The sequence below is a fragment of the Streptomyces sp. NBC_01257 genome (genome assembly GCF_035917255.1).
Classification (GTDB): domain Bacteria; phylum Actinomycetota; class Actinomycetes; order Streptomycetales; family Streptomycetaceae; genus Streptomyces.
Map to the genome: position 1 here is coordinate 4,277,688 of NZ_CP108472.1, position 56,659 is coordinate 4,334,346.

The 56,659-nt window shown below is 72.3% G+C and carries 50 protein-coding genes and 2 pseudogenes (2 of these 52 only partly in view); 13 read left to right on the forward strand and 39 right to left on the reverse strand.

What is annotated here, in order from left to right:
- On the forward strand, nucleotides 1–158 hold the 3' end of the coding sequence (locus tag OG408_RS18315; protein ID WP_326670840.1) for a winged helix-turn-helix transcriptional regulator. It extends 472 nt beyond the left edge of the window; 158 of the gene's 630 nt are visible here — the last part of the coding sequence; its start codon lies off the left edge, out of view; its stop codon occupies nucleotides 156–158.
- A gap of 17 nt (nucleotides 159–175) precedes the next feature.
- On the opposite strand, the gene OG408_RS18320 is transcribed toward OG408_RS18315, so the two are convergent.
- Entirely contained in the window at nucleotides 176–589 is a 414-nt protein-coding gene (locus OG408_RS18320; RefSeq protein WP_326670841.1) for a nuclear transport factor 2 family protein, read from the reverse strand.
- Between the two features lie 74 nt (nucleotides 590–663).
- Nucleotides 664–1,503 carry a class I SAM-dependent methyltransferase gene (locus tag OG408_RS18325; RefSeq protein WP_285567280.1) on the reverse strand — a complete coding sequence of 280 codons (840 nt, stop codon included), beginning with the start codon at nucleotides 1,501–1,503 and terminating at the stop codon, nucleotides 664–666.
- A 71-nt stretch (nucleotides 1,504–1,574) separates the two neighbouring features.
- Between OG408_RS18325 and OG408_RS18330 the strand changes: the two genes are divergently transcribed.
- Together OG408_RS18330 and OG408_RS18335 are read left to right on the forward strand one after the other, a co-directional pair.
- Nucleotides 1,575–3,425, forward strand: coding sequence for a S9 family peptidase (locus OG408_RS18330; protein ID WP_442806037.1), 1,851 nt, complete (start codon nucleotides 1,575–1,577; stop codon nucleotides 3,423–3,425).
- A gap of 116 nt (nucleotides 3,426–3,541) precedes the next feature.
- On the forward strand, nucleotides 3,542–4,384 hold the full coding sequence (locus OG408_RS18335; RefSeq protein ID WP_326670842.1) for an SURF1 family protein: 843 nt from the start codon (nucleotides 3,542–3,544) through the stop codon (nucleotides 4,382–4,384).
- A gap of 105 nt (nucleotides 4,385–4,489) precedes the next feature.
- Here the strand turns inward: OG408_RS18335 and OG408_RS18340 are convergent, their stop codons facing one another.
- The 7 genes from OG408_RS18340 to OG408_RS18370 all read right to left on the reverse strand — a co-directional run bounded on the left by OG408_RS18340 (nucleotide 4,490) and on the right by OG408_RS18370 (nucleotide 11,239).
- Nucleotides 4,490–5,719 carry a hypothetical protein gene (locus OG408_RS18340; RefSeq protein WP_326670843.1) on the reverse strand — a complete coding sequence of 410 codons (1,230 nt, stop codon included), beginning with the start codon at nucleotides 5,717–5,719 and terminating at the stop codon, nucleotides 4,490–4,492.
- A gap of 116 nt (nucleotides 5,720–5,835) precedes the next feature.
- On the reverse strand, nucleotides 5,836–6,411 hold the full coding sequence (locus OG408_RS18345; RefSeq protein WP_323178042.1) for a SigE family RNA polymerase sigma factor: 576 nt from the start codon (nucleotides 6,409–6,411) through the stop codon (nucleotides 5,836–5,838).
- Nucleotides 6,412–6,770: 359 nt separating this feature from the next.
- The gene (locus OG408_RS18350) at nucleotides 6,771–7,835 is read right to left on the reverse strand and encodes an aspartate-semialdehyde dehydrogenase (protein ID WP_326670844.1); all 1,065 of its coding nucleotides are present in this window, start codon (nucleotides 7,833–7,835) and stop codon (nucleotides 6,771–6,773) included.
- The gene (locus OG408_RS18355) at nucleotides 7,832–9,103 is read right to left on the reverse strand and encodes an aspartate kinase (protein ID WP_266780165.1); all 1,272 of its coding nucleotides are present in this window, start codon (nucleotides 9,101–9,103) and stop codon (nucleotides 7,832–7,834) included. The genes OG408_RS18350 and OG408_RS18355 overlap by 4 nt, the downstream gene beginning before the upstream one ends.
- Before the next feature lie 318 nt (nucleotides 9,104–9,421).
- On the reverse strand, nucleotides 9,422–10,081 hold the full coding sequence (locus OG408_RS18360) for a DUF5063 domain-containing protein (RefSeq protein WP_266780166.1): 660 nt from the start codon (nucleotides 10,079–10,081) through the stop codon (nucleotides 9,422–9,424).
- A gap of 101 nt (nucleotides 10,082–10,182) precedes the next feature.
- Entirely contained in the window at nucleotides 10,183–10,782 is a 600-nt protein-coding gene (gene recR / locus OG408_RS18365) for a recombination mediator RecR (RefSeq protein WP_266780167.1), read from the reverse strand.
- A 121-nt stretch (nucleotides 10,783–10,903) separates the two neighbouring features.
- The gene (locus OG408_RS18370) at nucleotides 10,904–11,239 is read right to left on the reverse strand and encodes a YbaB/EbfC family nucleoid-associated protein (protein WP_266786253.1); all 336 of its coding nucleotides are present in this window, start codon (nucleotides 11,237–11,239) and stop codon (nucleotides 10,904–10,906) included.
- Nucleotides 11,240–11,632: 393 nt separating this feature from the next.
- Between OG408_RS18370 and OG408_RS18375 the strand changes: the two genes are divergently transcribed.
- Nucleotides 11,633–12,412 (forward strand): SLATT domain-containing protein, encoded by a 780-nt coding sequence (locus OG408_RS18375; RefSeq protein WP_405407057.1) that lies wholly within the window; start codon nucleotides 11,633–11,635, stop codon nucleotides 12,410–12,412.
- 53 nt (nucleotides 12,413–12,465) lie between these two features.
- Here OG408_RS18375 and OG408_RS18380 read toward each other — a convergent pair whose 3' ends face one another.
- The 3 genes from OG408_RS18380 to OG408_RS18390 all read right to left on the reverse strand — a co-directional run bounded on the left by OG408_RS18380 (nucleotide 12,466) and on the right by OG408_RS18390 (nucleotide 15,437).
- Nucleotides 12,466–13,116, reverse strand: coding sequence for a hypothetical protein (locus tag OG408_RS18380; protein ID WP_266780169.1), 651 nt, complete (start codon nucleotides 13,114–13,116; stop codon nucleotides 12,466–12,468).
- A gap of 128 nt (nucleotides 13,117–13,244) precedes the next feature.
- Nucleotides 13,245–14,009: a GntR family transcriptional regulator gene (locus OG408_RS18385; RefSeq protein ID WP_326670845.1), complete on the reverse strand. Its 765-nt coding sequence runs from the start codon at nucleotides 14,007–14,009 to the stop codon at nucleotides 13,245–13,247.
- 66 nt (nucleotides 14,010–14,075) lie between these two features.
- Nucleotides 14,076–15,437 (reverse strand): aspartate aminotransferase family protein, encoded by a 1,362-nt coding sequence (locus OG408_RS18390; RefSeq protein ID WP_326670846.1) that lies wholly within the window; start codon nucleotides 15,435–15,437, stop codon nucleotides 14,076–14,078.
- A gap of 257 nt (nucleotides 15,438–15,694) precedes the next feature.
- On the opposite strand from OG408_RS18390, the gene OG408_RS18395 reads away from it, so the two are divergent.
- Complete coding sequence (locus tag OG408_RS18395; protein ID WP_326670847.1) at nucleotides 15,695–17,776, forward strand: serine/threonine-protein kinase; 2,082 nt, start codon at nucleotides 15,695–15,697, stop codon at nucleotides 17,774–17,776.
- 43 nt (nucleotides 17,777–17,819) lie between these two features.
- Here OG408_RS18395 and dnaN read toward each other — a convergent pair whose 3' ends face one another.
- On the reverse strand, nucleotides 17,820–18,944 hold the full coding sequence (gene dnaN, locus OG408_RS18400; RefSeq protein ID WP_266780173.1) for a DNA polymerase III subunit beta: 1,125 nt from the start codon (nucleotides 18,942–18,944) through the stop codon (nucleotides 17,820–17,822).
- Nucleotides 18,945–19,272: 328 nt separating this feature from the next.
- Here dnaN and OG408_RS18405 point away from each other — a divergent pair, with 328 nt between their 5' ends.
- Nucleotides 19,273–20,766: a helix-turn-helix domain-containing protein gene (locus OG408_RS18405; RefSeq protein WP_326670848.1), complete on the forward strand. Its 1,494-nt coding sequence runs from the start codon at nucleotides 19,273–19,275 to the stop codon at nucleotides 20,764–20,766.
- 67 nt (nucleotides 20,767–20,833) lie between these two features.
- On the opposite strand, the gene OG408_RS18410 is transcribed toward OG408_RS18405, so the two are convergent.
- Both OG408_RS18410 and OG408_RS18415 read right to left on the reverse strand, forming a co-directional pair.
- Complete coding sequence (locus OG408_RS18410; protein WP_266780175.1) at nucleotides 20,834–21,727, reverse strand: glycoside hydrolase family 19 protein; 894 nt, start codon at nucleotides 21,725–21,727, stop codon at nucleotides 20,834–20,836.
- A gap of 317 nt (nucleotides 21,728–22,044) precedes the next feature.
- Nucleotides 22,045–22,920 carry a glycoside hydrolase family 19 protein gene (locus OG408_RS18415; RefSeq protein ID WP_266780176.1) on the reverse strand — a complete coding sequence of 292 codons (876 nt, stop codon included), beginning with the start codon at nucleotides 22,918–22,920 and terminating at the stop codon, nucleotides 22,045–22,047.
- A 243-nt stretch (nucleotides 22,921–23,163) separates the two neighbouring features.
- On the opposite strand from OG408_RS18415, the gene OG408_RS18420 reads away from it, so the two are divergent.
- The gene (locus tag OG408_RS18420) at nucleotides 23,164–24,699 is read left to right on the forward strand and encodes a substrate-binding domain-containing protein (RefSeq protein ID WP_326670849.1); all 1,536 of its coding nucleotides are present in this window, start codon (nucleotides 23,164–23,166) and stop codon (nucleotides 24,697–24,699) included.
- Nucleotides 24,700–24,773: 74 nt separating this feature from the next.
- Here OG408_RS18420 and OG408_RS18425 read toward each other — a convergent pair whose 3' ends face one another.
- The gene (locus tag OG408_RS18425; RefSeq protein WP_266780178.1) at nucleotides 24,774–26,057 is read right to left on the reverse strand and encodes an adenylosuccinate synthase; all 1,284 of its coding nucleotides are present in this window, start codon (nucleotides 26,055–26,057) and stop codon (nucleotides 24,774–24,776) included.
- Nucleotides 26,058–26,243: 186 nt separating this feature from the next.
- Between OG408_RS18425 and OG408_RS18430 the strand changes: the two genes are divergently transcribed.
- Nucleotides 26,244–27,101 carry a diacylglycerol kinase family protein gene (locus OG408_RS18430; RefSeq protein ID WP_285567304.1) on the forward strand — a complete coding sequence of 286 codons (858 nt, stop codon included), beginning with the start codon at nucleotides 26,244–26,246 and terminating at the stop codon, nucleotides 27,099–27,101.
- Nucleotides 27,102–27,217: 116 nt separating this feature from the next.
- The gene (locus OG408_RS18435; protein WP_326670852.1) at nucleotides 27,218–29,131 is read left to right on the forward strand and encodes a hypothetical protein; all 1,914 of its coding nucleotides are present in this window, start codon (nucleotides 27,218–27,220) and stop codon (nucleotides 29,129–29,131) included.
- A 27-nt stretch (nucleotides 29,132–29,158) separates the two neighbouring features.
- On the opposite strand, the gene OG408_RS18440 is transcribed toward OG408_RS18435, so the two are convergent.
- Entirely contained in the window at nucleotides 29,159–29,722 is a 564-nt protein-coding gene (locus OG408_RS18440) for a GbsR/MarR family transcriptional regulator (protein WP_285567308.1), read from the reverse strand.
- A gap of 106 nt (nucleotides 29,723–29,828) precedes the next feature.
- Between OG408_RS18440 and OG408_RS18445 the strand changes: the two genes are divergently transcribed.
- A complete protein-coding gene (locus OG408_RS18445; RefSeq protein ID WP_266780182.1) occupies nucleotides 29,829–30,743 on the forward strand; it encodes an ABC transporter ATP-binding protein in 915 nt (304 codons plus the stop codon).
- Nucleotides 30,740–32,371, forward strand: coding sequence for an ABC transporter permease (locus OG408_RS18450; protein WP_326670854.1), 1,632 nt, complete (start codon nucleotides 30,740–30,742; stop codon nucleotides 32,369–32,371). The genes OG408_RS18445 and OG408_RS18450 overlap by 4 nt, the downstream gene beginning before the upstream one ends.
- A 92-nt stretch (nucleotides 32,372–32,463) precedes the next feature.
- Here the strand turns inward: OG408_RS18450 and OG408_RS18455 are convergent, their stop codons facing one another.
- The 18 genes and pseudogenes from OG408_RS18455 to OG408_RS18540 all read right to left on the reverse strand — a co-directional run bounded on the left by OG408_RS18455 (nucleotide 32,464) and on the right by OG408_RS18540 (nucleotide 50,245).
- On the reverse strand, nucleotides 32,464–33,699 hold the full coding sequence (locus OG408_RS18455; protein WP_326670855.1) for a cytochrome P450: 1,236 nt from the start codon (nucleotides 33,697–33,699) through the stop codon (nucleotides 32,464–32,466).
- A gap of 73 nt (nucleotides 33,700–33,772) precedes the next feature.
- Nucleotides 33,773–33,991, reverse strand: a pseudogene (gene tnpA / locus OG408_RS18460) (IS200/IS605 family transposase); the annotation flags it as partial.
- 138 nt (nucleotides 33,992–34,129) lie between these two features.
- Nucleotides 34,130–34,807, reverse strand: coding sequence for a response regulator (locus OG408_RS18465; RefSeq protein ID WP_266780185.1), 678 nt, complete (start codon nucleotides 34,805–34,807; stop codon nucleotides 34,130–34,132).
- Nucleotides 34,804–36,108 carry a sensor histidine kinase gene (locus OG408_RS18470; RefSeq protein ID WP_266780186.1) on the reverse strand — a complete coding sequence of 435 codons (1,305 nt, stop codon included), beginning with the start codon at nucleotides 36,106–36,108 and terminating at the stop codon, nucleotides 34,804–34,806. Before OG408_RS18470 ends, OG408_RS18465 begins: the two co-directional genes overlap by 4 nt.
- A gap of 105 nt (nucleotides 36,109–36,213) precedes the next feature.
- Nucleotides 36,214–37,089: an alpha/beta hydrolase family protein gene (locus tag OG408_RS18475; protein WP_266780187.1), complete on the reverse strand. Its 876-nt coding sequence runs from the start codon at nucleotides 37,087–37,089 to the stop codon at nucleotides 36,214–36,216.
- Between the two features lie 100 nt (nucleotides 37,090–37,189).
- Nucleotides 37,190–37,861: an SUKH-4 family immunity protein gene (locus tag OG408_RS18480; RefSeq protein WP_326670858.1), complete on the reverse strand. Its 672-nt coding sequence runs from the start codon at nucleotides 37,859–37,861 to the stop codon at nucleotides 37,190–37,192.
- 96 nt (nucleotides 37,862–37,957) lie between these two features.
- A complete protein-coding gene (kynU, locus tag OG408_RS18485; protein ID WP_266780189.1) occupies nucleotides 37,958–39,154 on the reverse strand; it encodes a kynureninase in 1,197 nt (398 codons plus the stop codon).
- Nucleotides 39,147–39,995, reverse strand: coding sequence for a tryptophan 2,3-dioxygenase family protein (locus OG408_RS18490; RefSeq protein ID WP_266780190.1), 849 nt, complete (start codon nucleotides 39,993–39,995; stop codon nucleotides 39,147–39,149). The genes kynU and OG408_RS18490 overlap by 8 nt, the downstream gene beginning before the upstream one ends.
- Before the next feature lie 158 nt (nucleotides 39,996–40,153).
- Nucleotides 40,154–40,567: a DUF3151 domain-containing protein gene (locus OG408_RS18495; RefSeq protein WP_266780191.1), complete on the reverse strand. Its 414-nt coding sequence runs from the start codon at nucleotides 40,565–40,567 to the stop codon at nucleotides 40,154–40,156.
- A gap of 56 nt (nucleotides 40,568–40,623) precedes the next feature.
- Nucleotides 40,624–42,145: pseudogene (locus OG408_RS18500) on the reverse strand (MFS transporter).
- 176 nt (nucleotides 42,146–42,321) lie between these two features.
- Nucleotides 42,322–43,488: a MalY/PatB family protein gene (locus OG408_RS18505; protein WP_326670860.1), complete on the reverse strand. Its 1,167-nt coding sequence runs from the start codon at nucleotides 43,486–43,488 to the stop codon at nucleotides 42,322–42,324.
- A 97-nt stretch (nucleotides 43,489–43,585) separates the two neighbouring features.
- Nucleotides 43,586–44,608 (reverse strand): class II fructose-bisphosphate aldolase, encoded by a 1,023-nt coding sequence (gene fbaA / locus OG408_RS18510; protein WP_266780194.1) that lies wholly within the window; start codon nucleotides 44,606–44,608, stop codon nucleotides 43,586–43,588.
- Nucleotides 44,609–44,841: 233 nt separating this feature from the next.
- The gene (pyrE, locus tag OG408_RS18515) at nucleotides 44,842–45,381 is read right to left on the reverse strand and encodes an orotate phosphoribosyltransferase (protein ID WP_266780195.1); all 540 of its coding nucleotides are present in this window, start codon (nucleotides 45,379–45,381) and stop codon (nucleotides 44,842–44,844) included.
- 45 nt (nucleotides 45,382–45,426) lie between these two features.
- On the reverse strand, nucleotides 45,427–46,221 hold the full coding sequence (locus tag OG408_RS18520; RefSeq protein ID WP_266780196.1) for an aldose epimerase family protein: 795 nt from the start codon (nucleotides 46,219–46,221) through the stop codon (nucleotides 45,427–45,429).
- Between the two features lie 21 nt (nucleotides 46,222–46,242).
- Nucleotides 46,243–47,280 (reverse strand): SRPBCC domain-containing protein, encoded by a 1,038-nt coding sequence (locus OG408_RS18525; RefSeq protein WP_326670861.1) that lies wholly within the window; start codon nucleotides 47,278–47,280, stop codon nucleotides 46,243–46,245.
- A 106-nt stretch (nucleotides 47,281–47,386) separates the two neighbouring features.
- Entirely contained in the window at nucleotides 47,387–48,985 is a 1,599-nt protein-coding gene (locus OG408_RS18530) for a polyamine aminopropyltransferase (protein ID WP_326670862.1), read from the reverse strand.
- An 84-nt stretch (nucleotides 48,986–49,069) separates the two neighbouring features.
- Nucleotides 49,070–49,594 (reverse strand): DUF2617 family protein, encoded by a 525-nt coding sequence (locus OG408_RS18535; RefSeq protein ID WP_266780199.1) that lies wholly within the window; start codon nucleotides 49,592–49,594, stop codon nucleotides 49,070–49,072.
- Between the two features lie 357 nt (nucleotides 49,595–49,951).
- Nucleotides 49,952–50,245 (reverse strand): hypothetical protein, encoded by a 294-nt coding sequence (locus tag OG408_RS18540; RefSeq protein ID WP_326670863.1) that lies wholly within the window; start codon nucleotides 50,243–50,245, stop codon nucleotides 49,952–49,954.
- A gap of 138 nt (nucleotides 50,246–50,383) precedes the next feature.
- Between OG408_RS18540 and OG408_RS18545 the strand changes: the two genes are divergently transcribed.
- Nucleotides 50,384–51,562, forward strand: a complete 1,179-nt coding sequence (locus OG408_RS18545; RefSeq protein ID WP_266780200.1) for a pyridoxal phosphate-dependent aminotransferase — start codon at nucleotides 50,384–50,386, stop codon at nucleotides 51,560–51,562.
- Between the two features lie 66 nt (nucleotides 51,563–51,628).
- Here the strand turns inward: OG408_RS18545 and OG408_RS18550 are convergent, their stop codons facing one another.
- Both OG408_RS18550 and clpB read right to left on the reverse strand, forming a co-directional pair.
- Complete coding sequence (locus OG408_RS18550) at nucleotides 51,629–52,189, reverse strand: YbjN domain-containing protein (RefSeq protein ID WP_266780201.1); 561 nt, start codon at nucleotides 52,187–52,189, stop codon at nucleotides 51,629–51,631.
- A 141-nt stretch (nucleotides 52,190–52,330) separates the two neighbouring features.
- On the reverse strand, nucleotides 52,331–54,925 hold the full coding sequence (gene clpB, locus OG408_RS18555) for an ATP-dependent chaperone ClpB (RefSeq protein WP_266780202.1): 2,595 nt from the start codon (nucleotides 54,923–54,925) through the stop codon (nucleotides 52,331–52,333).
- A gap of 188 nt (nucleotides 54,926–55,113) precedes the next feature.
- Here clpB and OG408_RS18560 point away from each other — a divergent pair, with 188 nt between their 5' ends.
- On the forward strand, nucleotides 55,114–55,518 hold the full coding sequence (locus OG408_RS18560) for a pyridoxamine 5'-phosphate oxidase family protein (RefSeq protein WP_285567336.1): 405 nt from the start codon (nucleotides 55,114–55,116) through the stop codon (nucleotides 55,516–55,518).
- Nucleotides 55,519–55,554: 36 nt separating this feature from the next.
- On the opposite strand, the gene OG408_RS18565 is transcribed toward OG408_RS18560, so the two are convergent.
- Complete coding sequence (locus tag OG408_RS18565; protein ID WP_285567337.1) at nucleotides 55,555–56,442, reverse strand: hypothetical protein; 888 nt, start codon at nucleotides 56,440–56,442, stop codon at nucleotides 55,555–55,557.
- A gap of 196 nt (nucleotides 56,443–56,638) precedes the next feature.
- Nucleotides 56,639–56,659 carry the 3' portion of a (2Fe-2S)-binding protein gene (locus OG408_RS18570; RefSeq protein WP_266780205.1) on the reverse strand. It continues 300 nt past the right edge of the window, so the window shows 21 of its 321 coding nt (coding positions 301–321); the start codon falls outside the window, past its right edge — the gene reads right to left on this strand; the stop codon is at nucleotides 56,639–56,641.

The following is a 56,659-nucleotide window of genomic DNA, read 5'->3' on the forward strand; positions in this document are numbered from 1 at the left end:
AGCCGGGCACCGGCGCGGACGGCCGCGGGCGTCATGCGCACGACCTGGACGCGGCGTGGGTGTGCCGGACGTGCGGCCAGGAGATCGCGATGAACACGCTCAGCGTGGACGTCCGCGCCCCCGGGTGGGACCGGGCGGGCCCCGTTCCGGCCGGCTGAGGGTCGTACCGCTCGGCTCAGTACCGCTCGACGAGGTGTTCGCGGCCGGCCGGGGGTTCGTAGGGCTCGGGCCAGAAGTCGGTGATCCCGTCGATCCGGCCCTGTGCGTCGAACGTGAGGAAGTGGACGGCGTGCAGTTCCTGTCCGTCGACCGTGAACAGCGTCCGGACGGCGACCTGCCGCCCGTCCCGGTCGGCCACGATCCGCTCGACGCGCACCCGCCAGTCCCCCGGGTACTCCCGGTTGAAGGCCAGGTACGGCTCCTTGCCGCGGATCCGCTCACGCGTCTGCGGCAGGTCGTACACCACCTCGTCGGCCAGTGTCGCCGCGAAGGTGTCCCAGTCACGGAGATCGGCCGCGGTCCAGTAACGCCCGACCGTGGCACGCGGATCAGCGGTCGGCCCGGCGGACGAGTCAGCAGACGTGGTCATGGATCCGAGTCTGGACCCCACCACTGACAATCGGGCTCACACTTGACAGCCGGCCCCGCGGCCCGCCCCGCCCCCTACCGGGACGGGGCCGGCCGCGTCGCCTTGATCGAGTACATCAGCGGGATCCGCGGCCGCTCCGCCGGGAAGCGGAAGAAGCCGTCCGACTGGTGCTCCAGCACCGGGAAGCGGGCGAAGAGCGAGGCGTCGTGCTCGTGCAGGAACTCGATCCGCAGACCGGCCGCGCACAGGGCGGAGACCACGCTGCCCACCGGATGCTGCCACTCGACGCTTCGGTTGTGGACGGTCGGCGCGTCGAAGTCGGCGTACGTGCCCGGCGTCTCGTCCACCCACGCGTCACGGCTGAAGTAGTCGTGCACGATCCTCGATCCGGTCGCGTCGTCGAGGCAGTCGGTGAACGGATGGAACTCCGCCAGATAGAGGAACCCGCCGGGTGCGACGAGCGAGGCCGCCGTCTCGGCCCAGCGGTCCATGTCGGGCAGCCAGTTCAGCGCGCCGATCCCCGTGTAGACGATGTCGTACGAGGAGTCCGGCACGGCCTCGGCCGCATCGTGGACGTCGGCGGCGACGAACGCCGCCCGGTCCGGACCGAGGCCCAGATCGCGGGCGAGCGAGCGGGCGGTCTCGACGGCCGGTTCGGAGAAGTCGAGGCCGACGACCTGCGCGGCGCCGTGCCGGGCCCAGGACAGGGTGTCGACCCCGATGTGGCACTGCAGGTGCAGCAGCGTCCGCCCGGTCACGTCCCCGACCTCCGCCAGCTCGAAGGGGCGCAGGGCCTCCTTGCCCGCGCGGAAGGCGTCGAGGTCGTAGAAGTCGCTTTCGGCGTGGATGGGCACACGCTCATCCCACATCGCGCGGTTGGCCTCGCGCCAGTCGGCGGGTGTCGGGGAAGGCATGTCCGCGAGGTTATCCACAGGCTGCGGACGACGCGAACGGTTTGTCGGCGGCCCGGCGCAGAATGGGGGGCATGACTGAGACCACTGGTTCGACGACCGATTCCGTCCCGGAGTGGGAGCAGCGCTTCCGGGCCCCCCGGGTGTCGCTGCCCGACTGGGCGGAGGACGCACCGGACCGCGCGCTGTTCGTCTCCAACGCGACGGGGACGTACGAGCTGTACGCATGGGACCGGGCGACGGGCGGGCAGCGCCAGGTGACCGACCGGCCGAACGGGACGACGGACGGCGTGCTGACGCCGGACGGCGAGGCCGTCTGGTGGTTCAGCGACACCGACGGCGACGAGTTCGGGGTGTGGATGCGCCAGCCGTTCAGTGCCGGGGGCGAGGGGAGCGCGGAGGGGGCTGTGGACGAGCCGGCGGCTCCCGGGCTCGAACCGTCCTATCCGGCCGGGCTCGCCATCGGACGGGACGGGACCGCGGTGATCGGCCGTTCGACGGACGAGGACGGCACGACGGTCCATGTCGTACGGCCGGGGGCCGCGCCCGTGGAGATCTACCGCCACCGCGAGTCGGCCGGGGTCGGCGACCTGTCGCACGACGGGACGCTGATCGCGCTGGAGCACACGGAGCACGGCGACGCGATGCACTCCGCGCTGCGGGTGGTGCGTGCCGACGGCACCACGGTCGCGGAGCTGGACGACACCGAGGGCGGCACGAAGGAGCTGGGGCTTGCGGTCCTCGGCTTCGCGCCGGTCGCCGGGGACACCCGGCTGCTGGTCGGGCACCAGCGGCGCGGCCGCTGGGAGCCGATGATCTGGGACCCGGTCGCGGGCACGGAGACGGACCTCGCCATCGACCTGCCGGGCGATGTGGGCGCCGAGTGGTATCCGGACGGCTCCACGCTCCTCGTCGAGCACGGCTTCGAGGCCCGCAGCGAGCTGTGGCGGTACGAACCCGTCGCGGCGGACGGCGCCCTGGTGCGGGTGGAGACGCCCGCCGGTTCGGTCTCGGGTGCCACGGCCCGGCCGGACGGCACGGTGGAGTACCTGTGGTCGTCGGCCGCCGAGCCGCCCGTCGTCCGTTCGACGACCGGCGCCGTGGTGCTCGATCCGCCCGGGGCGAAGGCCCCGGTCTCCGTGCCGGTCGAGGACGTGTGGGTGGACGGGCCCGGGGGCCGTGTCCACGCGCTCGTCCAGCGCCCGGCCGCTCCGGCCGAGGGCCCGTTCCCGACCGTCTTCGAGATCCACGGCGGACCCACCTGGCACGACAGCGACGCGTTCGCGGCCGGGCCCGCCGCCTGGGTGGACCACGGCTACGCGGTGGTCCGGGTCAACTACCGCGGCTCGACCGGCTACGGGCGCGCCTGGACGGACGCGCTCAAGCACCGGGTCGGCCTGATCGAGCTGGAGGACATCGCGGCGGTCCGGGAGTGGGCGGTGAAGTCCGGCCTCGCGGACCCGGCGAAGCTGGTCCTGGCGGGCGGCTCCTGGGGCGGCTATCTGACGCTGCTCGGCCTCGGCACACAGCCCGGCGACTGGGCCGTGGGCCTGGCCGCGGTCCCGGTCGCGGACTACGTCACGGCGTACCACGACGAGATGGAGGCCCTGAAGGCGATGGACCGCACCCTGCTGGGCGGAACACCGGAGGAGGTGCCCGAGCGGTTCGAGGCCTCGTCACCCCTGACGTACGTCGACGCCGTGCGGGCACCCGTCTACATCTCGGCGGGCGTCAACGACCCGCGCTGCCCGATCCGTCAGGTGGAGAACTACGTGGACCGGCTGAAGGGCCGCGACGCCGTGCACGAGGTCTACCGGTACGACGCGGGCCACGGCTCGCTCGTCGTGGAGGAGCGGATCAAGCAGGTGCGCCTGGAACTCGACTTCGCCCGGCGCCATCTGGGAGACCCGGCCGAGGGGGCGTAGCGGCGGTACGGAGAGGCGAGGGGCACGGCATGGGCGTGGCGTAGGAGCCGTATAAAGGGCTGCTTCCGGGGTGCCCCCGCTCCGGCCGGCCGGAGCGGGGACCGTACCGTGGAGGGGTGTACCGGTTCCTGCTGACCCCGCGATGGTGGGGGATCAACCTCTTCGTCGTGCTGGCCATCCCGTTCTGCGTGTTCATGGGCACCTGGCAGCTCGGCCGCTTCGAGGACCGCGTGCAGACGCACGAGGCCGCCGAGAAGCAGCCCGCCCCCGGCAGCCTGGCCGCCGAACCGCTCGACGAGCTGCTGCCCGTCGACACGGTGACCTCCGGCCGTCCCGCCACCGCCAGCGGCCGGTACGCCGATCAGTTCCTGGTGCCCGGAAGGAAGCTGGACGACCGCAGCGGCTTCTACGTCCTGGACATGCTGCGCACCGACGGCGGCAAGGCCCTGCCGGTGGTACGCGGCTGGCTGCCCGGAAAGGCCGGACAGACCCCGGTGCCGGCCGCGCCGACCGGCCGGGTCACCGTGACCGGCGACCTCCAGGCCTCGGAGAGCGCGGGCACCGCCGGGGTCGACGCGAAGGGCGGCCTCCCCGACGGCCAGGTCGGGATGATCAGCGCCGCGTCCCTGGTCAACCTCGTCACGTACGACGTGTACGACGCCTGGGTGACCCTTCAGGAGACCGGTGCCCGCACTCCCGCGTCCGGTACCGCCGGCGCCGCGCTCACCGACGCCCCGGGCAAGGACGGCGGCGGTCTGCGCCCCGTACCGGCCGCGGCGCCGCAGGGCAGCGGGCTCGACCTGAAGGCGTTCCAGAACCTCGGCTACACGGGCGAGTGGTTCGTCTTCGCCGCGTTCGTGGTCTTCATGTGGTTCCGGCTGCTTCGGCGCGAGGCCGAGGCGGCCCGGGACCTGCGGCTCGGCCTGATCGCCGACGAGGAGACCCCGGCGAACCCCTGACCGCCGCGGGCCTCATCCCGACGGGCCCGCACCCGGCGCCCGCGTGGCCGCAGTCGCGTCCCCGCCCCCTGTAACGACGCCTGTGTACGACGCCTGCCCCCGCGCCTACGACGAGGGTTCGAGCACGCCCGTCCGGTAGATCGTGCCCGCGCAGGCGTTGGCGATCTTCGTCTCGGCGACCGGGGCACCCGGCTCCGGCGTGTGCTGCACGGAGACGCTGCCCTGTGCCGCGCCGTCGCCCTCATCGCTGCCGAGCTGCGGTTCCGTACCCGTTTCGCCGTCCCCGGTCCCGCTGCCCGTGGTGGACCCGGCCGCGACCCCGGTGCTGCCGGCCGCGCCGTCCGTGGGTGTCGGGGAGGGTGAGCCGCCGGTGGTCGGACAGGTGTCCTGGGGCACCCAGGCGAACTGCACCTCGTAGACCATGTCCGGCTTCAGCAGGACCGTCGCCTCCTCCTCACCCGGATCGGGCAGTCCGGACGCCGGGTCCCCCTGGGTGTGCCGGACGACCACGATCCTGGCCGGGTCGGCCGCGCCCGCCGCCTGGAAGCCCACCGTGCCGCTGCTGCTCACCGAGCAGTTCTTGCCGGACACGTTGGCGATGCGGAAGGTTCCGTACACCGTGCCGTCGGCACCGGCCGCTCCGGTGCTCGCCGATGCGACTCCGAGCTGCTCGGGTGCGCAGGCCGGCATGACGGTCTCGGCGCTGGCGGCCGGGTCCGCGGGCCCGGCGGACACATCGCCGTCCACGCCCTGCCCGCTGCTGTCCGACGGGGTGGCCGTACCGTCCGGGAGGCCGTGGTCGCCGCCCTGCTGTCCGTCGCCGCCACCGGTGCCGCCACCGTTGCCGGAGACCGCGCCCGGCTCGTCCCCGTTGCCGCCCTGCGCCTGCTCGCCGTGGCCGGCGATGGAGGGGCTGGCGGTGTTCGAACCGTCGGAGCCCGCGACATGGACGAAGGCGGGGACCGCGGTACCGATGAGCAGGGCGGCCGCGGCCACTCCTACGAGCGCCTGCCGCCGGCGCGCACGCCGGGCGGGCACCGCGCGGTGCAGCTGGTCGAGCGTGCCCTCACCGGGTTCCAGGTCCTGCACGGCACCGCGCATCATCCGGCGCAACGCGTCCTCGTCGAGTGACGCACCGCCCGGGAAGGCGCTGCCCGGGAAGTCGCCGCCGGGGGCGCCGCCCGAGGACTCGGCGGCCCGGCCGAAGAGCGCGGCCGTGCTGCCGAACGCCGGGGTGTCGGCGTTCCCGTCGCCGCTGGGCCCACCGGCGACGGGCTGCGCGCCCTCTCCGGCCGCGCGGTCCGTGTGCGGGGTGTTCTCCGGCCCGTGGTTCACAATTCCGTTTCCAGTCCGGTCAATCCGATGTCCGCGAGAGGGCCTGCGCCGGTATCCGCTCCCGCCCTCGCGCCCGCGTTCCTCTTCGTGGTCGTGGTCGTGGTCGTGGCGCCGGCTCATGCCTGCGCCTCCATCACCACGCGCAGCGCCGCGATGCCCCGGGACCCGTACGCCTTCACCGAGCCCAGGGAGATCCCCAGCGTCTCGGCGACCTGCGCCTCGGTCATGTCCGCGAAGTAGCGCAGCACCAGCACCTCCCGCTGGCGCCGTTGCAGCCCCCGCATCGCCTTGATCAGCGCGTCCCGCTCCAGCTGGTCGTACGCGCCCTCCTCCGCGCTCGCCATGTCCGGCATGGGCTTGGAGAGCAGCTTCAGCCCGAGGATGCGGCGTCGCAGTGCGGAGCGGGAGAGGTTGACGACGGTCTGGCGCAGGTACGCGAGTGTCTTCTCGGGCTCCCGTACCCGGTTGCGCGCCGAGTGCACGCGGATGAACGCCTCCTGCACGACGTCCTCACAGGACGCCGTGTCGTCCAGCAGCAGGGCCGCGAGGCCGAGCAGCGAACGGTAGTGGGCGCGATAGGTCTCGGTGAGATGGTCGACGGTGGTTCCGGCTGCCACGCTCTCCTCAGCGCCCTCGCGCTGCGACGGCAGCCCTGCCGGGCGAGCGGCGGGCATGGGCGCGATCACCGGCATACCGCCGGGCGCGCGGGGCCGTCTGAGCGGTCGCACCGAAGCGCCGCGCAAGGGGCCCACCACTGTGATATCGAGAACCTCTGCCACGCCAGTTGGACACGCTTCCCCCCGTCAGGGTTGTACGCATACGGCACCGCGTTTGACACCATGCGATATGCCTTCATACGTACCCGCTCTTCCCCAAATGCCCCGAATGTGCGCCTCGTCACGCAAGAAGTGACCGCTTAGACGCCTGCCACCCGACGGGTGGTTGCAACGGACCGAAAGGTCATCGTCGGACACCGCAACGTCCCAGCTCAAGAGGTTCAGACCAGCAACTTGCTCACAGGGCATTCACAGAGCGTACAAAACAGGTTCGATCAGGACCGGGGAAATTCGACAGCCACCGCTTCGGCGATCTGCGCCACGTTCAGCGCCGCGCCCTTGCGGAGGTTGTCGCCGCAGACGAAGAGTTCCAGCGCTCTGGGATCGTCCAGCGAGCGGCGGACCCGGCCGACCCAGGTCGGGTCGGTGCCCACCACATCGGACGGAGTGGGGTAGTCGCCGGCGCCCGGGCTGTCGTACAGCACCACACCGGGCGCGGTCGCCAGGATCTCGTGGGCCCGGTCGACGGCGACCTCGTTCTCGAAGCGGGCATGCACGGACATCGAGTGCGTGCCGATCACGGGGACGTACACGCAGGTCGCGGAGACCCGCAGACTCGGCAGATCGAGGATCTTGCGGCACTCGTCGCGGATCGCCAGCTCCTCGGACGACCAGCCGTCACCGGCGTCCGTACCGGCCCACGGCACCACGTTGAGGGCGACGGGTGCGGCGAACGGACCGCCGTCCAGGTCGCCCACGACACGGCGTACGTCGCCCGGCTGCGTACCGAGTTCGGTGCCGGCCACCATCGACAGCTGCTCGCGCAGCGCGGCGACGCCTTCGCGCCCGGCCCCGCTCACGGCCTGGTAGGACGAGACGACCAGCTCCCGCAGGCCGAATTCGGCGTGCAGGGCGCCGACCGCGACGACCATCGCCAGCGTGGTGCAGTTCGGGCTCGCGACGATGCCGCGCGGTCTGATCCGTACGGCATGGGGGTTGATCTCGGGGACGACCAGCGGGACGTCCCCCTCCAGCCGGAAGGCCGCGGAGTCGTCGATGACGACGGCGCCCTTGGAAGCGGCGAGCGGCGCCCAGCGTGCGGACACCTCGTCGGGCACCAGGAACAGCGCCACGTCGACGTCGTCGAAGACGTCCTCGGTGAGTTCGAGGACCTCGGTCTCCTCGCCGCGCACGACCAGCTTGCGGCCGGCCGAACGCGGCGAGGCGATGAGTCTCACCTCGCCCCAGACATCCGCGTGCTGCGAGAGGATCTGGAGCATGACGCCACCGATCGTCCCGGTCGCGCCGACGACCGCGAGCGAAGGGCGGCGTGCGGTCATCGGCCGGTGCCCCCGTACACGACTGCCTCGTCGGAGTCGCTGTCGAGGCCGAAGGCGGTGTGCACGGCGCGCACGGCCTCGTTGACGTCGTCGGCGCGGGTGACCACCGAGATGCGGATCTCGGAGGTCGAGATGAGCTCGATGTTCACACCGACGTCCGACAGCGCCTCGAAGAAGCCCGCGGTGACCCCCGGGTTGGTCTTCATACCCGCGCCGACCAGGGAGATCTTGGCGATCTGGTCGTCGTAGCGCAGCGATTCGAAGCCGATCGTGGACCGGTTGCGCTCCAGGGCGTCGATGGCCTTGCGGCCCTCCGCCTTGGGGAGCGTGAACGTGATGTCGGTGAGACCGGTGGACGCGGCGGAGACGTTCTGCACCACCATGTCCATGTTGATCTCGGCGTCCGCGATGGCACGGAAGATCGCGGCCGCCTCGCCCGGCTTGTCGGGCACGCCGACGACCGTGACCTTGGCCTCGGAGACGTCGTGGGCGACTCCGGAGATGATGGCGTGCTCCACCTGCTGGTCCCCTTGCGGCTCGTTGCTGACCCAGGTGCCCCGCAGTCCCGAGAAGGACGAGCGGACGTGGATCGGGATGTTGTAGCGGCGTGCGTACTCCACGCACCGGTGCAGCAGCACCTTGGAGCCGGACGCGGCCAGCTCCAGCATGTCCTCGAAGGAGATCCAGTCGATCTTCCGGGCCTTCTTCACGACCCGCGGGTCGGCGGTGAAGACACCGTCCACATCGGTGTAGATCTCACAGACCTCGGCGTCCAGCGCGGCCGCGAGCGCGACAGCGGTGGTGTCGGACCCGCCGCGGCCGAGGGTCGTGATGTTCTTGCCCTCCTGGCTGACCCCCTGGAACCCGGCGACGATGGCGATGTTGCCCTCGTCGATCGAGGTCCGGATGCGGCCTGGCGTGACATCGATGATGCGCGCTTTGTTGTGGACCGAGTCGGTGATGACACCGGCCTGGCTGCCCGTGAACGACTGGGCCTCGTGGCCCAGGTTTTTGATCGCCATCGCCAACAGGGCCATGGAGATCCGCTCCCCGGCGGTCAGCAGCATGTCGAACTCCCGCCCGGCCGGCATCGGAGATACCTGCTCGGCGAGATCGATCAACTCGTCCGTCGTGTCGCCCATCGCTGACACCACGACAACCACCTGGTTGCCGCTCTTCTTGGCGTCGACGACTCGCTTGGCGACACGCTTGATGCCTTCGGCATCGGCTACGGAGGAGCCTCCGTACTTCTGCACGACAAGGCCCACGTGCGCTCCTCGCTCAATCCATTTATCGCGGTCGGCTCAGTTTAACGAGCAGTCCGGAAACGCCCCGCTGATATCACATGCTGAGATGTCCCGCTCACCACGTGATCATCGGCGTGTCGCCCCGAACTGCTCGTAGGAGGCTGCTGCCCGCCGTTCGCCCGGTCACTCCCTTATGTGTCCCAGCCCACACGACGGGCGGCGAGCTCCGCGGTCCGGGCAGGTGCCGCGCACGGACAACGCCGTGCACCTGGGGTTCATGCGGCCGCCGACCTGCGCTGCGACGGCTACCGAGGGCCCGCAACCGGCCCCTCGGCACCCCTACTTGACCGGCCGCAGCCCCAGCGGGCCCGCGATCTCCTCGACCATCACGCGGCCCGCCTCCTCGGCCAGGTCGTCGTCTCCGGCGTCCTGGTCGGTGTCCAGGCCGTCGAGCTCCTGGAGGGGCTGGTTGAGCCGGATGTGGGCGATCAGGGACTGCAGGGCGCGCAGGGTGGCGGAGGCGGTGGAGCCCCAGTTGGAGAAGTAGGAGAACTGCCACCACCACAGGGCCTCCGTGGTGCGGTCCTCCTCGTAGTGGGCCAGCCCGTGGCGCAGGTCCGTGACCAGGTCGGCCAGGTCGTCGGAGATGCGGGCCGGGACCGGGGCCTTGCGCGGCTCGTACGGGTCGAAGACCTCGGAGTAGACGTCGATCGGCTCCAGCAGGGCGGCGAACCGCTCGCGCAGGCCGTCCGCGTCCGGCTCGGCGCCGAGGTCCGGCTCGTAGCGCTCGTCGGGGAGGATGTCCTCGTACGCGCCGAGCCGGCCGCCGGCCAGCAGCAGCTGGGAGACCTGGAGGAGCAGGACCGGAACGGCCTCCTCGGGCTCCTCGACCTGGGACACCTCGGTGACCGCGACGATGAACGTCTTGATCTGGTCGGCGATCTGGACCGCGAAGTCGTCCGGGTCCTGAGTGACTGTGTTCAGCGTGGCGTCAGACATCGAGGAGACCTCCCATGGGCACGGTCGCAGACGGTGGGACGAAGATAACGGCGCTGAACGTAAAGCCGTCGTGAGACCGCGGAAGAACGGCCGGAAGAGGATCAGACATCGAGCAGGCGCCTCCCCTCGAAGGCGCGGCCGAGGGTGACCTCGTCCGCGTACTCCAGGTCGCCGCCCACCGGCAGACCGCTGGCCAGCCGGGTGACGCGCAGCCCCATCGGCTTGACCATCCGCGCCAGGTACGTCGCGGTGGCCTCGCCCTCCAGGTTGGGGTCGGTCGCCAGGATCAGTTCGGTGATGGAGCCGTCGGCGAGCCGGGCCAGCAGCTCGCGGATGCGCAGATCGTCGGGACCGACGCCCTCGATGGGGCTGATCGCCCCGCCCAGGACGTGGTAACGGCCCCGGAACTCACGGGTCCGCTCGATCGCGACGACGTCCTTCGGCTCCTCGACCACGCAGATGACCGTCCGGTCCCGGCGCGGGTCGCGGCAGATCCCGCACTCCTCCTGCTGGGCCACGTTGCCGCAGACGGCGCAGAAACGGACCTTGTCCTTGACCTCCAGCAGGGCGTGGGCGAGGCGGCGCACGTCCGTCGGCTCGGCCTGCAGGATGTGGAAGGCGATCCGCTGCGCGCTCTTGGGACCGACGCCGGGCAGCCTGCCCAGTTCGTCGATGAGGTCCTGAACCACGCCTTCGTACAACGGAACGCCTTTCGGGCCGGGTCGGCCGAGTCGTGGTACGTACCGTAGGGGGTACGTACGGTCTTGGGTACGTCCGCGGTCGTACGGAACACGGCCGCGGCCGCGGGCGGTGCGCCCGCGGTCAGAAGGGGAGGCCGGGCATGCCGCCCAGGCCCTGGGCCAGCGGGCCCAGTTTCTGCTGCTGGAGCTGCTGGGCGTTCTCGTTCGCCGCCTGGACCGCCGCCACGACGAGGTCCGCGAGCGTCTCGGTGTCCTCGGGGTCCACCGCCTTCGGGTCGATGACCAGGCCGCGCAGCTCACCGGAGCCGGTGACCGTCGCCTTCACCAGGCCTCCGCCCGCCTGGCCCTCGACCTCGGTCCTGGCCAGCTCCTCCTGAGCCTCCGCGAGGTCCTGCTGCATCTTCTGAGCCTGCTGCAGCAACTGCTGCATATTGGGCTGACCACCACCGGGAATCACGGTCACTCCAGGCATTTCGACGACAAATGTTTCGGTAAGCCGAGCCTACGTGCTCCCCGGGCGGCGCGCCCCACCCACTGGCGAGCAACTCTTTCGAGTGAGTTCGGGTGGGCGATGGCTGGACTCCTATACCTGACCAGAGGCCCTGCGCACCCGGGAATACCGCGATTTCGACCCCATGGCCCACCATTCGGCGGTAGGAAGGGCATGCGTCCCGGCACACGCACGCACATCTCCCGTCACGCAAGGTTACGCAAGGGGGACTGCGGGTCGCACCGGGCCAGTGAGCAGTGAGTGCACGGAGAGCAGAGATCCGCCCATCGTCGAGTACGCGGTCGAGCACACGCGTCGCTATGCAGCATGCAGAGGAGTACCCCGGTGAGTCAGCCGGAGATGCAGCCCGAAGGGCCGCCCCGCAACGAATCCGGTGTGCCCGGCCCGGCCGCTCCTTCCGGTACGGGCTCCGGCGCTCGGAGCCATGAGGCGCGGAGCCGGGATCTGACCGGGACACCCTTCCCGCTCGGTGACTGGGGCGAACCCGCTCAGCGGCTCGACGAGCTCTACCGGTGGGTCGAGGCCGACGCGCTGCGCACCGCCGACTGGTATCTGGGCGACCGGGTGTGGAAGCGGCGCGGCGCCAGGGCGCTGCGGCTGGGGACCGCCTTCGGGGCCGTCGCGGGCGCCGCGCTGCCGCTGCTCGATCTGACCGGCGCGCTGCACGGCGCGGCGGGCTGGGGGTATCTGTCGCTGCTGCTGGGCGCCGCGTGCATGGCGTGCGACCGCTACTTCGGACTGACCTCGGGGTGGATAAGGAATCTCGCCACGGCGCAGGCCGTGCAGCGACGGCTCCAGGTGCTCCAGTTCGACTGGGCCTCGGAGTGCGTGCGCGAGGTGCTCGGCCCGGCCGAGGGGACGGCGAGCGAGGCGGCCGAGCGGTGCCTGGGGGTGCTGCGGCGCTTCTCGGAGGACGTCACGGAGCTGGTGCGGTCGGAGACCGCGGACTGGATGGTGGAGTTCCGGGCCGGTCCCGCGCCGATGGGGATGCAGGCGCTGGTCTCCGGGGGTTCGGGCGGCGGGCGTACGGAGCCGGGTGCGCAGCCGGGACGCTTCCCGCTGCAGTCGATGAGCCGGCCGAACATGCCGCGGCAGCGGCCGCCGGAGTCCCCGCGGTGACCGGTCACCGGTGAGCACCGCGGGGGCGGCGGGGCCGGGAGGCCGGTGGCCTCTCAGCTGAAGATGATCATCGAGCCCTGGGCGAGGCTGCGGGTGACCGCCGCGTGCAGGCCGAGCCAGACGTGGCGCTCCCGGGCGAACGGGTTGTCGTCGTAGGGGATCGGGCTCGCCGGTTCCTCCAGCGAGGTGGGCGCGGCGGGCGGCAGCGGGGCGGCCGGCGGATTGGCCGGATCGATGCCGATGGACGCGGCGACGAACTCCAGCTCCCGCAGCAGCCCGTGCGCCGAGCCGAGCGGGCCGCCGCCCTCCAGCAGGTCGTCGTTGGTCAGCGGCGCGGCGAAGTCCACGGGGACGTACGCGCCCGCGTGGTCGTAGTGCCACACCAGATGCGACTGCTGGGCGGTCGGCTCGAACATCTCCAGCAACTGCTCGTAGTCCCCGCCCAGTTCGTCGACGGGGGTGACGGCGAGGCCGCTGAGCTGGAGGAGATAGGCGCGGCGCAGGAAGTGCAGCGCGTCGTAGTCGAAGCCCGCGACCGGGGCCACGTCACCGGTCAGGCCGGGCATGTAGGCGTAGACGGGTACGGGCGGCAGCCCTGCCTCGCCCAGCGCTTTGTCGTAGACGGCTATCTCATCGGCGAACGGGTTGTCGGGGCTGTGGCACAGCACATCGACGAGGGGGACCAGCCACAGGTCACAGGCCACGAAGTCTCGCTCTCATGCGGGGATGCGTGCGGTGGTGCGATGGTCGGGACAGCGTAATGCGGTCGGGACGTCGCGCACAGTGCTCCCTCACGACGGACTTCGCCGGGCCGCCGCGGCCGCCCGCGCGCTCAGGCATCCGGACGCCCCGGGTCCGCGGAACCGTCCGGTCCGTCCGGCTCCGGGCCGGGCCCGGGCGGGGCCGGATCGCCGGCCGCCAGCCGGTCCGCCCAGCTCAGTGCGTGGTTGTTGTAGTCCTCGACGGCCGCGCGCAGGGCGTCGCGGTCGCGGTGCGAGATCGCGGCGACGAGGTCGGGGTGCCCGTTCCAGAGCCAGTCCCGTACGTCCGCGTCGCCCCGCAGGTACGGCACGGCGAACACCCAGGCCTGGACGCGCAGCCGGTGGAGGAAGTCGGTGATGTAGGTGTTGCCGACGAGGGTGCCGAGCTCGCGCCAGAAGCGCAGGTCGTAGCCGATCAGGATGTCCAGGTCGCCGCCGCGCGCCGCGCGGGAGGCCTCCTCGGCGCGGCGGCGTACGGAGACGAGCGCGTCGCGGTAGACGGTCTGCCGGGCTCCGCCGGGGGACGGCGAGGTGAAGACCTCCCGGATGACCCCGTCCATGACCAGGGTGCGGGCCTCCACCATCGCGCGGTAGTCGGCGACGCTGAACTCGTACACCCGGAACCCGCGGTGCTGGTCGGATTCGAGCAGGCCCTGTGCGGCGAGGTCGAAGAGCGCCTCGCGGACGGGCGTCGCGGAGACGCCGTACTGCTCGGCGATCTGCTTGACGGTGAACTCCCGGCCGGGCTGAAGACGCCCGGCGAGCACCTCGTCACGCAGCGCGTCCGCGATCTGCTGCCGCAGCGTACTGCGTGTGACAGCTCCGCTCGCGCGCATGGCGCCCCTCCCCTGTTTCGGCCTCGGGTCACCTTAGACGAGGGCGCGGGGAGGGGCGCGGCGGCGTTACGCGGTGTGTTCGTCGGCCATCGACAGCGCGGCGTCGAGCGCGGCCAGCCCCTCCTTGGCCTCGGCCTCGGTGACGTTGCAGGCGGGGACGGCGTGGGTGCGGTTCATGTTGATGAAGGGCCACAGGCCGTGCTTCTTCGCCGCGGCGCCGAAGGCCGCCATCGGCGCGTTGGCCTCGCCCGTCGCGTTGTACGGGACCAGCGGCTCGCGGGTCTCCTTGTCGCGGACCAGCTCCAGCGCCCAGAACGCGCCGAGGCCGCGGACCTCGCCGACCGACGGGTGGTTCGCGGCGAGCTCGCGCAGACCGGGGCCGAGGACGCTCTCGCCGATGTGGGCGGCGTTCTCGATGACCTTCTCGTCCTCCATCACATGGATGGTGGCGACGGCGGCGGCGCAGGCCAGCGGGTGGCCGGAGTAGGTGAGGCCGCCCGGGTAGGGGCGGGTGTCGAAGGTGGCGGCGATCTCGGCGGAGATGGCGACGCCGCCGAGCGGCACGTATCCGGAGTTCACGCCCTTGGCGAAGGTCAGCAGGTCGGGCGTGACGTCGAAGTGGTCGGCGGCGAACCACTTGCCGGTGCGGCCGAAGCCGGCCATGACCTCGTCGAGGACGAAGACGATGCCGTACCGGTCGCAGATCTCGCGGACACCGGCGAGGTAGCCGGGCGGCGGCGTCATGATGCCGGCCGTGCCCGGGATGGTCTCCAGGATGATCGCGGCGATGGTCGACGGGCCCTCGTAGGCGAGGGTGTCCTCCAGGTGCTGGAGCGCGCGGGCGCACTCCTCGGCCTCGGTCTGCGCGTAGAACGGCGAGCGGTAGAGGAACGGGGCCCAGAACCGGACGACGCCGGCGGAGCCGTTGTCCGACGCCCAGCGGCGCGGGTCACCGGTCAGGTTGATCGCGGTGGAGGTGGCGCCGTGGTACGAGCGGTAGGCGGAGAGCACCTTCGTACGGCCGGTGTGCAGCCGGGCCATCCGGACGGCGTTCTCGACGGCCTCCGCGCCGCCGTTGGTGAAGAAGATCTTGTCCAGGTCGCCGGGGGTGCGCTCGGCGATGAGGCGTGCGGCCTCGGAGCGCGACTCGATCGCGAAGGCGGGCGCGAAGGTCGTCATCTTCCCCGCCTGCTCCTGGATCGCGGCGACGACGGTGGGGTGCTGGTAACCGATGTTGGTGTAGACGAGGCCGCTGGTGAAGTCGAGGTAGCGGTTGCCGTCGTAGTCCCAGAAGTACGACCCCTCGGCGCCGGCGACGGCGAGCGGGTCGATCAGGCCCTGAGCGGACCAGGAGTGGAACACGTGCGCGCGGTCGGCGGCCTTCACGGCCGCCCCGGCGGCGGAGTCGGGCGTGGGATGAGGGGTCATGCGACGAGCGTAGGCGGCGGCGGACGGCGCCCGGTATGGCCACCTTGTATGGCGTGGAGCGCCTGGTTCGGCAGGATGTCGGGTCTGCGCGGGCCCCCGCTCCGTGACGGAAGGACCGGCGGCCCGGGCCCACGCCGGGTGCGGCGGCGCGGTGCCCGCCGGACCGCGCCCCCGCGCACCGGCACCCGCCGGTGCGAACCGCGCCGCTATTCTCGACCCCGTCCGGCGTGTCGCCGTACGGGGGAGGACTGCACACCATGGAGAAGCTCGGGTCCGCCGATCCGCAACGCATCGGCGCCTACCGGCTGCTGGGCCGGCTCGGGGCGGGCGGCATGGGCCAGGTCTATCTGGCCCGCTCGGACCGCGGCCGCGTGGTCGCGATCAAGCTGGTCCGCGAGGAGCTCGCCGAGCGGCAGGAGTTCCGCGACCGGTTCCGGCAGGAGGTGCTGGCCGCCCGCCGGGTCGGCTCGACCTGGACCGCGCCCGTGCTGGACGCCGACACCGAGGCCGCCGTTCCCTGGGTCGCCACGGGGTATGTCGCGGGCCCCTCCCTCCAGGCCACCGTCTCGGGGCGCGCGAGCACCTCGGCCGGCCCGGCCCCGGGGGCGTACGGACCACTGCCCCACCGCTCCGTGCACATCCTGGGCACCGGCCTCGCCCACGCGCTGCGCGCCATCCACGCCGCCGGGCTCATCCACCGCGACCTCAAGCCGTCCAACATCCTGCTGACGATCGACGGCCCGCGCGTCATCGACTTCGGGATAGCCCGGGCACTCGACACCGTCACCGACGGCGGCCTCACCCGCACCGGCGCCCTGGTCGGCTCCCCCGGCTTCATGTCGCCCGAGCAGGTGCGCGGCGAGCGCGTCACCACCGCGTGCGACGTGTTCTGCCTGGGCTCGGTGCTGGCGTACGCGGCGACCGGCCGGCTGCCGTTCGGCGTGGCGGCCAGCGGGGTGCACGCGCTGATGTTCCGGATCGCGCAGGAGGACCCGGACCTGACCGGGGTGCCGGCCGATCTCGTGGAGCTGATCCGGCACTGCCTGCACAAGGACCCCGGGGCCCGTCCTTCGACGGACGAGATCCTGGCGCGGCTGGACGGGGGCGACACCGTGGAGCCCTGGCTGCCGGGCGCCCTCATCGCCCAGCTCGGCCGCCACGCGGTGGGCCTGCTGGACTCGGAGGACCCGATGGACGCGGTCCCGCCCGCACCCGCACCGGCGGACACCGCCCCGGCCGAAGCCGCACCCGCACCCGCACCCGCTGACACCGTTCCGAACGATGGCGTCCCGACCGACGCCGTTCCGAACGACACCGTTCCGAACGACACCGTTCCGCACGGCGCCGTCCCGCACGACGCCGTTCCGGACAACGCCGCCCCCGGCGGTACGGCACCCGTCCACGCGGCAGCCGCGAACCCCCCGCAGCTCCCCGCAGGACCGCCCCCCGTCGCGCCCGCGCCCCCCGTACCCTCCGCCCCCTCCGCCCCTCCGGCCACCGTCGTCGAGACACCCGCCCCGGCCGCGCCGCCCGCGCCCTCTCCGGCCGAGCCGTCCCTCCCCGGAGCGTCCTTCCCCGCGTACGGCTATCCGCAGCAGCCCGCCCAGCCGTACCCGGTCCAGGGCTACGGCGTACCGCAGCAGCCGGCCCCCAACCAGGGCTACGCGTACGGGTACCCGCAGCAGCCGGGCTTCGGCTCCACGCCCCCGTACGGCCCGGCCCACCCGGCCGGCGGGCAGCCGACCGCGCCCGCGCGCCGGAGCACCGGTTCGACCATCGCCCTCGTCGTGATCGCCGTGCTCGTCGCCATCGGGGCCGGCGGGTCCGTCTACGCCCTGATGAACGACCGCGACGCGACCACCACGGCCGACCCCACCCGCTCGGCCGGCCCCTCCCCGGCGGACGACTCCTCCAACTCCCCGTCCCCCGACGGTCCCCCGGACCCCTCGCCAAGCGACGACGCGCAGAACGGCGACGACGACGGCATCCCGGAGGGGTACCTCGGCACCTGGTCCGGCAGCATCGACAACGCCGCCGGCCACTCCACCCGCGAACTCGTCATCCGGCAGGGCCAGGTGGGCGACGCCGTCCTCACCCTCACCGCGGAGGGCCCCATGGACACCGGCGGCACCTACCGCTGCGTCTTCCAGGCGGATCTGGCATCCGTGCCGTCCGAAGGCGAACCGGTCAGCGTCGGGCCGTCCACGGTGACGCTGGGCGAACCGATGACGTCCTGCACCCCGGGCAGTGCCACCACGCTCACCCTGCTCCCCGACGGCACCCTGAGCCGTCTCAACACGGACTCCGGCGAGAAGCTCACGTACACGAAGACCGGCTGACCCGGCTCAGGCCGCACCAGCCCGGCACCGGCGAACCCCGCCCCTACATCAGCGGCTTGACGGACATGAGCAGGTGCTGGTGGGTCCCCCCGGCCGGGCCCGTCGCGTCCTCCCGCGTCGCATGCCCGGTGACCATGGCGCGCTGCCCCGGACCCATCAGGTGGAACCGGATGACCGGGGCGTCGAACGAGGACAGCGCGTCCATCAGGTACGACGGATTGAAGGCGACCGTCAGCTCCTGGGTGCCCACCAGCTCGGCGGGCAGCCGCTGGGACGCCACGTCGTCCTCGTAACCCGCCTGGAGAAGCACCGAACCGTCACGGAAGGCGAATTGGAGCGGACTGTCGCCGTCCGCCACCACCGAGACCCGCTTCACCGCCTCGACCAGGGGCTCGCGCTCGGTCACCGCCGTGACCGGGTCCGCCATCGCGAACAGCTTGTCGTGGCGCGGCAGTCGGCCGTCCAGGAGCCGGACCGTCGTGCGCGTCCCGGCCAGCTCGAAGCCGGCCGACCCGCCGTCCAGGGCGAGGCTGACCAGGCCCGCATGGCCGAAGGAGCGGGCGATCTCGGAGAGTCTGCGGGCCGAGACCAGGACATCGGCCGTGACGTCCGCCGCCGCGGGCTTCCACCCCAGCGTGCGGACCGCGAAGCGGTACCGGTCGGTGGCCGCCAGGGTCATCCGGTCGCCGTCGAGCCCCAGCCGGATGCCGGTCAGCGCCGGCAGGGTGTCGTCCCGGCCCGCCGCCACCGTCACGTCCGCGACGGCCGCCGCGAACTCCCCTGCGTCCACCGCCCCGAGGACCTCCGGCAGCGGCGGCAGCGCCGGATAGTCGTCGAGCGGCAGCACCGAAAGACCGAATCCCGCACCGCTGCCCGTCACCGTGAACCGGGAGCCCTCCACGGCGCATTCCACCGCCCCCTCGGGCAGCACCCGGCACACGTCCAGCAGCCTGCGGCCCATGACCAGCACCTTGCCGGGCCGTACGGTCTCGGCGTCCACCTCGATGCGGGCGGACGCCTCGTAGTCGAGGCCGGAGATGCCGAGCCGGCCGTCCGCGGCCTCCAGCAGCAGACCGCCCAGCACGGGAACGGGAGAGCGGGTGGGAAGCACCCGGGCCGCCCAGGCCACCGCGTCGGCCAGCCGGCCGCGCTCGATCCGGAACTCCATGGTGGTGACCTCTCCTCGCACGCCGGCCGTTTCAGGCTTCCGACGTTAAGGGGCACCACTGACAACGCGACGAAGAGGCGGTTGCGGCCGACGACAGCGGCCACCCCCGTGAGCCGCTGCCGTCGTCCCCCGTACCTCTCCCCCGAAAGGCCCGCAACCGCGTTCGGACTCTAGGTTGCGGGGTAGTCGACGCGAAAGATTCAGTTCGCACGGTGTGGCCGGAGCGGGGTATCAGTTCGCACAGCCAAACCGGTACTCTGCACTCCGGTTTTCGGCGGGAGCGGGGGGAACAGTGCACGCGCGGAGACGGGCGGACGACGTCATTCGGATGCATGGACTGGCCCGGTCCGGCGGCTCGCAGGAGCTGCTGCGCTGGGTGTCGGGCCGCGCGGACGGCTGGGCGGGACTGCTCGACGGCGACGGCACCGTCCTGCACGGTGTCGCCCGGGTCCCCGATGCCGCGAGCGCCGGATCGGCCGTCCTCGCTGCCGACTGCGCACGGGAGCTGTCCGCGCTCGGCGCCCGTTCCTCCTCCTTCGACAAGGGGCCGCACACCGCGCTGCTGTTCGCCCTGGACGGGCCGCCGGACGTCACTCCGCCCGTCCTCGCCGTCGTCGGCCGGCGCCCGCTGCCGGACGGGCTCTCCACCCTGCTCGCCGACGCCGCCCTGCCGCTCGCCATGTGCTGGGCCGCCGAGACCGTCGAGCGCAAGCGCCGCCGCGTCGACCTGGCGGAGTCCCGCGGCCGGGAGGCGGTGCTGCACCTGCTGATGACCGGCCAGCTGTCGATCGCGCACCAGGTCGCGGGCGCCCTGAAGCCCAGCCTGCCGAACCCGGTCCGGGTCTGTGTCGTCGAGTGCGCCGGACGCGACCGGGACGAGGTGGCCCGGGTCTGCGCGGAGCTCTCCGGCGGCCGGTCCTGGATCGTGCGGTGCCCGGTGTACGCACACCATCTGATCCTCATCGCGCCCGCGGGCCCCGAACCGGCGGACGCGCGGCTCGGCCCGCACGTCGCCTCGGTGGTGGACGACTGCGTCGTCGGCATCAGCGAGGACGTGGCGCTGCCCGACACCGCGACCGCGTACCGCCAGGCGTTCCACGCGCTCGCCGTCGCCCGCGGGCTGCCGGAGCGGGTCGCCCGCTTCGGCGCCGCGCCCGGACTCGCTCTGGTGACCGGCGCCGAGGGAGCCCTGTGGGCGGACGCGCTCCTCGCCCCGCTGCTCGCCCATCTGCCGCGGCGCAGCCAGGACCCGGGCAGTCAGGAGCTGGCGGCCACGCTCGCGTCCTGGCTCGCGTTCTCCTCGCACGCGACCGAGCACCTGAAGATCCACCGCAACACGCTCTCCGCGCGGCTGCGGCTGATCGGTGAACTGCTGGGCCTGGACCTGCACAAGGTGGCCGACCAGGCCGCCCTCGATCTCGCCCTGTGCATCCGCGCCACGCCCGCCCTGCCGCGGCCGGCGGGTCCGGGCGGGGGCCCGTCCGGACCGCCCGGGCACTCACTGGACGACATCCTGCTCCTGCCCGCGGTCCATTCCTGGGCGGTGCAGCAGTTGCGGCCGCTCGGCGGAGCGGAGGCGGCCGGCGGGACGGAGAAGGCCGGCGGCACCGCGGATCCGTGCACCACGCTGCGTACCTGGCTGGAGTGCGAGGCCCAGCTCGGCCCGGCCGCGGACGCGCTGGCCATCTCCGTGCCCGGTATGCGCAAGCGGCTGACCCGGCTGGAGACCGCCCTCCAGCGCTCGCTCCTGCGGACCCCCAGCGCCCGCTACGACCTGTGGCTGGCGTTCCGGGCGCTGGACCTCGCGGCGGACGGCGGCTGAACCGCAACGGGGGGTGCGCCGGGCCGTCGGCCCCGACGCACCCCCCGTTCCACGGGAGTTCAGCCGGTCAGCAGCTGAGGTTGGAGCCGGCCGTGGTGCCGAGGATCTGCACGAAGGCCTGGTACTTGTCGATGCGGCTCTGGACCTGGGCGGGGTTGCCGCCGTTGCACTCCAGCGAGCCGTTGATGGAGCGGATCGTCTCGCCGAACCCGGCGCCGTTCACCATGGCGTTGTGGGGGGTCATGGTGCCCGGGCCGTTCTGGGTGTTCCAGTACCAGAGGCCGGTCTTCCAGGCCACGGACGCGTCCTGCTCGACCAGGTAGGGGTTGCCCAGCAGGTCGATGCCGAGCGCGTCACCGGCGGCCTTGTAGTTGAAGTTCCAGCTGAGCTGGATCGGCCCGCGGCCGTAGTACGCGGCCGTGCCGGCGGGGCAGCCGTAGGACTGGCTGGTGTCGCAGTAGTGCGGGTAGTTGGCCGTGTTCTGCTCGACCACGTACACCAGACCGCCGGTCTCGTGGCTGACGTTGGCGAGGAAGGCCGCGGCCTCCTGCTTCTTCACCGCGTCGCTGCCGGTGTTGGCGAAGCCCGGGTAGGCGCTCAGGGCGGCGGTCAGACCGCTGTAGGTGTAGAAGGAGTTCCGGCCCGGGAACATCTGGTTGAACTGCGCCTCGCTGACGACGAAGCCGTCGGAGGACCCCGGGTCGCCCGGGTCCGTGCCGCCGCCTCCGCAGCTGCCCTGGTCGGCCCAGACGTCGGAGCTGCCGGGGGTCTCGTTCTGGGTCCACCACTTGGCGGTCCAGTTGTGCCCGTTGTACGAGGCCGCGCCACCGCCGGTGTAGACGGAGGAGGAGTTCCAGGCAGCCGCGCACTCGGCCGCCGAGGCGGTGGTGGCGGGAAGAATGACGACCGTCGCGAGGACCGCGCCCAGCGCGGCGATCAGGCCCATGATGCGTTTGATCATGTGATCACTCCTTCGGCGCGGCGCACCGAGCTCATCGGTGCGCCGCCATGGGGGGTGCCGACACTCAAGCGGTGATGGTCTGGACCTGTCAAGGTCTAGACCATGGTGAGGAAACCTTCCGGACGCCGCCCTCCCGCGCCCCCGCGAATGGGCTCCCCGCCCCGAAAGAACCCCTCAACAGCGGTGATTCCGGAGGCAGTCAGTCCGGATCATGGGCCGGAACCCCGGCGCGCCCGAAGGTAAAAACCTTCGGGCGCGTCCAGCATGCGGGACACCGGACTGTCCGGCCGTTCAGTGCCGGGCACGCCCGCGAGCGGTCAGCAGGTGAGTCCGGAACCGGGGTCGGTGCCGATGACGCCGGTGATCCGCTCGTACTTGGCGACCCGCGCCTGCACGGACGCGGGGTTGCCGCCGTCGCACTCCAGCGCCCCGTTGAGCGAACGGATGGTCTCACCGAAGCCCGCACCGCCGACCATGGCGTCGTGCGAGGTCATGGTGCCCGGGCCGTTCTGGGTGTTCCAGTACCAGAGCGCGGTCTGCCAGGCGACCGACGGATCGCGCTCCACCAGCCACGGGTCGTTCAGCAGGTCGAGCCCGAGGGCGTCACCGGCGGCCTTGTAGTTGAAGTTCCAGCTGAACATGATCGGGCCGCGTCCGTAGTACGCGGTCTGGCCGGCCGGGCACCCGAACGGCTGGCTGTAGTCGCACTTGCGCCAGTAGTTGGCCTCGTTGATCTCCTTCACGTACTGCAGGCCGACCGACTCGAAGTCGGCGTGCGTCAGGAACGCCGCGGCCTCCCGGCTCCTGGTCGCCTCGGTCCCGGTGTTCGCGAAGCGCGGGTAGGCGTGCAGGGCGTCGATCAGACCCTGGTACGTGTAGAAGGCGTCGCGGTCCGGGAAGATCTCGTCGAACTCCGCCTCGCTGATGACGAAGTCGGAGACCCCTCCCGTACAGGCGCCGCGGTCGGACCAGACGGTGGTGGCGCCCGGATTCTCGTTCTGCGTCCACCACTTGGCCGTCCAGTTGCGGCCGTGGTGCGAGACGGTGCCGCCTGCCGTGTAGGCGGTCGAGGAGCTCCAGAGGGGCGCGCACGCGGCCGGGCCGGCGGGGGCCGCGTGCGCGGGAACGGGGAGGAGGACCGCCGTCGCGACGACGGCACCCAGTGCGGTCAGAAGGCTCTTGATGCGGTTCAAGCGCTGTTCACTCCTTCGACAGGGCGCCCGAACGGGCTCCGCATGCCGCCGGGCATCCCGACACCCAACCCCGATTGGTCTGGACCTGTCAAGGTCCAGACCAACTGCCCCGCTCTCCGAACGGCGACGAACGGCGGACGAACACCTGGCGACGGGACCCGGTACTCACCGCCACCCGCACCCCGCGCCCCATACGGTGACCCGCACTCGTACAGACGTCCGGCAGCCGAGGGGGAACGGGCCGTGGAGTGGTTCAGCGCCGAGAACATCGTGGCCGTGCTCACCGCGGTGCTGGGCGTCCTCGCCTCCGTGGGCGTGCTCTGGTACGAGCGCCGGGTCCCGCGCCGCAAACGCATCGGCTACCGCGTCCAGATGGACACCCCCATCGGCAGCGACGTCAGCCAGGCGCGGGCCAACGTACGGCTCGGCCTGTTCGACGAGACCCCGGACATGGCCGACGCCACCCTCGTCCTGCTCCGCATCGAGAACGACGGCTCGCAGTCCGTCGACCGCGGCGACTACACCGGACCGGACGGACAACTCCACGGACTGGTCGTCGAGTTCACCGAACGCCGGGTACGCGGCATCGCCGTCACCCACTCCCCGGGCGCCGACCACCTCATGGAGCACTTCACCCCGTCCGAGGGGCTCCGCGGCAGCGGCTCCCTCATCCGGCTGCCGCGCGTCCCGCTCAACCGGGGCGAGCACTTCAAACTCCTGGTCCTGCTGACCGGTTCGCACGTGGGCAGCCCCATCCGCATCACCGGCGGCATCCGGGACGGCGAGGTGCGGCCGAACACCGCGGCCCGCCCGGACGAGAAGCCGCCGCTGTTCGGCCGGGCCGCGCGCTTCATCACCGTCGCCCTGACCGTCTGCGTCATCACGCTGTCCTCGATCATCCTGGTACGGGACGACACCCCGCCCCCGATCGGCTGCGCCCGCGGCGAGCTGACCGTGACCGGCTCCACGGCGTTCGAACCGGTCCTGCGGGAGCTGGCGGAGAAGTACGGCAGGGCGTGCGAGGGCGCCACCGTCACCGTGGACGCGCACGGCAGCACCGCCGGCATACGGGAACTGGCCGAACGGGGCGCCGCGGCCGGGAAATCCGGATCGCCCGCCCTGCTGGCCCTCTCCGACGGTCCGAAGCCGAGCGGCTTCCCGCAGCTGCGCGAGAACCGCGTCGCCGTCTCGCTGTTCCGCCTCGTCGTCAACGACAAGGTGCCACTGAAGAACCTGACCACCGCCACCGTGCGCGCCGTCTACCGCGGCGAGATCCGCAACTGGCGGCAGCTCGGCGGCCCGGACCTCCCCGTCCTCCTGGTCAGCCGGGACGCCAACTCCGGTACCCGCGAGGTCTTCCAGCGCCGCGTGCTGGGCCGCAACGAACCCGCCCAGTCCTCCCGCGACTGCACCACGAAGGACGACCCCGAGGCCCCGGTCATCCGCTGCGAACTCGACTCCACGGACCAGGTCCTGGCCGAGACCGGCCGGCTCGACGGCGCGATCGGCTACAGCGAACTGCGCTCCGGCACCAAGCCGCCCGGCGCGCACCAGATCGCGATCGACGGGGCCATCCCGTCCGCCGACACGATCGCCACCAGCAGCTATCCGTACCGGGAGATCGAGTACGCGTACACGTACGGCAGCCCGCCCGCCGACTCACTGGTCTCCAGCTTCCTCGCCTACCTCAGCCGGGGCAGCGGCCAGGACGTCATCCGCACCCACGGCCACCTGCCGTGCGCGACGCCTCAGGGGCTGCGGATCTGCGGGGAGGAATGAAAGGGGCGGCCGGCGCGCACTCCGCGCACCGGCCGCCCCTCACGGTGTTCCCTGCAGGAACGAGACGGTGTTCCCTACAGGAACGAGTTGATCTCGATGGTCTCGGTCCGGCCGGGGCCGACACCGATCGCGGAGATCGGGGCGCCGGACATCTCCTCCAGCGCCTTCACGTAACCCTGCGCGTTCTTCGGCAGGTCACCGAAGGTCTTCGCCTTGGTGATGTCCTCCGACCAGCCCGGCAGCATCTCGTAGACCGGCTTCGCGTGGTGGAAGTCGGTCTGGTTGTACGGGAGCTCCTCGACGCGCTTGCCGTCGATCTCGTACGCCACGCACACCGGGATCTGCTCCCAGCCGGTCAGCACGTCCAGCTTGGTGAGGAAGAAGTCGGTGAGGCCGTTGACCCGGGTCGCGTACCGCGCGATCGGGGCGTCGAACCAGCCGCAGCGGCGGTCACGGCCGGTGGTGACACCGCGCTCGCCACCGATCCGGCGCAGCGCCTCGCCGTCCTCGTCGAGCAGCTCCGTCGGGAACGGACCGGCACCGACACGCGTCGTATAGGCCTTGAGGATGCCGATGACCCGGCTGATCTTCGTCGGTCCCACACCGGAACCGGTGCAGGCGCCGCCCGCGGTCGGGTTCGACGAGGTGACGAAGGGGTACGTGCCGTGGTCGACGTCGAGCAGCGTGCCCTGGCCGCCCTCGAAGAGGACGACCTTGCCCTCGTCGATGGCGTTGTTCAGGATCAGCGTGGTGTCGGCGACGAAGGGCTTGATCTGCTCCGCGTACTGGAGCATGTCCTCGACGACCTTGCCCGCCTCGATGGCGCGCCGGTTGAAGACCTTGGCCAGAAGCTGGTTCTTCTGCTCCAGGGCCGCCTCGACCTTCTGCTCCAGGATCGACTCGTCGTAGAGGTCCTGGACGCGGATGCCGACCCGGTTGATCTTGTCGGCGTACGTCGGGCCGATACCGCGGCCGGTCGTACCGATCTTGCGCTTGCCGAGGAACCGTTCCGTCACCTTGTCGACGGTGACGTTGTACGGGGTGATCAAATGAGCGTTACCGCTGATCAGCAGCTTGGACGTGTCCACGCCGCGGTCGTTCAGCCCACTCAGCTCGGAGAGCAGGACCGCAGGGTCGACGACGACACCGTTACCGATGACCGGGGTACACCCCGGTGAAAGGATTCCGGAGGGGAGGAGATGAAGTGCGTACTTCTGGTCACCGACGACCACCGTGTGGCCGGCATTGTTGCCGCCTTGGTAGCGCACCACATAGTCCACGGATCCACCGAGGAGGTCGGTGGCCTTTCCCTTGCCCTCGTCACCCCACTGAGCACCGAGCAGCACAAGTGCGGGCACAGGCGTACACCCCTTCCGGGCGGGGCATGTCCAAGGTCAGGGGGCGTACGTAAACGTCGTACATGCCGTACGACGTTGTACGACAAGGCCTGAACCGTCGAACCGGGTGCCCCGGAATAGACGAAGCCCCTGGCGCAATAGCGCAAGGGGCTCTTGCACCAAGATGCTACCCGAGGAAGGACCGAGGTGTCGGCTGCCCAGCCCCCCGGTAACGGTGCGCCCCATTTGCTGGTGGTGATCGATCCGGTCGCCCGCCGGACGGACGGCGAGTCCGTCCGGATCGCCAAAGACGTGCTGAGCGCCGGTTCGCACGCCAAGATCTGCCTCCCCGACAACCCCGAGGAGTTCGCCCGGGCCCTGTCCCGCCGGGGCACCCGGAGGCCGGTGGTGATCGGCGACGACCGGACGCTGCGGCGTGCGGTGTCCCTGCTCCACCGGGAGCGAGAACCGGCCATGAGCGCCCTCTCGCTCATCCCGGTCGGCGCCGCGGCTGCGCTGGAACTCGCCCGTTCGCTCGGCGTGCCGATGAGCGCGGTGGCGGCGGCGCGGACGGCACTGGACGGCGTGGTGCGCCGGCTGGACCTGCTGGTCGACGACAGCGACGGCGTCGTCCTGGGCGCGCTGCGCATCCCGGCCCTGACCGGCCCACCGGGCGTCCGGACGGACCGCGCGGGCGTCACCGCGGTCTGGGACACCTGCCGCTCCCTGGTCCGCACCCTGGTCCACCCCACCCCCTCGGCACCCCCCGCACAGGCGCCCACGCACCGCCTGCGCGTCGAGGCGGACGGCGTCGTGCTGAACGACCTGGGCCGACCGGTCGAATGGGTGACGGTGACCTCGGGCTGCGGCGACGACGGCCTCGCCGAGGTGACGATCCACGCCCCGGACGGCGCCCCGGTCACCACGGAGGCCAAGGCCGTCACGGTCTCCGGCGCGGACTTCCGCTATCGCGCGGACATACAGGTCGGGGGGCCGGTACGGACCCGGACGTGGACGGTACGGGCGGGGGCCTGGGGGCTGATGCTGCCGGAGGCGGAGGGATAACCTCCGCTCCTGGGGAGAGGCCGGGGAGGTTCCGGCTGTTCCGGAGGGGTGGGGTCGTGTCGGACAGTTCGGGTAGTTCGGGTGAGGGTGGCAGACCTGCGGCGGGCTCGGGGGCGGTGAGGACCGCGGCCGGGACCGTTGGCGCGGCTCCGGTCGCGCTCGATTTCCCGGGTACCGCGGCCGGGCTGGTGCGGTACCGGGCGTCGGCCCGGCGCTGGTGCGCGGCCGGCGCCGCGGCGGTGCTCGCCGCGGTGCTCCTCGCGGTGTTCGCCGACGGGGTCGGACGGTTCGTGCGGCCGCTTGCCGTGTTCGGCACGGTGTTCCTGCTGATGAGCGCCACCATCCCGCTCCAGGCCCGCCGCATGCGCCGGGTGCTCACCGCCGGACCGTGGACGGCCCACGCCTCGGTCATCGTGCCGCGCGGCCGCAACGGCGCCGCCGTGGTGCTGAACGGCCCCGGACCGGGCGAGCTGCTGCCGCTGACGCCGTGGACGACATGGTCGCGCATGGACCTGCTGAACCGGTCCGCCGGGGTGCTGTGGTGGTGCGGCGATCCCCGTACCGGTGGGGTGCTGGCACCGCCGGGCGGTACGGATCACATCTGGGCCAAGCCGATCCGCGGCCGCCGGGCCCGCGCACTCATGGCCGGCCCGCGAGTGAGGAACCTGCTCACCCGCCCCGCCCTGTCGCCACCACAGCCCCAGCCGCAGTCACAGCCGCCCTCGCTCTCGCAGACCGATCCGAATGATGCCGGGCTGCTCGCGGGGCAGGTCCTTCCCGCCGGCACGGACCCGGCGGTGCAGGCCGGGCGACGTCGGCGGCCCTGGTGGCGCGGCACCTTCCGCTGGCTGCTGCTCGCCGGCTGCCTGATGACGGCGCTCGCCACCAGCTGGGCCGTCGCCTCGGACGACGACCCGCAGGTCGATCTGACGGTGATCGGGCAGCGGGCCGACGGGCGCTGCGACGTCCGGTGGACCGACCCCTTCGACGGACAGCCCCGCACCGGCCCGTTCCACTGCCACGGGCACACGGGCCTGCTGAAGGGCTGGGAAACCGGCTTCGTCGTCTCGTACCCGCCGTTCAAGGGGGATCTGTACGACGCGGAGTGGCGCGGCACCTCGGCAGGGACCGTGACGGACGGTGTGGGGCTGGGCGGACTGTCGCTCGCCGCCGTCGGGCTCGGGGGCGGCACGATCCGGGTTGTACGCATCCGGCGGCGGCGATACCAGGAGCACTCGCAGCCCGGGATCTACGTCCGGCGGCGAACGCCGGCCACCATTGCCATTGCCCCCGCCGACACCGCCGGCGCCACCACCTTGGCCACTGCCGCCGACGCCTCACCGGAGCCCGCACCCCCGGCCTCCTGGGCGGCCTTCGCCGCCGAGGCCGAACGGCAGGCCCTGCTGCGGGGCGCGGCCCCGGCGAAGCCGGCCACGGAGGCCCCTGCCCCGGCGCCCGCACGACCGCCGCTGACCTGGTGGCGGGTGCCGTCGCTGCGGGCCCTCTCCGGCGCCGGAACGGCGCTGGGACTCCTGGCCGTACCGTCCGCCGTCCTCGCACTGACCCTGGTCACGGACCTCGACACGGGGCTCGGGCTTGACGTGCTGGCAGTCGCCATGGGGACCTTCGGGCTCCTGGCGGCGTGGCGGGCGGTCACGTCGGGCATCCCGGAGGTCCGCCTGCTGGCCGGTGCCGCGACCGCTCCGGGACCCAGGGTTCGCCGGTACGCCCTGTTGCACGACGGCCGGGCGGACGGGCCGACGCTCGTGTGTTTCCCCGTCGGGGCCGGTGCTCTGCCCGAGGGGCTGTTGCCGCTGCGGGCACCGGGGCCCCTGAAGGATCCGTGGGCCGGGCTGCCCGCACCCACCGGCACCGTCGAACTGCGCGGCCGGTTCGACGACGGACGGTCACCGGCCGTCGCGTGGATCGACGGGCACGCCTACTGGCCGCAGAGCGCTTGGGAGGACATCGGCCCGGACGAGCACCGGGAACTGGGGACCCGCTTCGACGTCGCCTCCGGCGTGGAGTGACGAGACGGGCCGCAGGACGGGCAGGACTCAGGCGTCCCGCGCGCCCTCAGCCGTCGGCAGGTCGAGCGTTTTGCGGTGTTCCTCCCAGCGGTCCATCATCGCGCCCAGCTCCGACTGCATGAACTCGAAGAACGCCGCCGTCTCCGCGATCCTGGCGCCCGCCGGGGTGTGCTCGCCCAGGGTGCGCGCCCCGTCCCTGAGGGTCTGCTCCCAGCGGGTGAGCACCCGGTCGCGGCTGGCGAACGTGGTGTACCAGATCTCGTTGTGCAGGCGGTAGCGGTCACGGCGCGAGCCCGGGTCGCGTTCGCGGCCGACCATGCTGACCTGGGTGAGGTAGTTGATCGCGCCGGACACGGCCGCGGGACTGATCTGCAGGGCCAGGGCCAGCTCGGCCGAGGTCATGGAGGCGTCGTCGTCGGCGAGCAGGGCGGCGAAGACGCGGGAGGCCATCCGCTGCATCCCCGCCTCGGTCATCTCGGACGCGAACCGCTCCACGAACCGCGCGACCGCGTCCGGGTCCCGCTGTCCGCGCTCCCGGCCGGCGCCCCGCGGATCGCGCGCTCCCCCTGCGGACTCGCTCTCGCTGCTCATCGGTCCTCGTCCTCCCTGCTCCCTGCGTCCCCCGGTCACGTACGCCTCTGACTTTATACGCTTCCTTAACTTCACAAAATTGTGAAAGTAGCGTACGTTCAGAATCATGACGAAGGCAATCACCGTGGCCGGACTGCACAAGTCGTTCGGCCGGACGCATGCGCTGGACGGGCTCGACCTGACCGTCGAGTCCGGTGAGGTCCACGGCTTCCTCGGGCCCAACGGCTCGGGGAAGTCGACCACCATCCGGGTCCTGCTGGGCCTGTTGCGGGCCGACTCGGGTGCGGCCCAGCTGCTCGGCCGCGATCCCTGGCGCGACGCCGTGGACCTGCACCGGCGGGTGGCGTACGTCCCGGGGGACGTCACGCTGTGGCGCAACCTCTCCGGCGGCGAGGTGATCGATCTGTACGGGCGGCTGCGCGGCGGTCTCGACGAGACCCGGCGCGCCGACCTCGTCGACCGGTTCGAGCTCGACCCGACGAAGAAGGGGCGGACGTACTCGAAGGGCAACCGGCAGAAGGTGGCCCTGGTCGCCGCGTTCGCCTCGGATGTCGATCTGCTGATCCTGGACGAGCCGACCAGCGGGCTGGACCCGCTGATGGAGGAGGTTTTCCAGAGCTGTGTCGCGCAGGAGCGCGACCGCGGGCGGACGGTCCTGCTCTCCAGCCACATCCTCAGCGAGGTCGAGTCGCTCTGCGACCGGGTCAGCATCATCCGCCAGGGCCGGACGGTGGAGACCGGTTCGCTGGCCGGGATGCGTCATCTGACCCGGACGAACATCACCGCCGAGCTGCTGACCGATCCGAACGGCCTGGCGCGGCTGCCCGGGGTGCACGATCTCGACATCCGGGGCCGGCAGGTCTCGCTCCAGGTCGACACGGACCGGCTGGACGCCGTCCTCAAGTCGCTCTCCGCGTCCGGGGTCCGGTCGCTGACCAGCACCCCGCCCACGCTGGAGGAACTCTTCCTGCGGCACTACACGACGGACGCGGAACAGGGCGCGGAGGTGGCGGCGCGATGACTGCCGTGACCATGAGGACGACGGCCGGCGCCGGACGCCGGACGGCCGGGACCGGGCAGCTCGCCGGGACCTGGACCCTGCTGAGGCTCGCCCTGCGGCGGGACCGGATCATCCTGCCGGTCTGGGTGGTCGTCCTCGGCGGCTCGTTCTCCTCCGTGGGCCAATCCATCTCCTCGCTCTACGACACGGCAGGACAACGCGCGGAGCTCGCCGCGTCGATGAACGGCAACAGCTCCGTGCGGGCGATGTACGGGCCCGTGTTCGGCGACTCCGTGGGCGGGCTCGTCAGCTGGCGCATGATCGCCTTCGGGTCCGCGCTTGCCGCCGTGATGAGCCTGGTCGTCGTCGTGCGCCACACCCGCGAGGAGGAGGAGACGGGCCGTCAGGAGATGCTCTCCTCCGCCGTGGTGGGGCGCCGGGCCCCGCTCACCGCGGCGCTGCTCGCCGCGCTCGTCGCCGATGCGGCACTGGCCCTGATGATCGTGGCGGGCATGGCCGGTTCGGGTGCGGGCGGCGCCGGAGCGGTGGCCCTCGCGCTGGCCGTCGCCGGGGTCGGCGCGCTGTTCGCCTGCACCGCCGCGATCGCGGCGCAGTTCACCGAGAGCGCCCGGCTCGCCAAGGGGCTGACGGCCGCGGTGATCGGCGCCGCGTTCGTCCTGAAGGCCGCGGGCGATTCCGCGACGGACGACGGCTCGTCCGTCCTCACCTGGCTCTCCCCTCTCGGCTGGGCGGAGAACGTCAGACCGTACGCCACCGAGCGGTGGTGGGTGCTCCTCGTGATCGCCGGCGCGGTGGCCGTGCAGTGCGCCGTGGCCTACGCGCTGGCCGGCCGCCGCGACGTCGGCATGAGCTTCCTGGCGACGCGGCCGGGACCCGCCCGGGGCCGGCTCTCCACCGCCTCCGGACTCGCGGTGCGCCTCCAGCGCGGGGCACTCCTGGGATGGACGGCGTCGTTCGCCGTCGTCGGCTTCGTCTTCGGCGGGCTGACCGGCGGGGCGGCCGATCTCGTCGGGGACAACGAGAAGACCAGGGAGATCTTCGAGCGGATGGGCGGACAGTCCGGTCTGACCGATGCGTTCCTCGCCTCGATGGTCTCCGTGCTCGGCACGGTGGCGGCCCTGTACATCGTCTCCTCGGTGCTGCGGCTGCACGGCGAGGAGAGCGCCGGGCGCGCGGAGCCGGTGCTCGCGGGCGGGGTCGGCCGGATCGGCTGGGCGGCCGGCCATCTGCTCATCGCCTTCGGCGGCGCGGCCCTGATCATGACGGTCGGCGGCCTCGGCCTGGCGGCCGGCTACGGACACGAACTCCCCGCCGTGCTCGGCGCCTCTCTGGTGCAACTGCCCGCGGTCTGGCTGCTGGGCGGGGTGACGGTCCTGCTGTACGGGGCGCTGCCGAAGGCCGCCGCGGCCGGCTGGGGGCTGGTCGGCCTCTGTCTGGCGCTCGGCTGGATAGGCCCCGCCCTGGATCTCCCGCAGCCGGTGATGGACGTCTCGCCCTTCACCCACCTGCCCAGACTGCCGGGGGCGGCGGGCATGGAGTGGGGGCCGGTGGTGCTCCTCACCGCGGGCGCGGTGGTGCTGGTGGCCGGCGGCCTGGCGGCGCTGCGGCGGCGGGACATGCTGAGCTGAGGGGGCGGCCGGGCGGGGAGGAGTGGGGCGGCCCGCCCCTCCCCCGGGCGGGGAGGAGTGGGGGCGAGGCCCGCCACTCCTCCGCCCGCTCCTCAGAGCTCGACGCGCAGTTCCTTCACGCCTCGGATCACGTAGCCCGGATTCCATTCCGGTTCCGCGACCAGCCGCATACCGGGCGCCCGGCGCAGCAGTTCACCGAAGGAGGCGGTCAGTTCCACCCGGGCCAGCGGCGCCCCGAGACAGAAGTGGATACCCGCGCCGAAGGTGATGTGCGGGTTCTCCTGCCGGGACAGGTCCAGCGTGTCCGGGTCCGTGAAGCGGACCGGGTCGCGGTTGGCCGAGCCGAAGAGCAGGGCCACCTCCGAGCCGCGCGGAATGACCGTGCCGTCGATCTCGATGTCGTCGAGCACCCAGCGCTCGAACATCTGCAACGGGGTGTCGTACCGCATCAGCTCCTCCACCGCGGTGGGCAGCAGCGCGTGGTCCGCCCGCAGCGCGGCCAGCTGTTCCGGCTGGCGCAGCAGCGTCCACCAGCCGTTCACGGTGGTGTTGACGGTCGCCTCGTGTCCCGCGTTCAGCAGCAGGACGCAGGTGGAGACCATCTCCTGCTCGGTCAGCCGCTCACCCTCGTCGTGGGCGGCGATGAGCGCGGAGATCAGGTCGGTCCCCGGGTTCCCGCGCCGCTCCGCGATCAGTTCGCGCAGATACGCGGAGAAGTCGAGGGAGGCGCGGACGGCGGCACGGGCCGTCTCCTCGGACGGGTTGAGCTCGAACATGCCGCAGATCGCCGCCGACCAGGGCCGCAACGGGGCGCGGTCGGACTCCGGGATGCCGAGCATCTCGGCGATCACGGCGACGGGCAGCGGCTCGGCGACGGCGGTCAGCAGATCGCCGCCGCCCTGCGCGACGAAGTCGTCGACGAGTCCGGCGGCCAGCCGCTCGACGGTCGGGACGAGCTGCTCGACCGTGCGCGGGGTGAAGGCCTTGGAGACGAGCCGCCGGATGCGGGTGTGGTCCGGCGGCTCCAGGTCCAGCAGCCCCTGCCCGTTGAGCGTCTCGAACGGCTCGTGCGCGGCGGGCGGCGGCGTCCGGCCGAACTCCTCGTGGGTGAACCGGTGCAGATACGTCCGGCCAAGCCGTCGGTCGCGCAGCAGCGCCGACACGTCGGCGTGGTGCGGGACGAGCCACTGGTCGGTCGGCTCGAAGTAGTGCGCCCGGCCGGTGGCACGCAGCTCGGCGTAGGCGGGGTACGGGTCGGCGACGAACGCCGCCGACCAGGGGTCGAACGGGGCGGCGGGGCCGGAGTCGGCACGCGTGGGCTGGTCCATCCCCGATCTTCGCACGGAATCCCGGCTTGCAGGTCGGGCGGGACGCCATCTCGTGGCTGCTGTGACGTGATGGTCAGAGCGGACGTTTCTGCTGCTCGATGTACTGCTTGACGATGCTCAACGGTGCTCCGCCGCAGGACCCCGCGAAGTAGGACGGGGACCAGAAACGGCCGTGCATGACTGCCCGGTCGGTGCGGCCGGTGAACTCCTGGCGCAAGTACCGAGGGGAGACCCCTTTGAGGGAGTTGACCAGTTTGGACAGCTGGACCTTCGGTGGGAGGGCGGGGAGGAGTCACGGAGCGACGCTAACCGGCCACCCGTGCCCGGGCCAGCCCTACCGGGGACGGCCCTGCTAGGAGGCCGCCCTTCCAGGGCCAGCCCTACCGGAGGTCGGCCCTGGAAGGGCCGGAAGCGCCGCAAGCGTCCCGCCTCACGACGGCGTGACCAGCCGGGCCTCGTACGCGAAGACGGCGGCCTGTGTGCGGTCGCGCAGGCCCAGCTTCACCAGGATGCGGCTCACATGCGTCTTGATGGTGGACTCGGCGACCACCAGGTGCGAGGCGATCTCCGCGTTCGACAGGCCCTGCGCGATCAGGACGAGCACCTCCGTCTCGCGCTCGGTGAGATCACCGATCTGGGCAAGGGCCGGCGGGCGCGGGGCCGCGGCGAGCTTCGAGAACTCGGTGATCAGCCGCCGGGTGACCGTGGGGGCGAGAAGAGCCTCGCCGGAGGCCACCACCCTCACTCCGTCGGCCAGTTGGCGGGCCGAGGCGTCCTTGAGGAGGAAGCCGGACGCACCGGCGCGCAGTGCCTGGTAGACGTACTCGTCGAGGTCGAAGGTGGTGAGCACCAGCACCTTCGCGTCCGCGTCGGCGGCGACGATCTCACGGGTCGCCTCGATGCCGTTGAGCTCCGGCATCCGGATGTCCATCAGCACCACGTCGGGGCGGAGCGCCGCGACCTGCGAGACGGCCTGGCGCCCGTCGACGGCCTCGCCGACGACCTCGATGCCCGGCATCGCGTTGAGCAGCACCGAGAAGCCCTCGCGGACCATCATCTGGTCGTCGACGATCAGCACCCGGATCGGCGCGGCGGCGGGCGTCGTCATGACTGCTCCTTGGCGGGGGCGTCGGAGGGGGCCGGCTGCACGGGGATGAAGGCGGTGACCTCGTAACCGCCCTCCGTGGTCGCCTCGGCCGTCATCTCGCCGTTCAGCATCGCGACCCGCTCCCGCATCCCCGTGATCCCGTGGCCTGCGCCGGGCGAGGGCTTCACCGGACCGGTCGGTGGGCCGTTGACGACGCGCAGCCCGAGCCCGCCCAGCACGTAGCCGATCTCGACCTTGGCGGTGGCGCCCGGCGCGTGCCGCAGGCTGTTGCTGAGGGCTTCCTGGATGATCCGGTACGCCGACAGCTCGACGCCCTGAGGCAGTTCGCGCACCGCGCCGGTCACGGTCTTCTCGGCGGGCAGTCCGGCCTCGCCGACGTTGGCGAGCAGCCCGTCGAGCTCGGCCAGGGTGGGCTGCGGGGCGTCCGGCGCCTCGTAGTCCTCGGCCCGTACGACGCCGAGGACCCGGCGCAGTTCGGTGAGGGCCGCGACGGCGTTCTCCCGGATCGTGACGAAGGCCTGCTCCAGCTCAGGCGGCGGGTTCTCCACCCGGTACGGGGCGGCCTCGGCCTGGATCGCGACGACCGACATGTGGTGGGCGACCACGTCGTGCAGTTCGCGGGCGATGGTGGTGCGCTCCTCCAGCAGTGTGCGCCGGTCGCGTTCGACGGCGGTGACGGTGCGCTGCACGGTGACCTCGCGCTCCGCCTCCCGGCGGATCTGCACCAGGCTCACCAGGAGCAGGGCGAACGCGGAGACCACCGCCATGGCCGCCGTGGACGGCGCGGAGTCCCACCCCGCGGCGTTCTCCAGGAGCGTGCCGAACAGCACGGTCAGGCCCCACATCCAGGCCGCGGTCCGCGGCCGGGTGCGCGCCGCGACGACGACCAGCACCACCAGGTACGCGAAGAAGGCGCTCGGCCCCCACGGCCCGTCGACACCGCCGACGACCATGCTGACCGGGATGAGGGCCATCGACATCCAGAACGCCCCGACCGGCCTGACCAGCGTCATCGCGACGCACAGGGCGGGCAGCAGCCCCGACACGAGGACCCCGGCGTTGCCGGTGATGGAGAACCCCATCACGAAGGCGAACAGCGCGGATGCCAGGACCACCGCGTGCGGGGTCCACTGGGCCCGCGCCCGGAGCCGCTCCGGCAGCCGCCGGGTCAGCGGCCCGCCGGTGCGCATCGGCGGCAGCGGGCGGTAGGCGAACGCGTCATGGATGAGGTCCTGGCGCAGGCCGCCTATCGCTCCTGCGGCCATCCGGAGCTCCGGACTTCTCGTCTTGGTCTCGGTCACGCTTCCACGGTAGGGGGCGCGGCGTCCCGGGTCGTCAGCAGCGATACGGATCCTGAACCGTCCGTCGCAAGTACTACGGGGGTCCGCCGTGCCGCCGCGGCGGCGCTACCAGGCCAGCTGGGCGATCTCCTCCGCGACGACCGCGCACGCGTCGGCCGCCGGGTCGATCAGCGGGAAGTGCCCGACGTCCGGCAGCAGCGTCAGCCCCACCGTCTCGCCCTCCTTCGCCGCCGCGTCGACGAACGCCTCCGAGACGGCCTGCGGCACGGTGAGGTCGGTCGTGCCCTGCACCACGGCGGTGGCGATGCCGGTGGGCAGCAGCAGGGCCGGGTCGGCGTGCGCGCTGCGCTCGGCGAAGTCCTCCTCGCGCCCCAGGAACTGCCCGATCGCCCCCGAGCACACATCCAGGGCGACGGCCGCGGTGAAGTCCGCGATCGGGGCGAGCGCAACCACGCCGCGCAGCGCGGGCGGGCGCGGCAGCCGCCACGGCGACCCCTCCGGCAGGACGTGCCGGGCGGCGGCCCACAGCGCCAGCTGCCCGCCCGCGGAGTGCCCGGTGACGACGACCCGCCGGGCGTCCGCCGCCGGCAGCTCCCGCGCCAGCAGCTCCGGCAGCGCGTCCAGCGCCGCCGCGACGTCGTCGAAGGTCTCCGGCCAGCGGCCCGCCACGGGCCCCGAGCCGCGCTGCTGCGGGAGCTCGCTGCCCCGCCGGTACTCGACACTGGCGACGGCGAAACCGCGCCGGGCCAGGAAGTCCGCGAACGGCGACAGATGGGCCCGGTCGTACGGCGCCCGCCACGCCCCGCCGTGCAGGACGACCACGACGGGCGCACCGGTGCGCCCGTCGCGCGGGGCGTAGAAGTCGATCACCTGGTCCGGGTGGCTGCCGTAGGCGGCCGAGGTATCGGGGACGACGGCCGGATGCGAGAAGGCCGACTCGGTCTCGGCGGCGTCCCGATCACGCGCGGCAGAATCCGACATGCTGCTCCAACCGTCCCTGGTACTTGCCCAACTGGCTTGACCTGCGGGGACGGTATCAGTACGGAGACACCCCGCTGAGCCGGTGACGGGTGATCCGGCGTCAGACCCGGCCGGGCCGGGCGTAGTACCTGCCGTACAGCCCGTTCCGGATGTCACCGAAGAAGTGGACCCAGAGGCTTTCCCTTGACTCCTCCTCGGAGAAGGCCACCGGGTCGGTGCGCGCGAACTCGGCCTGGATCCCGTCGGCGAAGCGGGCCAGTTCGGCGTAGGGCGTGCTCCAGTCGTCCGCCGGTTCGCTGTCCGCCTTCAGCGCCCGCCGGTGCAGCAGTTCCAGCAGGTGCCGGAGAGAGGAGAGATCCGAGTGGACCATGCGCAGGTCACCGTCGAAGAGTTCCAGCTCGTCGGGGACGGCGTGCACCGTGCCGTCCCCGAGGTGGAGGAAGAGGTACCAGCCCTGGACCGCCCCGAAGAGCAGCAGTACGCCGGACTCCTCCTCGATCATCTCCACCTCGTCACCGAGGTCCACCACGGGGCGGCTCTCCGTCACCGCACAGCCGTCCGCAGCGAGGGCCGGCGCCAGCCAGAAGGGGCGCTGCGGAAAGCCGATGTCAGCCAGTGCGCGAAGGTCATCGGGGCGGTGCACCACATCGGCGAGGACCTCGCGCGAGGCCCGTACGTACCCGACGCGACCGCTCCCGTCCTCGCCACCGGCGTCTGCGTCTGCGTCTGCGTCTGCGTCTGCGTCTGCGTCTGCGTCTGCGTCGAAGAGCATCCGGTGCCACCCCCTGGTCGTCGGCCGTCGCTGCCGCGGCCCCGGTGCTGCCGTCCGGCGACCGGGGCGAGCCGGTCGCCGGACTGACCCGGCAGCCTACGCCGCCGGACCGGCCAGCACGTCCGCGAGGACCCGCGCCGCGCGTTCCGCGTCGGCGAACCCCACGTACAGCGGTGTGAAGCCGAACCGCAGCACATCCGGCCGGCGCAGGTCGCCGACGACGCCGCGCTCGATGAGCGCGCTCATCACGGGTGCGGCGTCCGCGCACCGCAGCGCGACCTGGCTGCCGCGTTCGGCGTGGGCCGCCGGGGTGACGGAGGCGACCCGGCCCTCGGGGGCGTACGCGGCGACACACTCAAGGAAGAAATCCGTCAGCGCCAGGGACTTGGCCCGCACGGACTCGATCCCGACCCCGTCCCAGACATCGAGGGACGCCTCCAGGGCCAGCATGGACAGGATGTCGGGCGTCCCGACCCGGCCCCGTACGGCACCGTCCGCGGGCGCGTACCCGGGGGTCATCGCGAACGGGTCGGCATGCGACGTCCACCCCGGCAGGGGCGAGTCGAAGGCCGCCTGGTGGCGCTCGGCGACGTACAGGTAGGCGGGCGAACCGGGGCCGCCGTTGAGGTACTTGTACGTGCAGCCGACGGCCAGGTCCACACCGTGCGCGTCCAGGCCGACGGGCAGCGCGCCCGCGCTGTGGCACAGGTCCCACACCGCGACCGCGCCCGCGGCGTGCACCGCGGCGGTGAGGCCGGGCAGGTCGTGGAGCCGGCCGGTGCGGAAGTCGACGTGGTTGAGCAGGACGGCGGCGGTACGCGGCCCGAGGGCGTCCGGCACGTCGGCGGGGGCGACCGGGACGATCCGGTGGCCGGTCATCCGGGCCGCCGACTCGGCGATGTACCCGTCGGTGGGGAACGTGGCGGCGTCGACCAGGATCTCGTCGCGGCCCCCGGGCGCCAGCCTGCTCGCGGCGACGACGGCCTTGAAGACGTTCACGCTCGTCGAGTCACCGACGACGATCTGTCCCGCGGCCGCCCCGACGAGCGGGGCGATGCGGTCGCCGATCCGTTCCGGCGCCGTCCACCAGCCGCTCTCGTCCCAGGACCGGATGCGCAGCTCGCCCCACTCGCGGGTGAGGACCTCCTGCAGCCGGGCGGGCACATGGCGGGGCAGGGCGCCCAGCGAGTTGCCGTCCAGGTAGACGGTGTCATCGAGGGTGAACAGCGCGCGCCGCGGAGCCAGTTCGTCGGCGAGGTCGAGCGCCTGTGCGCGCTCCTGGAGGTCAGACATGGCTGCGGGCCGTCCAGAGCTCGGGGAACACGTTCTTCGTGGCGCGCTTCTCCAGCCAGGCCACACCGGCGGAGCCGCCCGTGCCCGTCTTGGAGCCCATGGCCCGCCGGGTGGCGACGAGGTGGTCGTTGCGCCAGCGCCACACGAGTTCGCCGACGTCGGTGAGCGCCTCGCCGAGCCGGACCAGCTCGTCGTGCTGGTCCTGGTTGGCGTATATCTCCGCCCAGACGGCCTCGACCTCGGGCGACGGCTCGTACTTCTGGGTGAGGTCGCGGCCGAGCACGGCGGCCGGGATCGCGTGGCCGCGGCGGGCGAGCAGAGCGAGCGTCTCGTCGTAGAGACCCGGTTCGCCGAGCGCCTTCTCCAGCTCCGCGTGCACCCGGGGCGCGCCCCGGTGCGGCACGAGCATGGACGCGGACTTGTCGCCGAGCAGGAACTCCATCCGCCGGTACATCGCCGACTGGAATCCGGAACCCTCGCCGAGCGCGGACCGGTAGGAGTTGAACTGGGCGGGCGTGAGCTGGGCGAGTGGCGTCCAGGACGCGTTCAGCGCCTCCAGCTCCCGCACGGACCGCTTCAGCGCGTCACGCGCGACGGACAGCCGGTCCTCGCGCAGGGCGTGCGCGGCGGTCTCCCACTCATGGACGATGACGGTGAACCACAGCTCCATGACCTGGGTGGTGACCAGGAAGACCATCTCGCCGGGGTCGTCCGAGCGGAGGTGCTGGAGGTGGGTCAGGACATCCGCCTGGACGTAGTCCTCGTACGGAGTCGTTCCCGCGAAGTCGAGGTGCGGGGTCTGCGCACCGGTGGCTTCGGGGTCGGGGTGAATCGTCGACATCGCTGTCTCCTCGACACGAGCTTCCGGGTAGCGGTCCGCCCCCACCGGTCAGGTGGTGGAGCTCCGGTCCCCTGCCCGCATCCTAACGACCTCTCCCGCGAACGGCAGCGGCCCCGCGGACGGTGATCGTCCGCGGGGCCGGCAGGAGTACGGGTCGGCTAGCCGAGGGTCTCGGCGGCGGTCGGCGAGGAGTCGCGGAGGAAGGTCGAGCAGCGCTCGTACTCCTCCTGCTCGCCGATCGACTGCGCGGCGCGCGCGAGGGCGTGCAGGGCGCGCAGGAAGCCGCGGTTCGGCTCGTGCTCGAACGGTACGGGGCCGTGGCCCTTCCAGCCGGCCCGGCGCAGCGCGTCCAGGCCGCGGTGGTAGCCGGTGCGGGCGTACGCGTACGACTCGATGACCCGGCCGCCCTCGAACGCCTCGTCGGCGAGCTGCGCCCAGGCCAGGGAGGAGGTCGGGTACTTCGCCGCGACGTCGGCGGGCGCGACGTCCGCCGCGAGCAGTTCGCGCGGCCCCGGGTCGTCGGGCAGGTGGGTCGGGGCAGGGCCCCCGAGCAGGTTCTCGTGGATCGACATGGGTTCCAGTGTGCCTGGCACGGGCGCCGCCCGGGGCACCCGGTGCGCACAAAGCACTACTCGGGGGTACCGGCCGGTCGGGCGGTTCCGGGCGCGGGCTCCAGCGGGGGGCTGGTGACGCCGCAGTTCACGGTGCACTCGGGGCGTGCGGTGTCCTGTGCGGCGGCCGGGGGTGTCCGGACGGTCGCCCAGGCGATGACGGCGCCGGCCGCCAGCAGCCCGGCGCACATCGGCATGGCGCGCCGGAAGGTCGCGGCGAACTCCCCGGCGTCCCGGTAGGCCTCCGGTCCCATCCCGGCGAGCAGCGGCAGGGCGGCGACCGCGATCAGCCCGGCGGCACGGGCGGCGGCGTTGTTGATCCCGCTGGCGAGACCGGCCCGGGCGGTGTCCACGGAGGCCAGGACGGTCGCGGTGAGGGGCGCCACGAGGGTGACCAGTCCGACGCCGAGGACGGCGACGGCCGGGAGGACGTCGGTGAGGTACCCGGAGACGGTGCTCGACCCCGGCCCGACGCGCAGCATCAGCAGCATGCCCGTGGCGGCGATCAGCGGACCGGCGGTGAGCGGGATCCGGGGCCCGATGCGCTGCCCCAGCTCACCTGACCTGGCCGAGAACAGCAGCATCAGGACGGTGGTCGGCAGCAGGGCGGTACCCGCCCCGAGCGCGGAGTACCCCGCCACGACCTGGAGCTGGATCGCGGAGAGGAAGAAGAAGCCGCCGAGTGCCGCGTAGACGCAGAGGGTGACTGACGGCGGTGAACTGCCGGGACGCGAAGACCGACGGCGGCAGCATGGGGTCCGGCCGCCGCCGCTCGACCTGGACGAACGCGGCCCCGAGCAGCACCCCGCCCACCGCAGCCCCGATCACGACCGCCGATGCGCCCTGCCCCGGCGCCTCGATCAGCGCATACGTCACCAGCGCGAGCGAGAGCGCACCGAGCACGGCCCCCAGGACGTCGAAGCGTCCGTGCGCGTGCGGGTCCCGGGACTCCGGTACGTGGCGCAGGGCGACGGGCACGCAGATCGCCGCGACCGGCAGGTTGAGCAGGAACACCCACCGCCAGCCGGGCCCGTCGACGAGCCAGCCGCCCACGAACGGCCCGACGGCGGCACCGACCCCGCCGAACCCCGACCACAGGCCGACCGCCCGGGCCCGGTCGTCCGGATGGAAACTCGCCTGGATCAGGGCCAGCGACCCCGGCGTGAGCAGCGCGCCGCCGATGCCCTGGAGGGCGCGGGCGGCGATCAGCACGGTGGCGTCGGGCGCGAGCCCGCAGAGCAGCGAGGCGGCGGCGAACCACACCACCCCGGTGACGAAGACCCGCCGCCGCCCGTACCGGTCACCGAGCGCTCCCCCGAGGAGGATCAGCCCGGCGAGGGTCAGCATGTAGGCGTTGACGGTCCACTGGAGCGCGGCCATGCCGGTGCCGAGGTCCTCGCCGATGCGGGGCAGGGCGACGTTGATGACGGTGGAGTCGAGCATGGCCATGCTCGACCCGAGCACGGTCGTGAGGACGACCCAGCGCCCGGCGGTCGAGGCGACACGAAGGCCACCGGGGTCAGCTGATCTCTCCGCCATGGCCCCAGCATCAACGCCCCACCCCGGAAGGGCCACCCGGCACACTGAACCCCTGCCGCCCACTTCAAAAATCAAGCCCCTCCGGCGATTGAGGAGCGGGGGTCCGGGGGCAGCGCCCCCGAAACCGGCCGCGCCCCACACTGCCCGCACCGCACCACCACCCCACCACCCCGCGGCTACGCCGCGCCCCGCACCGCCTCCACGCCCCGGATCAACGCCTCCACCCCCGCCACCACCTTGCTCCGCGCACACCCCACATTGAGCCGCACGAAGCCCTCCGCCCCGTACACACCCCCCGGCATCACCGCGACCCGCTCCCGCTCGATCAGCACCCGCTGGAGCGCCTCGTCGTCCGCGACACCCGCCCTGCGCACGTCGATCCACGCCAGGTACCCGGCCTGCGGCGGCTCCCACCCCAGCTCGGGGAACGCCGCGTTCAGCCGCTCCGCGACCAGCGCCAGGTTCCCGGCGACGTACTCACGCACCGCGTCCAGCCATGCCCCGCCCTCCCGGTACGCCGCGATGTGCGCGGTCAGCGAGAGGACCGCCGGGGAGGCGAGACCCTCCGCGGTCTCCATCCGGCGCAGGTACTCCGTCCGGTCCTCGGCCCGGCCGATGATCCCGTACGAACCGGTCAGCGCCGGGAAGTTGAACGACTTCGAGGCGGAGGTGATCAGCGCCCAGCGCCCGTCACCCCCCACCCGCGTCCACGGCACGTGCGCCCGCCCGTCGTGCACGAAGTCGGCGTGGATCTCGTCGCTGATCACGGCGACCCCGTGCCGCGCGGCGAGCGACGCCATCTCCGCGAGCTCCGGCTCCGTCCACACCCGCCCGGACGGGTTGTGCGGCGAGCAGACCACGAGGACCCTGCTGTCCTCCCGCGCGAGCTCCCGCTCCAGCGCGTCCGTGTCCCCCAGCGGCACGCCCCGCAGCTCCCGTCCGAGGCCGGTGATCGCCTTGCGGAAGCCGTCGTACGTCGGGGTGTGCAGGACCACGCCGTCGCCCTCGGCCGTCCACATCTGGAGCAGCTGCGAGAACTGGCTGAGCACCGAGGGCCCGTACACCAGCCGGCCGGTGTCGATCGTGGTGCCGTACCGGGTCGCGAACCAGTGGGCCACCGCCCCGCGGAAGTCGTCGTGCCGCCAGTCCGTGTAGCCGAAAACGCCGTGGTCGAGCCGGGCCCGCAGCGCGGTCAGCACCTCGGGGGCCGTCGCGAAGTCCATGTCCGAGATGGTGAACGGCAGCAGTCCGTCCACGCCGAACCGGTCCGCGACCCCGTCCCACTGCACGCACCAGGTGCCGCGGCGGTCGATGACGGTGTCGAAGTCGTAGGTGGTGCTCACAGCTGTTCCTTCATCTCGTGCGGGCGGGGCACGGACATGCCGTGGGCCCGGCACCCCAAGGGGTACCGGGCCCACGCAGACATCCGTACGGACGGAGTTACTTCAGCTTGGTGCCGGTGGACCGCAGGTTGGCGCAGGCCTCCGTGACACGCTTGGCCATGCCGCCCTCGGCGGACTTGCCCCAGCTGCGCGGGTCGTAGACCTTCTTGTTGCCGACCTCGCCGTCGACCTTCAGCACGCCGTCGTAGTTGCGGAACACGTGGTCCACGATCGGGCGGGTGAAGGCGTACTGGGTGTCGGTGTCGAGGTTCATCTTCACGACGCCGTTCTCCAGCGCGGTGGCGATCTCCTCGGCGGTGGAGCCGGAGCCGCCGTGGAAGACGAAGTCGAACGGGGACGCCTGGCCGTACTTGGCGGCGACGCCCTCCTGGAGGTCCTTGAGGAGCTCGGGACGCAGGACGACGTTGCCCGGCTTGTAGACGCCGTGCACGTTGCCGAAGGACGCGGCCAGCAGGTAGCGGCCCTTCTCGCCCAGGCCGAGCGCCTCGGCGGTGCGCAGCGCGTCGTCGACGGTCGTGTAGAGCTCGTCGTTGATCTCGTGGGTGACGCCGTCCTCCTCGCCACCGGTCGGGGTGATCTCGACCTCAAGGATGATCTTGGCGGCGGCGGCCTTGGCCAGCAGCTCCTGGCCGATGGCCAGGTTGTCGGCCAGCGTCTCGGCCGAGCCGTCCCACATGTGGGACTGGAACAGCGGGTTCAGACCCTTGGCGACGCGCTCCGCGGAGACCTCGATCAGCGGACGGACGTACGTGTCCAGCTTGTCCTTGGGGCAGTGGTCGGTGTGCAGCGCGACCGTGATGTCGTACTTGGCGGCGACGATGTGCGCGAACTCGGCCAGGGCGACGGCGCCCGTGACCATGTCCTTGTTGTACTGGCCGCCCAGGAACTCCGCCCCACCGGTGGAGATCTGGACGATGCCGTCGCTCTCGGCCTCAGCGAAACCGCGCAGCGCAGCGTGCAGGGTCTGCGTCGACGTCACATTGATGGCCGGGTAGGCGAACTTGCCTGCCTTCGCCCGGTCGAGCATCTCGGCGTAGACCTCGGGGGTTGCGATGGGCATCTGTCCGCTCCTTGGGATGTGCGGGTGTGCGTTGCTGGTTCCCTGACCTGGGGGCGACGTCATCGTCGCCCCCATCTTCCCAGACTCTCGTCCCGGCTCCACCCGGTGTACCTCCCCAGCGTTCCCGGGCTCCCGCCGCGCGGATACGACAAGGGGGGTCGGTTTCACGTGAAACCGACCCCCCTTGAGGGAAACCGCAGGTCAGAGCCGTTCCCGGACGAATCGCACCGCCGTCAGGACAGGTCGAGGTCCGGGACCGAGTAGACGTGGACATACGGGAGGCCGGCCTCTGCGACGGCCGGAGCGGCACCCCGCTCCACGATCACGGCGACGGCGACGACCTCGCCGCCCGCCTCACGCACCGCCTCGACGGCGGTCAGGGGCGAGCCGCCGGTCGTCGAGGTGTCCTCGACGACCAGGCAGCGACGGCCCTTGACGTCCGTGCCCTCGATCCGGCGCTGCATACCGTGCGCCTTCTGCGCCTTGCGCACCACGAACGCGTCCAGCTCCTGGCCGCGGGCGGCGGAGGCGTGCAGCATCGAGGTGGCGACCGGGTCGGCACCCAGCGTCAGCCCGCCCACGCAGTCGTAGTCGAGCTCCGCGGTCGCGTCGAGCATGACCTGACCGACCATCGGAGCGGCCTTGCCGTCCAGCGTGATGCGGCGCAGATCGATGTACCAGTCGGCCTCGAGGCCGGAGGAGAGCGTCACCTTGCCGTGAACCACGGCCTTGTCCTTGATCTGCTGCAACAGCTCAGCACGTACGTCAGTCATGGCTACGAGGATAGGCCGCCCGGTGGCGCACCGTGCGCCCCGCACTCAGAGGCTGCGCCAGCTCCACGTCATCGCGATCTCCAGGGGCTCGATCGGGGTGACGTAGCGGGGCGCGGTGTTCAGCCCGTTCGGCGGGCCCGACTGCGGTTCCACGCAGACCGCCTCGTCCTGCTCGTCGTAGACCACGACCCACTCGGTCCGGCTCTTCACGGTCAGCTCCAGCTGTCCCGGCCAGGTGAGGGTCACATCGACGCCGTCGGGCATCCCGAAGCAGTCGTCCCACGGCCCGGCCAGGGGCGGGATCCGGCGGCCGGTCGGCAGGTGGTTCTCGCCCCGCTCCTCCTGCCATGCGGCGTCGAACCCGATCCGGACGTCCTCGCCGCCGAGGTTGCGCCGGAACCAGGGGTGCCAGCCCGCCTGGGCCGGGAAGGAGTCGCCGTACGTCTCGATGCCGAAGGCCGCCGTCAGCGAGGACTCGGTCAGCTCGAAGGTCTGCGTCACCCGCCCCGGGTACGGCCACGGGTCGGTCAGGTCGTAGTAGAACGCGGCTTCCGTCTTGCTCTCGCGCGCGGTGCGCCAGGCCGTGTCACGGCCCGTGCCGTGGATGGCGTGCGGCGGGGCGGTCAGCGGCAGCTGATGCAGCACACCACCGTTGTGGAACTGCCCGTTCTCGGTCCGCCCGCACCACGGCACCATCGGGAAGCAGCCGTACCGCTCCCCCTGCCGCAGCAGTTCGGTGCCGCCGATCAGCAGGCTGCTGATACGGCAGCCGTTGGCGGGATTCACGGTCAACTCTGCGTCGCCGACGGACAGCCGGACGTCCTTCTCGCTGCTGCTCACACGACGACCCTACTGGCGCGGCTACCTCCGGCGCCGCAGCGCCCGGCCCACCACCACAGCGGAGGCGAGGGCGAGCGCGGCCGCGGGGGCCACCCAGCGGAGCGTGGCGCCCGCTCCCGTCGAATCGGGCGACGGCACGGGGGCGTACCGGCCGCGCGGCGGGGCGTGGTCGACCTCCTCCGCACTGCGCCCGATCATGGTGCGCCGGGCGTGCGCGGCCTCGGCCGGCGGACCGTCCGGGACGGTGAACTCGATCCCGGCCACCGGGTCGAGCGCCGAGGGCGGCACCGGGGTGTCGAAGACGGAGGACTCCGACGGCTGCTCCCCGGCCGGTGCCTCGTCGGCGGAGGCGTCGTCCGTGGGCGGAGTCGACGAGGTGCCGGAACCCGAGGTGTCCGCCTCCTCGGCGGCCTCCTCAAGGGCCTGCTCCACCGCTTCCCCGACCGCCTGCTCATCGGCGGCGACGACGGCCGCAGCGGCCGCGGCCGGCTGCTCTACTTCCGGTACGGCCTCGTCCGGCACGGCCTCGTCCGACGTGACCTCGCCCGAACCGGCGTCGTCCGGCACGGTCCCGTCCGGCACCGTCCCGTCCGCCTCCTCGTGCCCGGCGAGGGACTCCGTCACCAGTTGCTGCGCGAACCGGTCCAGCAGGCGGTGGGCCGTGGACAGCGCGGCCGCCGGGTCCAGCTCCAGCAGCCGCCCGTCACCGCTGACCGTGCCGTCGAAGGCGATCGCCGTACCGCCGTCGCGCTCCGTCAGCCGGACGGTCAGGGCGAGCTTCGCGGCTCCGCTGCCGCGCGCCTCCACACCCTCGCCCGACACGGAGAGGCCGTAGGCGGCGTCCCCCTCGGGGGGTTCCGGCAGCGGTGTGAGCCGGAGCGCACCCCGGTAGGTGATGGTGTGGCCACCGGCCCGGACCTTGAGCCGGCCGGCCAGCGGGCCCGCGGACGCGTCGGCGTCCCGCTGAAGGCCCGGCACACAGCGCGCGACCCGGGCAGGATCGCCCAGCGTCCGCCGAAGGGCCGGGACCGGAACCGGAACGAACACCTCATGCTCCATGGAAACCGAGCCTACTCAGCCCCGGCCACCACGTCAGCGCTTCCGCCTCCCGAGACCCCCCGCCACCGGCCCGGCACGCAGCGACCGAGGGTCCTCGCCCCTGCGCTCACTGCTCGCCCCAGTACCGCGGATGCACCAGCGTCGACGGCGCCAGTCCCCGCAGCCGCCCGGCCTCCGCCTGCCGCCCCGCGTCCCGCAGCAGGGGGGCGGTCAGGGACCGCAGCGGCGGCGCCCCGGGGTCCAGACCGACAGCCGGCGCCGCGGCCGTTCCGGCCAGTACGAACCCCCAGCCCCGCGCCTCGGCCGGGCGCCCCCGGGTCCGGTCCGGGCCGACCGCGAACCCCGCGTGCCGCCCGCTGATCCGATAGGGGCTGGTGTGCAGGCCCGCCGCCCGCATCGACGCCTCGACCGTCCAGTACGTACGCGGCCGGCTCACCGCCGGTCCCGCGTGCACCACCAGCCGGCCGCCCGGCGCCAGGGCCTCGGCGGCCAGTCCGTAGAACTCCGCCGAGTAGAGCTTCGTGCTGGCCGAGATCCCCGGGTCCGGCAGGTCCGCGATCACCACGTCGTAGCGGTCGTGCGCCGCCCTCAGCCAGCTGAACGCGTCCCCGCTCACGGCGGTCAGCCGCGGATCCCGGTAGGCGTGCGCGTTCAGCGCGGACAGCGCGTGGTCCGTACGGGCCAACCGGGTGACGCCGGGGTCCAGCTCCACCAGGGTCACCCCCCGCACGTCCGGGTAGCGCAGCACCTCACGGGCCGCGAGGCCGTCACCGCCGCCCAGGATCAGCACCCGCCCGTGCGGCCCGTTCATCGCCGGATGCACCAGCGCCTCGTGGTAGCGGTACTCGTCGCGGGAGCTGACCCGCAGCCGCCCGTCCAGGTAGAGGTCGAGGGAGCTGCGGTCCGCCCCGGTCAGCACGACCTCCTGGACCTCGGTCTGCATCGCGACCCGCACCTGGCCGCCGTAGACCGCCCGCCGCGCCGCCCGCTCGAAGTCGTCGGCCAGCACGGCGGCCGTGGCGAGCACGGCGATCACCGTCACGTTGGCGGCGATCAGGAGCCACCGGGAGCGGGCGGTGAGGTCCCGCCGGAACACCCACAGGACCAGGGCGCCGCCCGCCGCCGCGTTGACCGCCCCGGTGAACAGCGCACCGGTGAGCTGTCCGAGCATCGGCAGCAGCAGGAACGGGAAGGCCAGGCCCCCGACCAGCGCGCCCACGTAGTCGGCGGCGAAGAGGTCGGCCACCGCCCCGCCCGCGTCCTGCCGGTCCACCCGCTGGATCAGCGTCATCAGCAGCGGGATCTCCGCACCGATCAGGATCCCGATCGCCAGCGAGAACCCGACCAGCGCGTACTGCGACTCCCCGATCCAGGCGAACGACGCGTAGAGCACCAGTGCGGAGAAGCCGCCGACCAGGGCGAGCGCCGCCTCGATCAGCCCGAAGCCGACCGCGGCGCGGCCGCGTAAACGTTTCGCGAGCAGCGAGCCGATACCCATGGCGAACACCATCACGGACAGCACGACGGACGCCTGGGTGACGGAGTCGCCGATCAGATAGGAGGCGAGCGCGACCAGTTCGAGCTCGTACACCAGCCCACAGGCGGCGCAGATGAAGACAGCGGCCAGCACGAGGTACCGGCCGGTCCTCGGTCGCACGGGGAGCCGCGCCGCGCCCCCTCGCAGCGACACCTGCTGGTCGATCATGCCGCGAACGCTACGTCACGGAAACGTCGTCGCTTGTCACCCACAAGGGTGTAATCGGTGCACTCACAACGGAGTTGACCCCGGTCACAGCGCTGCGGCCGCCGGCATCCGCACCCCCACCCGGGTCCGTGTCACCACCAGCCGGCCCTCCTGCGGATACGCGTGCCAGGTACGCCAGCGCACCTGGCCCTCGGTCCGCTGGGCGAGCATGGCGGTGAAGGCGTGCGGGCTCCCCGGGAAGGTCCCGGCCAGTCCGTGCGGGTGGTCGGCGACGAGCGCCAGCAGTTCCTGGGCACGTCCCGCGAAGGAGCCCGCGCCGAGCGTCTCGACGCGCGCCGCGAACTCGTACTCCCATTCCCCGAGCCGCTTGGAGACGCCGAGGGGCAGCGGGGTGCTGCTGCCGGGGATGCAGGCGACGGTTTCGGAACAGCTGCCGTTCTCCTCCTCCAGGAGTACCTGGTGGGAGGCGCCGAGCAGGCGCAACTGCAGTTCGGCGCCACCGAGATGGAGGTCGAGCACGGCCAGCGCCGGGAGCGGTTCACGCCCCAGCGCCCAGGCCAGATCGGCGGCACGGGTGTCGGAATAGGCCGTATGGAGGGTCGTGAGCATGGGTCGGCTCCGCAAAACACACATGGACACGTGGACAGGGGGCGCCCCGACGTGATGCACGTGGGAGGTGGGAAGCGCCCGATCAGGTCCAACTGGGGTCCGAGGGCTGAATGTTCTCTCAACCGAGGGAATCACGAACTACGCCGTAGTCGCAGCGTTTTTGCCCAACTTGGCGTGGTTTCCATCCCCTCGGGGGCCTCCCGGTTCAGGTGTTCACCGGGAACACGACGCGCGTCCCGAAGAAAAGTGGCCCGGCGGGACTCAGGTGACCCCTGAGGGCCTCCCCCGTCCCGCCGGGCCTCCTCGCGGGCACCGGACCGTACTGTCCCGGCCCGGCCGCGGACCAGCTGCCCCGTGTCAGCTGCCTCCGCCGCATCCGCCCCCGCCACCGCACGACGAACCGCCGCCGCACGAAGAACCCCCGCCACACGAGTGGCCGCCGGAGTGACCGCCCGAGTGGCCGCCGCTGCCGCCGCCGCAGGACGAGCCGCCGCCCCCGCCGGCCCACCAGCTCCCCCCGCCGGCCGCACCGGCGGCGCCGCGCCGCTTGCCCCGGCCCAGCGGCTTCCCCCGGCTTCCGGCGCCCGCCATCATCACGACGAGGAGCACGACCCCCACGACCACCAGCACCCCGATGAACAGTCCCTTCACGGACCTCACGTCCTTCCGTTCCCCCGAAGCGAGGCCCCCCGCTCCGCACCGATTCCTGCGTGCAGGGGGGATTCCCCCGCCCCCGTGAGGCCAAAGCAGACTTGAGCAACTCCAGAGCTTCCGCGCAGGATGGCGGTCATGACACAGGGACGACCGCTGCTCAACCGCCGCCTCGCCGAGTTCGGCACGACGATCTTCGCGGAGATGTCCGCGCTGGCCGTCCGCACCGGCGCCATCAACCTCGGCCAGGGCTTCCCGGACACCGACGGCCCCGAGGAGGTCCGCGAGGCCGCGGTCCGCGCCCTGCGCGCCGGGCACGGCAACCAGTACCCACCGGGGCCCGGCGTCCCCGAACTGCGTACCGCGATCACCGGCCACCAGCAGCGCCGCTACGCCCTGGCGTACGACCCCGACACCGAGGTCCTGGTCACCGCGGGCGCCACCGAGGCCATCGCGGCGGCCCTGCTGGCGCTCCTGGAGCCGGGGGACGAGGTCATCGCCCTGGAGCCGTACTACGACTCGTACGCCGCCTGCATCGCCATGGCGGGCGCCACCCGCGTCCCCGTCACCCTGCACCCCGAGCCGTCGGCCGGCAGCTACCGGCTCGACCTCGACGAACTGCGCGCGGCCGTGACCCCCCGCACCCGGCTGCTGCTGCTCAACACCCCGCACAACCCCACCGGCACCGTCCTGACCCGCGAGGAGCTGTCGGCGATCGCCGCTCTGGCGTGCGAACGCGATCTCCTCGTGGTCACCGACGAGGTGTACGAGCACCTGGTCTTCGAGGGCGAACACCTGCCGCTCGCCTCGTTCCCCGGCATGCGCGAGCGCACGGTGACCATCAGCTCGGCCGGCAAGACGTTCTCGTTCACCGGCTGGAAGGTCGGCTGGATCACCGCGAGCCCGGAGCTGGTGGCGGCGGTGCGCTCGGCGAAGCAGTTCCTGACGTACGTCTCCGCGGGGCCGTTCCAGTACGCGGTCGCCGAGGCCCTGCGCCTGCCCGACAGCTACTTCGACACGCTGCGCGCGGATCTGCGGGCCAAGCGGGACCTGCTGAGCACCGGGCTCGCGGAGGCCGGTTTCGAGGTCTACCGCCCTGCGGGCACGTACTTCGTCACCACGGACATCCGCCCGCTGGACCCCGCAGGCGACGGCTTCGCGTTCTGCCGCTCGCTGCCGGAGCGCTGCGGTGTCGTGGCCGTCCCGAACGCGGTCTTCTACGACCACCGGGAGCAGGGCGCGCCCTTCGTCCGCTTCGCGTTCTGCAAGCGGACCGAGGTGCTGGAGGAGGCCGTCTCCCGGCTCAAGGGGCTGTGAAAGAGCCCGGTGGGGGGCGGTCCGGCCGGACCGCTCCCCACCGGGCTCTCGTGGGACTGACCGGGCTCAGGCCTCGGGAGCGTCCTGCTCCGCGCCTTCCGCCTTCTCCTCGGCCGGCGCCAGGCCGAGCCGCTCCAGCAGCCACTTGTCGAACTCGATGGAGGCGCGCACCCAGCTGACCGTCGAGGAGACGAAGTGCTCCAGGGCGACGCCGGTGCCGATGAGCATCTGCGCCTCACCGATCAGCCGGACCGAGGTGCCGGTGTCCTCGGCGCCTTCCTCGGGCTCGTGGGTGTGCGTGTAGACCTTGGGCCACAGGGTGCGGCGGTTCCAGTCGTCGATCGCGTCGAGGAGGACCGGGCGCTGGTCCGTGTCGTGCGGGCGGTCGTAGAACGTACGGACCGAGAAGACCTGCTGCTCGCCCTCGCCACGGAACATGAAGTACGTGCGGAATTCTTCCCACGGCGCCGCGAGGTCGCCCTCGTCGTCGACGACGTACTTCAGCTCCATCTGCTCCAGGAGCTGCTTGACGAGGTCCTGGTCAGGGACGACGGGGCCCTCCGGTCCTGCCGCCTGCGGTTCGGGCTGGCCCCCGAAGTTAGGAATCGAGGACGGATCGATGCTCACCGTAATTTCCCTTCGTGCGGTTGGCTGCCATCCTCTCCCATGCCGGGCGGGGCATGGCAAGCCCGGACGGCCCCGATCCGCCACAAGCTGATATCCAGCCGGCGGGGACCGGGGCCGCGGGTCGCGGAACAGGTGCTCCGGTCAGCTCGCCGCGCCGACGATCAGACCGTCGCCGGCCCGGTCCACGCGGACCGTGTCGCCGTCCGTGATCTCGCCCGCGAGGATCTCCTTGGCGAGCCGGTCGCCGATCGCCGTCTGGATGAGGCGGCGCAGCGGCCGGGCACCGTAGGCCGGGTCGTTGCCCTCCTCCGCCAGCCAGGCCAGGGCGGCCGGGGTGACGTCGAGGGTGAGCTGCCGGTCGGCGAGCCGCTTGGCGAGCCGGTCGATCTGGAGCCCCGCGATGTGGGCGAGCTCGTCGCCTGACAGCGCGGAGAAGACCACGAGGTCGTCGAGCCGGTTGAGGAATTCCGGCTTGAACGAGGCCCGTACGACATTCATGACCTGCTGCTTCTTCTCCTCGGGCTTGGTCAGGGGGTCGACCAGGTACTGGCTGCCGAGGTTGGACGTCAGGATCAGGATCGTGTTGCGGAAATCAACCGTCCGGCCCTGTCCGTCGGTGAGCCGGCCGTCGTCGAGGACCTGGAGCAGGATGTCGAAGACCTCGGGGTGGGCCTTCTCGACCTCGTCCAGCAGGACCACGCTGTACGGGCGGCGGCGGACCGCCTCCGTCAGCTGGCCGCCCTCCTCGTAGCCGACGTACCCGGGCGGGGCACCGACCAGCCGGGCCACGCTGTGCTTCTCGCCGTACTCGCTCATGTCGATGCGGACCATGGCCCGCTCGTCGTCGAAGAGGAAGTCGGCGAGGGCCTTCGCCAGCTCGGTCTTGCCGACGCCGGTGGGGCCGAGGAAGAGGAACGATCCGGTGGGCCGGTCGGGGTCGGCGATACCGGCCCGGGTGCGGCGTACCGCGTCCGAGACGGCCTGCACGGCCTCGGTCTGCCCGATGAGGCGCCGGCCCAGCTCCTCCTCCATGCGCAGCAGCTTCTGGGTCTCGCCCTCCAGGAGCCGGCCGGCCGGGATGCCGGTCCAGGCGCCGACGACATCGGCGATGTCGTCCGGCCCGACCTCTTCCTTGACCAGGGTCTCCTTGGGCTCCTTCGCCGCTTCCTGCTCGGCCTCGGCGGCCTCGGCCAGCTCGCGCTCCAGGCCGGGGATCTCCCCGTACAGCAGCTTGGACGCGGTGTCGAAGTCGCCGTCGCGCTGGGCGCGTTCGGCCTGTCCGCGCAGGTCGTCGAGGCGTTCCTTCAGCTCACCGACGCGGTTGAGGCCCTGCTTCTCCTTCTCCCAGCGGGCGTTGAGACCGCGCAGCTCCTCCTCCTTGTCGGCGAGGTCGCGGCGCAGCTTCTCCAGTCGCTGCTTGGAGGCGGTGTCGGTCTCGTTCTTGAGGGCCAGCTCCTCCATGTGCAACCGGTCGACGGAGCGCTGGAGTTCGTCGATCTCGACGGGCGAGGAGTCGATCTCCATGCGCAGCCGGGAGGCCGCCTCGTCGACGAGGTCGATGGCCTTGTCAGGGAGGAAGCGCGAGGTGATGTAGCGGTCGGAGAGCGTGGCGGCGGCGACCAGGGAGGAGTCCGCGATCTGCACCTTGTGGTGGGCCTCGTAGCGGCCCTTGAGCCCGCGCAGGATCGCGATGGTGTCCTCGACGGACGGCTCCGCCACCAGCACCTGCTGGAAGCGGCGCTCCAGGGCGGGGTCCTTCTCGATCCGCTCGCGGTACTCGTCGAGCGTGGTGGCGCCGACCATCCGCAGCTCACCGCGGGCCAGCATGGGCTTGAGCATGTTGCCCGCGTCCATGGCGGAGTCGCCGCCGGCACCCGCGCCGACGACGGTGTGCAGCTCGTCGATGAAGGTGATGATCTGGCCGTCGCTCTCCTTGATCTCGGAGAGGACGGTCTTCAGGCGCTCCTCGAACTCGCCGCGGTACTTCGCCCCCGCGACCATCGCGCCGAGGTCGAGGGAGACCAGCCGCTTGTTCTTCAGGCTCTCCGGGACGTCGCCCTTGACGATGCGCTGGGCGAGCCCCTCGACGACGGCCGTCTTGCCGACGCCGGGCTCACCGATGAGCACCGGGTTGTTCTTGGTGCGGCGGGACAGCACCTGGACGACGCGGCGGATCTCCTGGTCGCGCCCGATGACCGGGTCGAGCTTGCCCTCGCGCGCGGCCGCCGTGAAGTCCGTACCGAATTTCTCCAGGGCCTTGTACTGGCCCTCCGGGTCCGGAGTGGTCACCCGGCGCCCTCCCCTGCTCTTCTCGAACGCGTCCAGCAGCCTCTTCGCGCTGGCACCCTGCCCGTCGAGGATCTCACCGGCCCGGCCGCCCTCGGCCGCGATACCGATGAGCAGGTGCTCGGTGGAGATGAAGTCGTCGCCGAGCTCCTTCGCGCGCTGCGCGGCGTCGGAGATGACGGCGAGCAGTTCGCGGTTGGGCTGCGGCGGGGCGACGGTCGAGCCGGTCACGCTGGGCTGCGCGCCCAGGAGCCGCTCGGTCTCGGTGCGTACGGCGATCTGGTCCGCGTCCACGGCGGCCAGCAGATCGACGAGATTCTCGTTGTCCTCGCCCGACAGCAGCGCGAGCAGCAGATGTCCCGGGGTCAGATCGGGGTGCCCGTCCTTCACGGCCCTGCTGGTGGCCGCGTTGATGGCGTCCCGGCTCCTGTTGGTCAGCTCGGCGTCCACGTGCGCTTTCTCCTCCTTGCGGTGACTGGTCCGTCCTCACTACTGACACGATCAACGTGCACAAAGTTGAGTCTATTCCACTCAAGGCAAAAAGGGGCAGCCCCTCACGGACCCACACTGTCCGAGTGAACCGGCCGGTCCGGCCGCCCGCCACCGCAGCGCGGCCCGGTGCTGCCTACGCTGACCCCATGGCAGTCGACGTACGTGATCCCGGCCCGGAGTACCTCGCCTTCTGGCGCGAGTCCCACCTCTGCACCCTCACCACCCCCCGCCCCGACGGCACCCCGCACGTGGTGCCGGTCTGCGTGACGTACGACCCCGAGGCCGGTCTCGCCCGCATCATCACCAACAGGAACAGCCGCAAGGTCGCCAACATCCTGGCCGCGGGCCCGGACGGCGCCCGCGTCGCCGCCTGTCAGGTCCACCGGAGGCGCTGGGCGACCCTGGAGGGCGTCGCCAGGGTCCGCACGGAGCAGGACAGGGTCGACGAGGCGGTACGCCGTCACACGGAGCGCTACGAGCGCACGCCGTCGCCCAATCCGGACCGCGTCGTCATCGAGATCACCCTGGACCGGGCGCTCGGCCGGGGCTGACCGCACCGCCCCTGAGCGCCGGCACCGCGCCCGCCCTCACTTGCCGCCCTTCGCCCACGGCTTGCGGGGCGGCACGGGCGGCGGCGCCATCGGCGCGGGCGCCGCGGCCTGGGCCGGGAGGGGAGCCGCGACCGCGTCCTCCTCCTCGACGGGCGGGAGCCCCTGCGGGAAGCCCGCCTCGGGAGCGACCACACACCCGTCGACGGCGACGGACAGCCCCTCCAGCGCGGCGGCGTGCAGCGCCTCCCGCAGGGCGCGCGGCGCCTCGGCCCGCATCGCGGCCTTCTCCGGGTCGGCGCCGCCGAAGTCCGCCGCGAAGTCGGCGAGGACGCGCCCGACGACTTCGGTGCCGCGCCGGCTGCGCCACATCACCCAGCCCAGGTAGACGCTCGACCCGTAGGCGAACACCGAGAGGTACGCGACGTAGCTCCCGTCCCGCAGCACCATCCGGTGGGTCACCCGGGGGTGCGCGCCCGCCGTGCGGATGCGCCGGAACACCGGCTCGACGGGCAGCCGGCGCTCCCGCACGGCCCTCGCGATCCCGGCGTACGCCGATTCGGCGCGCTGCTCCTCCTCGGCCTCGCCGTCCAGCAGCACCCGCCACTCCCCGACCGGCTCGGCGGTCCTCGACGCCAGGAACACCGCGACGAAGGCGATCATGGCGATCTGCAGACCGATCCCCATGATCCCGAGACCGCTCTGCGGATCACCGGCCAGGGTGATGAGCCCGACGAAGCAGAAGAGGAGCAGCACGCCGAACGCCACCGCGGCCGCCCTCAGCCACAGGGACAGAAAGACCTTCCCCCGCACCGCGTCGTCGAAGGAGACCTCCACCTCGCGATGGAGCAGCGACGCGACGGCACGGGCGGCTTCGCCGTCGTCTCCGCGCCGGCCCGGCAGTTCTTCGACCTCGTGTCCGCTCATGAATGCCCCTTGGGGGTGGCAGGGCGGAGCATGGAGGACCGTGCCCCCACCCACACAGACGGCGAACTTCGACACCTTCTGTGCCGCTCCGACCGGAATGTCTCCGGGAGTAGCACAACGGCGCCACCGTGTTCAGGTCACGGTGGCGCCGTTGTGTGGGGGAGTGTCTGAGCGACGTGGAACGACGGGGGATCGCTCAGGCACTGCGGGGGGTGGC

Excerpts from the sequence above, each read along its gene's own strand:
- OG408_RS18445 (WP_266780182.1), top strand. The coding sequence starts at position 29,829 with ATGACGAAGGCAATCACCGTGGCCGGACTGCACAAGTCGTTCGGCCGG.
- OG408_RS18395 (WP_326670847.1), top strand. The coding sequence starts at position 15,695 with ATGGAGAAGCTCGGGTCCGCCGATCCGCAACGCATCGGCGCCTACCGG.
- OG408_RS18440 (WP_285567308.1), bottom strand. The coding sequence starts at position 29,722 with ATGAGCAGCGAGAGCGAGTCCGCAGGGGGAGCGCGCGATCCGCGGGGC.
- OG408_RS18490 (WP_266780190.1), bottom strand. The coding sequence starts at position 39,995 with ATGTCGACGATTCACCCCGACCCCGAAGCCACCGGTGCGCAGACCCCG.
- kynU (WP_266780189.1), bottom strand. The coding sequence starts at position 39,154 with ATGTCTGACCTCCAGGAGCGCGCACAGGCGCTCGACCTCGCCGACGAA.
- OG408_RS18560 (WP_285567336.1), top strand. The coding sequence starts at position 55,114 with ATGGCAGTCGACGTACGTGATCCCGGCCCGGAGTACCTCGCCTTCTGG.
- OG408_RS18410 (WP_266780175.1), bottom strand. The coding sequence starts at position 21,727 with ATGATCAAACGCATCATGGGCCTGATCGCCGCGCTGGGCGCGGTCCTC.
- OG408_RS18495 (WP_266780191.1), bottom strand. The coding sequence starts at position 40,567 with ATGTCGATCCACGAGAACCTGCTCGGGGGCCCTGCCCCGACCCACCTG.
- OG408_RS18405 (WP_326670848.1), top strand. The coding sequence starts at position 19,273 with ATGCATGGACTGGCCCGGTCCGGCGGCTCGCAGGAGCTGCTGCGCTGG.
- dnaN (WP_266780173.1), bottom strand. The coding sequence starts at position 18,944 with ATGGAGTTCCGGATCGAGCGCGGCCGGCTGGCCGACGCGGTGGCCTGG.
- OG408_RS18455 (WP_326670855.1), bottom strand. The coding sequence starts at position 33,699 with ATGGACCAGCCCACGCGTGCCGACTCCGGCCCCGCCGCCCCGTTCGAC.
- OG408_RS18465 (WP_266780185.1), bottom strand. The coding sequence starts at position 34,807 with ATGACGACGCCCGCCGCCGCGCCGATCCGGGTGCTGATCGTCGACGAC.
- OG408_RS18530 (WP_326670862.1), bottom strand. The coding sequence starts at position 48,985 with ATGATCGACCAGCAGGTGTCGCTGCGAGGGGGCGCGGCGCGGCTCCCC.
- OG408_RS18320 (WP_326670841.1), bottom strand. The coding sequence starts at position 589 with ATGACCACGTCTGCTGACTCGTCCGCCGGGCCGACCGCTGATCCGCGT.
- OG408_RS18325 (WP_285567280.1), bottom strand. The coding sequence starts at position 1,503 with ATGCCTTCCCCGACACCCGCCGACTGGCGCGAGGCCAACCGCGCGATG.
- OG408_RS18330 (WP_442806037.1), top strand. The coding sequence starts at position 1,575 with ATGACTGAGACCACTGGTTCGACGACCGATTCCGTCCCGGAGTGGGAG.
- OG408_RS18475 (WP_266780187.1), bottom strand. The coding sequence starts at position 37,089 with ATGTCGGATTCTGCCGCGCGTGATCGGGACGCCGCCGAGACCGAGTCG.
- OG408_RS18525 (WP_326670861.1), bottom strand. The coding sequence starts at position 47,280 with ATGGAGCATGAGGTGTTCGTTCCGGTTCCGGTCCCGGCCCTTCGGCGG.
- OG408_RS18535 (WP_266780199.1), bottom strand. The coding sequence starts at position 49,594 with ATGCTCACGACCCTCCATACGGCCTATTCCGACACCCGTGCCGCCGAT.
- fbaA (WP_266780194.1), bottom strand. The coding sequence starts at position 44,608 with ATGCCCATCGCAACCCCCGAGGTCTACGCCGAGATGCTCGACCGGGCG.
- OG408_RS18565 (WP_285567337.1), bottom strand. The coding sequence starts at position 56,442 with ATGAGCGGACACGAGGTCGAAGAACTGCCGGGCCGGCGCGGAGACGAC.
- OG408_RS18350 (WP_326670844.1), bottom strand. The coding sequence starts at position 7,835 with ATGACCGCACGCCGCCCTTCGCTCGCGGTCGTCGGCGCGACCGGGACG.
- OG408_RS18360 (WP_266780166.1), bottom strand. The coding sequence starts at position 10,081 with ATGTCTGACGCCACGCTGAACACAGTCACTCAGGACCCGGACGACTTC.
- OG408_RS18450 (WP_326670854.1), top strand. The coding sequence starts at position 30,740 with ATGACTGCCGTGACCATGAGGACGACGGCCGGCGCCGGACGCCGGACG.
- OG408_RS18345 (WP_323178042.1), bottom strand. The coding sequence starts at position 6,411 with ATGCCGGTGATCGCGCCCATGCCCGCCGCTCGCCCGGCAGGGCTGCCG.
- OG408_RS18480 (WP_326670858.1), bottom strand. The coding sequence starts at position 37,861 with ATGCTCTTCGACGCAGACGCAGACGCAGACGCAGACGCAGACGCAGAC.
- OG408_RS18545 (WP_266780200.1), top strand. The coding sequence starts at position 50,384 with ATGACACAGGGACGACCGCTGCTCAACCGCCGCCTCGCCGAGTTCGGC.
- OG408_RS18390 (WP_326670846.1), bottom strand. The coding sequence starts at position 15,437 with ATGACCCCTCATCCCACGCCCGACTCCGCCGCCGGGGCGGCCGTGAAG.
- OG408_RS18385 (WP_326670845.1), bottom strand. The coding sequence starts at position 14,009 with ATGCGCGCGAGCGGAGCTGTCACACGCAGTACGCTGCGGCAGCAGATC.
- OG408_RS18375 (WP_405407057.1), top strand. The coding sequence starts at position 11,633 with ATGCAGCCCGAAGGGCCGCCCCGCAACGAATCCGGTGTGCCCGGCCCG.
- pyrE (WP_266780195.1), bottom strand. The coding sequence starts at position 45,381 with ATGACTGACGTACGTGCTGAGCTGTTGCAGCAGATCAAGGACAAGGCC.